The sequence below is a fragment of the Nonomuraea sp. NPDC049624 genome (genome assembly GCF_040675255.1).
GTDB lineage: Bacteria > Actinomycetota > Actinomycetes > Streptosporangiales > Streptosporangiaceae > Nonomuraea.
Window position 1 is genome coordinate 275,797 of sequence record NZ_JBFAOR010000011.1, and the last position, 45,065, is coordinate 320,861.

The following is a 45,065-nucleotide window of genomic DNA, read 5'->3' on the forward strand; positions in this document are numbered from 1 at the left end:
CCACGGGTGCGTCACGCTGCTGCGCGCCACGTACGTCGACCAGACCTCCACGTTCGTCATCACCGTCGGCGTGGCCGTGCTGAAGGACGAGGAGTCCAGGGTGTCGGCGGGCGAGCAGCTGGGCCAGGACGACCGGGTGGGCGTGCTGCCCGTGGCCTTCCCCGGCACCGTGACCGAACGTTTCGGCGCCGAGCAGCGCCAGCGCACCGGCTGGGTGGGCGCCGGGCCGTACATCGTCTTCTCCACCGCCGGGTACGCCGACGGGCGCACCAGGGCCGCCATCCCCCCGGAGGAGATCCTGCACAGCGAGCTCTGGCCGGCGGCCAAGTCGGTCGGCAACCAGATCGCCTATTTCCTGGCGGACCCGCCCAAGGTCCCGCCGTGCACCCAGGGGAACGTGTGCTGACCGCCGTACGCGCGCTCGCGGCCACGTTGCTCGTCCTCGTCGGGCCCACGGCCGCCCCGGTCAGGGACCAGCAGCAATGGGTGCTGGACGCGCTCAACGTCGAGCAGGCGTGGAACGTGACCAAGGGCGAGGGCGTCACGGTCGCCGTCGTGGACAGCGCGGTGGACACCGGGATCAAGGAGCTGAAGGGCCGCGTCACGATAGGTCCGGACATGAGCTCGGGCACGGTGGCCCGCGAGGTCAGCCCGGGGCGGCACGGCACCGCCATGGCCGCGCTGATCGCCGGTTCCGGCGCGGGCGGCGGGCTGATCGGCGTCGCGCCCGGGGCGCGCATCCTGTCGCTGCCCCTGGCCACCGACGACGAGCCGGCCTTCGACCTGCTGCCGCCCACGGACCTCCAGTCGCCCGAGAGCTCGCTGGCCCGCGCCCTGCGCTACGCCGCCAACCACGGCGCCCAGGTCGTCAGCATGTCGATCGGCTCCTACGGGCCGGTCAGGTCCGAGCGGGAGGCGGTGTCGTACGCGCTGAGCAAGGGCGTGGTGCTGGTGGCCGCCGTCGGCAACGACGGCCAGACGCCCTACGCCAAGGAGAAGGGCACCTCGTTCTGGAGTTTCCCGGCCGGCTACTCGGGCGTGATCGGCGTCGGCGCGACCGACAAGCAGGGCAGGAAGGCCACGTTCAGCAGCGACAACCTGTCGGTCCTCGTCGGCGCGCCCGGCGTGCAGGTGCCCGTCGTCAAGCGGCCCAGCGGGTACGAGCTGTCCGACGGCACCAGCTCGGCCGCCGCGCTCGTGGCCGGCGTGGCCGCGCTGATCAAGTCGCGCTTCCCCGGCCTGCCGCCCGAGCAGGTGGCCCAGGCGCTGGCCTCCAGCGCGCGGGGCCGTCCGGCCGCGGGCTACGACGACAACACCGGGTTCGGCGTGGTGGACGCCGGGGCCGCGCTCAACGCCGCCGAGCGTCTGGCCGGTCAGCGGCGCAGCGTGACCGCGCCCGGAAAGGAGCACTTCGGCCGGGGCGAGGACTCACCGGTGCCGACCCGTCCGGGGGCCGATCCGTGGCGGTTGTGGCTGTATGGAGGGGGTGTGCTGGTCGCGCTGGTGACGTTCTGCGGGGCGATCATCGTTCTCAATCAGCGCAAGGAGTGATGAACCGCTCGTACTTCGTCCGCGTGGACGGTAAAGATCCGCTATGGTCGCGCGTCATGGGATACGAGCTGCGGGTGGTGCGCGAGTCGCCACTCGCCTTCGCGGAGCTCGCGAAGGCCATCGCGCCGGCCGGTTTCGAGCTGCGCGGATCTGAGGAGATCGTGGCCGGCCACGACGGCGGCCGGCACGCGGTGGCGCGCTGGCAGGGCCAGGTCGTGGGCGAGCCCGGCTCCGACTGGCAGGTGGCCCAGCTCCTGCGGCTGTCGGCCGCACTCGGCGCCCGCCTGGTGGGCGAGGACGGCGAGCTCTACGCGCTGCGCGACGGCGTGATCGAGGTCCTGTCCGGCGGCACGGTGATGGAGATCGGCAAGTTCGACGAGATCATCGACGCGGGCCCGGCCGCATGGACCCCCTGAACCCCTTCGCCGAGCGGGTGCTCGACCTGGTCGAACGCATCCCGCCCGGCAAGGTCATGGCCTACGGCGACATCGCCGAATACCTGGGCGAGGGCGGCCCCCGCCAGGTGGGCAAGGTGATGTCCACCTGGGGTGGCGGCGTTCCGTGGTGGCGGGTGGTGCACGCCGACGGCAGCGGCGCCGCCCCCGACCACCTGCGACGATGCCTGGCCCACTGGCGCGAGGAGGGCACCCCGCTGCGCGGCGAACGGGTGGACATGAGCAGGGCGCGCTGGGACGGGCGTTCAGCCGATTTTCAGTAAGGGTCCTGACCTGCGGTTTCGCTGTTGAGGCGATTCTGTGACATGTGACTCCCATTACCATGGGCTGAACACTGACAGGCCCGAAAGGCGGTGCCTCCACGATGGCCACCGGCGTCACAGCCCAGCGCCACAGCGGCGACACGCTCGCCGACCGCCTCAAGGTCGTCCAGGATCTCTGTGATCGTGGCGAGCCTCTTGAGGCGGTCATGCGTGCCGTCGGGCCCGGCGGCCGCGACGCGGCGTTCGACACCGAGGTGCTCAGCGGGCCTCTGGGGTCGCGCATCGACCTCGCGGTCAAGCGCGGCCCGGCCCGGCGCCGCGAGCTGCTCACCCTGATCCGCCCCTACCTGGCCGGCGTGGCCGCGGAGGTCAAGCGCGACCTGCCCGTCGCCCGCCGCGTCATCTGCCACCTGATCGAGCACCGTCCCGACGACGAGCTGGTCGACGGCGAGACGCTGGTCAAGGTCGTCACCGCGGCGGCCGAGCCGTCCAAGCGCATCCGCAAGGGCCTGAGCTGGTACGCCGACCTGCCCTTCCGCGACGAGCTGCCGCCCGGCCTCTACCGGCTGCGCCGCGCCGACATGGTGCCGGTGACCCACATCGACGACATCGTGTGGGTCGACGGCAGGCTGCGCGTCACCGGCTTCGCCTACCTGGCCGGGCTGTCGGTGCGCAGCCGCAGGTTCAACTGGGCGACCGTGGTGCTGCGCGGGCCGCGCTGGCTGCCGCCGATCCGCATGCGCACCAAGCGGGTGCTCGCCCCCGAGGCCACCCACGGCGCGCGCGAGCCCGGCTGCAACTACGACTGGTCCGGCTTCACCGCCGAGCTGAGCCCGTGGCCGCTGCGCTGGCGCGGGGCCGTGCGCGGCATGGTGCACGCCGTGCGGCGGCGGTTGCGCCACCGTCCGGGGGTGCCCGACGCGACGACCTGGCGGGCCGAGATCGTCTTCTGGAGCCGTGGCGCGCGGGCGACCGGCCTGCTGCGCGGCTCTGCCATCGGCCGGCCCGAGCGTCCGGCCGGCCTCAAGCTGAAGCCCGGCTGGTGGGTGCGTCCGGTCTGGACGTCCGACCGCGCGTTGCAGGTCGTGCTCCAGCCCAACAGGGCCGAGCTCACCGGCGTGTCCGTCCAGGACGAACGCCTCGACCTCAAGATCTTCCTGCCCGGCCGCAGCGTGACCAAGGGCCACGCCAGGCTGGGCGGCCACCGCATCGCCGCCGACTTCACGCCGTCCGGCGGCGGCACCGAGGTGTCGATCGGGCTCGCCGTGCCCGCGCTGCTCCAGGAGAAGGACGGCCGGCGGCTGTGGGTCGAGCCCAAGGGCGACCCGGCGGCCTCCGTCATGCTCGCCGACCTGGTCGAGACGCGCACTCCGGTGGGCGACCGGGAGATCACCGTGCTCGGCGACCGGCGCGACCGCGTCGTGGTCTCCGCCCACCGCATCCGCCCGGTGATCACCTCCGCCGTCTGGGAGGGCTCCACGCTGGTCCTGCGCGGCGACTACCCCGACGCGCCCGGCCCCCGGGTGCTGACGTTGCGCCACCGGTCCGGGCTGTCGTACTCGCTGCCCATGGAGCGGTCGGGCGACGACTTCTCCGTCCGGGTGACGCCCTCGTCCATGGACCGCTTCGGCGAGTCCGTGCCGCTGGCCTCGGGCACCTGGAACATGTCCTTCCGGCATCCGTCGGGCGAGATCGTGCCGTTCCGGATGGACCACGCCGCCCTGCCGGGGCTCGACGAGGATCCGCGTACGGTCGACGGCCGGGCGTACCGGATGATCTCCACCCGGTTCGACGTGCCGGTGATCACGGTCGAGGAGGGGCGTCCCAACGACGAGCGGGGCGTGGCCGGCACCCACGTGCTGCGCCGCGTCTTCTACCCGGCCCAGCGCACCGAGCCGCTGCACGGCGCGACCGTCTACGTCGTCAACGACGGCCGGCTCTACGCCGACAGCGTGCGCGCCATCTACGAGGAGCGGCTGCGCAGGGGCGACGACCGCGAGCACATCTGGATCGTCAAGGACGCCGCCTTCGTGCCGCCGGGCGGCGCGCGGGCGGTCCGGGCGGGCAGCCGCGAGCACCACGCCGCGCTGGCCCGCTCCAGTCACATCGTCACCAACTCGTTCCTGCCCGCCTGGTTCCGCGCCCGCGAGGACCAGGTCGTGCTGCAGACCTGGCACGGCACCCCGGCCAAGCGCATCGGCAACGACCAGCCGCACATGGCCCGCGACCCCCGTCCACCGATCTGGTACCGGCAGGCGGCCGAGGTGCGCGGCTGGGACCTGCTGCTGTCGCAGTCGCCGTGGGCCACCACGGTGCTGCGCCGGGCCTTCGGCTACAAGGGCGAGATCCTGGAGAGCGGCCTGCCCAGGAACGACGTGCTCAACTCGCCCGAGCGCGAGGTCAGGGCCGCCGCGGTCCGCGAGCGGCTCGGGCTGGCCGAGGGCAAGCGGGTGGTGCTCTACGCCCCGACCTGGCGCGACTACGACCGCAAGAACGCCATGGTCAAGCTCGACCTGGCCAAGGCCCGCGAGGCCCTGGGCGCCGACCACGAGATCCTGGTACGCGCCCATCCGATGCAGGCCATGCCCGCCGTCCCCGACATCGCCCACGACGTCACGACTTATCCGGACATGGCGGATCTGCTGCTGGTCACCGACGTCCTCGTGACCGACTACTCCTCGGTCATGTTCGACTTCGCCGCCACCGGCCGGCCCATCGTCTTCTACGGCTACGACCTGGCGAAGTACTCCTCCAAGCGGGGGCTCTACCTCGACCTGCCCGAGCAGGCGCCCGGCCCGGTGCTGCCGACGTCGGCCGAGGTGATCGACGCGCTGCGCTCCATCGACGAGGTGGCCGCCGCGTACGCCGACCGCTACGAGGCCTTCCGGGCCACGTACGCGCCCAAGGACGACGGCAAGGCGACGGCCCGCGTGGTCGACCACCTGTTCTCCTGAGGGCGCGGCCTCACAGGTCGATCGGCAGGTCCGACAGCATGAAGGGCTTGCCGGGCGCGTGACCGAGGGGGCGCGGCGCGGCCGGAAGGCGCTCGACGAGCAGGAGGAGCAGCGCCGACAGGGTCGTGGCGCACACGATCTCGCCGGCCTCGATCAGGCGCCGGACGCTCGACAGGTGCACCCACTCGATGCGCTCGGCCTCCCACGGGTCGCTGGGCGGGCCGATGTGGGTGGCCGCGTCGGCCCGGTAGATGTGGTTGAGGCTGTCGGTGAAGCCGTTGGTGGGCTGGACCGACAGCAGCGGGCGCAGCGGCCCCGGACGCCAGCCGGTCTCCTCCTCGACCTCGCGGGCGGCCGCGGCCATCGGCATCTCGCCCTCGTCGACCTGGCCGAGCGGGACCTCCCAGCCCCAGCTGTCGGTGATGAAGCGGTGGCGCCAGATCAGCAACACCCGGTCTGCGTCGTCGGTGACGACCGCGCCCGCGGCCGGCGCGGTGCGGACCAGCCGGTGATCGAGGTGCCGCCCGTCGGGCAACTCCACATCCGCGATCCGGATGTCCAGCCACTGGTCGGCGTAGAGCGACGTCTCGGAGTGGACCTGCCAGCGCATGTGACCAACCCCCTAGCGAAGGCGCGGGTATCAACCCAACGTTACAAGAGACAACGCTGCGTGTGTGGGGCAATCGTGCGGATCGTCGCATCGCCGCAGGCAGCGCGACGCCCAGGGCGAAACTATGGCCTCGGCGTGTCGCACGATATTCGGATATTTGCCTCGATACCGTAGGCGGATCGCGCGGGAGAGCGGGCAAGTCGGCACGATCTGTCCGTGTGGTCTGGTGGAATCTAGTGCTGTGAGTGGTCAGACCTGGCGGTTGGTGCGGCGTGGCAGCGGAGGCCCTGTCGAGCCTCCTGTGCTGGATGAACACCAGCGTGCCGTGGTCGAGCACCGGAGCGGCCCGCTCCTCGTCCTCGCGGGGCCCGGCACGGGCAAGACGACGACGATCGTCGAGAGCGTGGTCGAGCGTATCGAACGGCGCGGGGCCGACCCCGAACGGGTGCTCATCCTCACCTTCAGCCGCAAGGCCGCCGAGGAGCTGCGCCAGCGCGTCACCGGCCGGCTGCGGCGCACCACCCGCTCGCCCCTGGCGCTGACCTTCCACTCCTACGCCTACGCGCTCCTGCGCCGCGAGTCCGTGCTGGAGGGCAAGGCGCCGCCGCGCCTGCTGACCGGCCCCGAGCAGCTTCTGGAGATCCGCCGGCTGCTCCACGGCGAGCTGGAGAACGGCGCGCTCGACTGGCCGCCGTCGCTGCGCGAGGCGCTCAAGACCCGCGGCTTCGCCGAGGAGGTGCGCGACTTCCTGTCCAGGGCCGCCGAGCGCGGCCTCGACGGCGAGCGGCTGGTCGCGCTCGGCCGGCTGCACGGCAGGAGCGACTGGATCGCCACCGGCCGGTTCTACGAGCGCTACCAGGACCGGTTCGACCTCGACCCCGAGGAGACCTACGACTACGCCGAGCTGATCGGGGCCGCCTCGGCGCTGCTGACCAGGCCCGAGGTGCGCGAGCGCGAGCGGGCCGCCCACGACGTGGTGTTCGTCGACGAGTACCAGGACACCGACCCGGCCCAGGAGTACCTGCTCGACCAGCTCGCCGGCGACGGGCGCGACCTCGTCGCGGTGGGCGACCCCGACCAGTCGATCTACGGGTTCCGGGGCGCCGACGTCCAGGGGATCATGAAGTTCCCCGAGCGGTTCAGGACGCTCGACGGGCGCGAGGCGCCGGTGGTGGCGCTGCGCGTGTGCCGCAGGAGCGGGGCCGACCTGCTGGAGGCCTCGCGCCGGGTCGCCGCCCGCCTGCCGATCGCCCCGGCCCCCGACCACGACCAGCGGCACGGCCACCGCGACCTGGTCCCGGCGGCCGGCGCCGAGCCCGGTGACGTGCGCGTCCTGCTGGCCGACAGCACCAGCCAGGAGGCCGCGATCGTCGCCGACACGCTGCGGCGGGCGCACCTGATCGAGGGGGTGCCCTGGCACCGCATGGCGGTGCTGGTGCGCTCGGCCAAGCGCCAGGTGCCGCTGCTGCGGCGGGCGCTGGTCAACGCCGGGGTGCCGACGATGATCGCCGGTGACGAGGTGCCGATCGCCCAGGAGCCGGGCGTGCGGCCGCTGCTCACGATGTTGCGGGTGGCGCTCGATCCGGCGCAGCTCGACGAGGGGGTGGCCGAGGAGCTGCTGACCGGCCCGCTCGGCGGCACGGACATGATCGGCGTACGCCGCCTGCGCCGGGCGCTCAAGATAGCCGAGAACGAGGCGCTCGCGGCCGAGGAGAGGCCGGCCACCGAGAAGGAGCCCGCCGCCGAGGAGAAGCCGGCCGCGGAGGAACCCCTTGCGGAGAAGCCGGCCGCCGAGGAGGACCCGGTCGCGGAGGAGGAGCCGGTCGCCGGGAAGGCCGGGGCGCGGTCGTCCGGCGAGCTGCTGGTGGCGGCGATCCAGGACGCCCGCGAGCTCACCCGCGTCGAGCCGCACGTCGCCCTCCCCGCCGAACGCGTCGCCAAGCTGCTCGCCGCCGCCCGCGAGGCCGCCGCGCAGGAGGGCACCGCCGAAGACCTCCTGTGGGCCGTGTGGCACGCCAGCGGCCTGGGCGGGCGCTGGACCGAGCAGAGCCTGTCCGGCGGCTCCCGCGGCGCGCAGGCCGACCGCGACCTCGACGCGGTGGTGGCGCTGTTCGACCACGCCGCCAAGTTCGTCGACCGCATGCCCAAGGCGGGCCCCGAGGTGTTTCTCGACAACCTGGCCGCCCAGGAGATCCCGGGCGACACGCTGGCCGACCGCGCGCCCGACGGCGACGCGGTGCGGGTGCTGACGGCCCACCGCTCCAAGGGCCTCGAATGGGACATCGTGGTCGTGGCGGGCGTCCAGGAGGGGGTCTGGCCCGACCTGCGGCTGCGCGGGTCGTTGCTGGGCGCCGACGACCTGGTGGAGGTGGTCGAGGGCGCCGAGCCGAGCGCCGCGTCCCTGGCCTCCAAGCTGCTGGCCGAGGAGCGGCGGCTGTTCTACGTCGCGGCCACGCGGGCCAGGCGGCGGCTGGTGGTCACGGCGGTCGGCGGCGAGGACACCGACGAGCGGCCCTCCCGGTTCCTGTCGGAGCTGATGCCAGGCGAGGTCGAGTCAGCCACGGTCGACGACCGGGCGCGCTGGCTGACCATGTCGGCGCTGGTGGCCGACCTCCGCAGCGCGGTGACCGACCCCACCAAACCGGCCAAGGTCCGGCAGCGCGCCGCGCGGCAGCTCGCCCGCCTGGCCGCCGCCGGGGTCCAGGGCGCCCACCCCAACGACTGGTACGCCCTCACCCCCATCACCGACGACCGCCCGCTGAGCTGGCCGGACAACATCGTCAACATCTCCCCGTCCGCGGTCGAGAGCTTCACCAAGTGCGGCCTGCGCTGGCTCCTGGAGACGGCGGTCGGAGCCGCGGGCACCAGCACCGCCCAGGGCCTCGGCAACGTCATCCACGCGCTGGCCATGCTGGCCGCTACCGACCTGCCCGGCGAGGACGCCCTGGGCGACCGGCTCGACCAGGTCTGGAACGAGCTCGACTTCGGCGGCGTCTGGTACAACCGCAAGCAGCGCCAGGTCGCCGAGCAGATGATCGGCAAGTTCCTGCGCTGGCAGAAGGACAACCCGCGCGAGCTGGTCGCCATCGAGGAGTCGTTCGTCGCCACGGTCTCCGAGGGCGTGCAGATCAAGGGCCGGGTCGACCGGGTCGAGCGCGACGACGACGGCCGCGCGGTGATCATCGACCTGAAGACCGGCGGCTCCAAGCCCAGGGCGGGCGAGCTCGACCGCCATCCGCAGCTCGGCGTCTACCAGCTCGCCGCGCTGCTCGGCGCGTTCGCCCGGCACGGCATGACCGAGCCCGGCGGCGCCGCGCTGGTCCAGCTCGGCAAGGCGGCCGGCAAGAACGCCGCCACCGAGCAGCGGCAGGGCGCGCTGGCCGACGACAAGAACCCCGGCTGGGCCGCCGACCTGGTCGACACCGTCGCCACGGGCATGTCGGGCCCGTTCTTCCAGGCCAAGGTGAACGACGGCTGCCGCACGTGCGCGGCGCGGGCGAGCTGCCCGGTCAACGACAACGGGGGCCAGGTGTGCTGAACCCGGTCGAACTGGCCGACAAGCTCGGCATCCTGCCGCCGACGAGCGAGCAGGCCGCGGTCATCGAGGCGCCGCTCGAACCGATGGTCGTCATGGCGGGCGCGGGCTCGGGCAAGAGCGAGACGATGGCCGGGCGGGTGGTCTGGCTGGTGGCCAACGGCCTGGTCAAACCGGAGAACGTGCTGGGGCTGACGTTCACCCGCAAGGCCGCGGCCGAGCTGGCCGTCCGGGTCAGGGAGCGCCTGGCCGGGCTCGCCGAGGCGGGCCTGGTCGCGCCCGGCGCGCTCGACAACGAGCCGACCGTCTCCACCTACCACGCCTACGCCGCCCGCCTGGTCACCGACCACGCCCTGCGCGAGGCGCTCGAACCCACCATGCGCCTGGTCACCCCGGCGGTGTCGTGGCAGCTCGCCTCGCGCGTGGTGGCCCTGTACGACGGGCCGATGGACAAGATCGAGCTGGGCCCGCCCTCGGTCACCGCCGCCCTGCTGGAACTCGCCGGCGAGCTGTCGGAGCACCTGCGCGCGCCCGCCGACGTACGGCGGGTGGGGGAGTGGCTGGAGGCCCGGCTGGCCGCGCTGCCCGGCCGCACGACCGTGGCGCAGCGCAAGCCGGTCGGCGTGCACGCGGCCAGGGAGCAGCTGCTGCCGCTGGTGGAGGCGTACGAACGGCTCAAGCGCCGCCGCGAGGTCATCGACTACGGCGACCAGATGTCGCTGGCCGCCCGGATCGCCGCCAACCACAAGGAAGTGGGCGAGATCGAACGGTCCCGCTACTCCGTGGTCCTGCTCGACGAATACCAGGACACCAGCCACGCCCAGCTCGTCCTGCTGCGCTCGCTCTACGGCGGCGGCCATCCGGTCACCGCCGTCGGCGACCCCTGCCAGTCCATCTACGGCTGGCGCGGCGCCTCGGCGGGCAACCTGCGCCGCTTCCCCCGCGACTTCCGCACCCGCGCCGGCGAGGAGGCGCCGGTCCGCCAGCTCAGCGTCAGCTTCCGCAACGGCGACCGGGTGCTCGACGTCGCCGCCCGCGTCCAGCTCCCGCTGCGCATGGAGGCCCGCGAGGTGCCCGTGCTGGTGCCGGGGCCCAACCGGGTCGACCGGGGCCGCGTCACCTGCGCCTTCCACGAGACCGCCGAGGACGAGGCGAAGTGGATCGCCGACGGCGTGGCCAGGATCCTCGGCCAGGAGACCGCCCCCGACGGCCTGCCCTGGGGCGAGAAGGAACGCAAGAAGACGCTCGCCGTCCAGCCCCAGGACGTCGCGATCCTGGCCCGCAAACGCTCCCAGTTCCCCGCACTGCGCAAGGCGCTGGAGGACCGCGACATCCCGGTCGAGGTGGTCGGGCTGGGCGGCCTGCTGACCGTGCCCGAGGTCAGCGACATCGTGGCGACCCTGCGCGTGCTCTACGACGCCACCGCCGGCGACGCGCTGGCCAGGCTGCTGGCCGGGCCGCGCTGGCGGGTCGGGCCGGCCGACCTGCGGGTGCTGGGGGAGCACGCCAGGGAGCTGGCCCGCGAGCTGAGCGAGAGCCACCGCGCCGACGACCCGCTCGACCAGGTGGTCGCCGACCTGGCCGAGGAGCGCGGCAGCCTGGTCGACGCGCTCGACGAGCTGCCCGACCGGCCCGAGTGGCTGGAGTCGTTCTCGCCGCTGGCCCGCACCCGGCTGGTCGCGCTCGCCCAGGAGCTGCGCAGCCTGCGCGGCCACACCGCCCAGCCGCTGCCCGACCTGGTCACCGAGATCGAACGCCGGCTCGGCCTGGACATCGAGGTGGCCGCCCGCAGCGGCACGGCCGGCGCGTTCGCCGCGCGGGCCGACCTCGACGCCTTCATCGACGCGGCCGCCAGGTTCGCCGGCGACGCCGAGGACCCGACGCTGGGCGCGTTCCTGGCCTACCTCCAGGCCGCCGAGAGCGAGGAGTTCGGGCTGGAGGCGGGCCGGGTCGGCGAGAGCAACAGCGTCAAGCTGATGACCGTCCACGCCTCCAAGGGGCTGGAGTGGCCGATCGTGGTCGTGCCCGGCCTGTCGCAGCTGCTCAGCTCGAAGGGCACGATCGCCACGGGCAGCGTGTTCCCGGCCACGCCGGTGATGAACAGCCGCTGGACCGACAATCCGCGCAAGCTGCCCTACCCGCTGCGCGGCGACGCCGCCGACCTGCCCCGGCTGGGCGGGCTGAGCAAGGAGGAGCTGGCCGCCTTCGACGAGCAGTGCCGGGAGCGCGACCTGATGGAGGAGCGGCGGCTGGCGTACGTCGCCGTCACCCGGGCCCACTACCACCTCATCGCCTCCGGCTACCGCTGGGGCAGCGCCACCAAGCCGCTGGAGCCGTCGGAGTTCCTGCTGGAGATCCGCGACACGGCCGACCGGGTGTCCTACTGGGCCGGCGACCTCGCCGAGGGCGCGACGAACCCGCTGCTCGCCGAGCCGGCCGAGGCCGTCTGGCCGGTCACCCCCGAGGGCCTGCGCTACGAGTCGGTGCTCGACGGCGCCCGGCTGGTCGAGGACGCCCTGGCCGGCAACCTGGCCGACGAGGACGACGAGCCGCTGCGCCCGTTCGAGGAGGAGCGCCTGCGCGCCTGGGAGCGCGACACCGACCTGCTGCTGCGCGAGCGCGAGCTGAACCGGCGCAGACCGGCGACCGTCGTCGAGCTGCCGGCCAAGCTGACCGTATCGTCGCTGGTCACGCTGGCCACCGACCCGGCCGAGCTGGCCCGCAGGATCCGCCGTCCGGTGCCGCGCAAGCCCGCGCCGCTGGCCCGCCGGGGCACGTCGTTCCACAAGTGGCTGGAGAGCCGGTGGGACCAGCAGCGGCTGATCGACGACTTCGACCTCGACCCGCTGGAGGAGCTGGAGGAGGCCGACGTGCGGCTGGCCGAGCTGCAGGAGCGGTTCGAGGAGAGCGAGTGGGCCGACCGGCGGCCGGTCGACCTGGAGGTGCCGTTCGAGACCATGATCACCGACCGGCTCGTGCGCGGGCGGATGGACGCCGTCTTCGAGCTGCCCGACGGCGGCTACGAGGTGGTCGACTGGAAGACCGGCGTCCCGCCCAGGGGGAAGGCGGCCCGCACGGCCTCGGTGCAGCTCGCCGCGTACCGGCTGGCCTGGTCCCATCTGGCCGGGGTGCCGCTGGAGAAGGTGAGCGCGGCCTTCCACTACGTCCGGGCCAACAAGACCGTGCGGCCGGTCAACCTGCTCGACGCCGACGGGCTGGTCGCGCTCGTCGAGGCGGTGCCGGCGTCAGAGTCCTAGGTGGTGGAAGGCGGGGCGGGGGTGCATGAGGAAGTCGTGGTGGGAGATGTTCCAGGCGTAGGCGCCGGCCATGCCGAACACCACCCGGTCCCCTGCCCGCACCGAGGTCACCACGTTCCGGGCGAAGACGTCCTTGGGGGTGCACAGCTGGCCCGTGAACGTCACGGGCTCCCCGGCGACCCCTGGCCCGCCGCCGGTGGGCAGGACCGTGAACGGCTGGTCGTGGCCCTTGGCCACCGGCGTGCGCAGGTGGTGCGTCCCGCCCAGGACGATCGCGTACGCCCGGCCGCGCACCCGCTTCACGTCCACGACCTCGGTGACGTAGTGGCCGCAGTAGGCGGTGAGCGACCTGCCCGGCTCGACCCGCAGCCGCCGCCCGCCCCGCAGCGCGGCCAGGCCGGTGCCGTAGGCCGCCCAGTCGAAGCGTTCGCCCGACGTGTACGACACCGCCATGCCCCCGCCCAGGTTGACCTCCCGGTGCCCTGTCCTCAGCAGGGCCCCCGCCAGCCGGAGCAGCTGGGCGGCGTCCAGGCCGCTGGCCAGGTGGGCGTGCAGGCCGCGCAGCCGTACGCGGCGGGTGAACAGCGGCAGGCACTCGGCCAGCCCCGCCTCGTCCATGCCGAAGGGGCCGTCCATCGTGAGCGCGGCCCCCTCGACCGGCAGGTCCGGGTTGGCCCGCAGCAGCACGTCCGCCTCCAGCCCGGTCGCGAGCAGGCGGCGCAGCTCGTACGGCGACTCCACGTGCAGGCGATGGTGCGGCAGGCGCAGCTCGGCGTCGGTCTTGCCGGGCCCGCCGAGCGCCAGCCGCGCGCCCGGGAACAGCGCGGAGACGTGCGCGTGCTCGCCCGCCGACGACACCTCGAACCCGTCCACGTGCCGGGCCAGCACCCGCAGCAGCTCGGCGTCGGGGTTGGCCTTGACCGCGTAGTACAGCTCGACCTCGCCCAGCGCCGCGCGCACCGACGCGGCGTGCTCGTCGAGCGCGGGCAGGTCGTAGAGGTAGGCGGGCAAGGCCGGCAGCCGCGCGGCGGCCTCCAGCACCCGGTTCGCGGGCTCGCGCTCCAGCGCGGGGGCCGGTTCGCGCTTCTGGACGCCGCTCATGCGAGCGGGTTCGCGATCGGGACGTAACCGGCGTCGCGGTCGGCCGCCCTGGCCCACCGCACGCGCAGGTTCGCCTTGGCGGGCAGCGGCGCCCCGGCCAGCAGGTCGCGCAGCGGGAGCGGCTGCCCGAGCTCGGCGGCCTGGCGGGCGAGCAGGTCGCGGGCGGCCCGCCACAACGCGCGCAGCAGCTCGTCGTCGGGGCCCGCCAGGGTGGCGGCGATCTCGGTGAGGTGGTTGACGAACAGACAGTAGACGACGCGGGCCCAGCCGCGCGCCGGGTCGTGGGTGAGCGCGGCGGCCACGGCCGGGTGCAGCCCGCCCAGGTCGTGGCGGCCCGCGACGAGCTTGACGCCCTCCAGGTCGCGGAAGATCGCCTGGACGGGCCGGCCGGCGGCGTCCAGGCCGACGAGCACGTTCTGCAGGTGGGGTTCCAGGACGACGCCGTGGCTGACGTACAGGTCCACGACCGGCAGCGCGACCGCCGACACGTACGCCGTCCACCAGGCCAGAGGGTCGGCCGGGGCGGCGTCCAGGGCGAGGGCGGCGGCGAGGACCGGGGTGACGCCGGGGTCGCAGGCCGTCCACGGGCTCGCCCGGACGATCACGCCCAGGCCCTCGCGCTGCCCGAGTGCCGTGCGGTAGCCCGGTTCGGGCAGCCAGCGGACGGCCGGGTGCCGGGCCGCGACCTCGGCGATCAGCGGGGCCAGCCGGGAGGTGAGCTCGACCGCCCCGGCCAGCTCGTACCAGGCGTTCTTGCGCACGCAGTTCGTGATCCGCACGTCCAGGGAGAACTTCAGGCACACCTCGGCGTCCGGCACGTACACGGTCCGCACCGACGAGGTCGGCACCGCGAGCGGCCCCGGCCCGAGATCAGCCAGCTCGGCGCCGAGAGCGGGACGCAGCAGGGCGAGCTGCCACGGATGGGCGGGCAGCAGCCGGTGTCCGGCGGGCGCCGGGCCGAGCGCGTCCAGGGCCGTCAGGTCGCCCTCCTCGGCCAGCGCGTCGTCGCGTACCGCGAGCAGCCGCAGCGGGAAGGCGGCATGGGCCTCGGGGGCGTAGCGCAGCCAGTCGGCGCCGTCGCGGGCTTTGGGGGTGGGGTGGAACGGGTGCCCGTACACGAGCGCCTGCTCCGAGGCCAGCCAGGGGTCGGCGGGCGGCTCGGCCCGCGCCCTGGCCGCCAGGATCGCCGCGATGGCGTCCCTGCTGGCGGCCACCTGGCCGGCGAACTCGCCGTTGGGCTCGACGTCGAGGTGCGCCGCTCCCCTGCCTGGGGGCGCGGGCTCGTCCGGCCGGTCGGCCAGGTCGGTTTCGGCCAGCCGGACCAGCTCGGCGACCGTCAGCGGCTGCCAGGAGCCGCCCTCCAGGCGTTCCGGTGGCCCGTCGAGGCGCAGCGCGGCCCCGCCGTGCGTACGGGCGCGCAGCAGCGTCCCGGCCACCCGCAGCAGCACGTACGGCGGCGCCGGCCAGACCAGCCCCCTGGGCCCGGCCACCTCGCGCACGCAGCACCGCAGCAGGGCCGCCAGCGTCGCCTCCTCGGCCGGCGCCCCGATGGCCAGGACGTTCATTCACGCTCTCCTCAGGTAGTTGGGCCCGGTGATGCCGTAGAACTTGTTCACGTCCCGCGCCCCGGACCGTTCCTTGGCCACGAGCGTCCCGGCGGTGACCATGGACTTGCCGGTGAGCCTGGCCGCGTCGAGCGTCCTGGCGCGCAGCAGCCGGGCCATGGGGTGGTCGCCGTGCTCGTCGAGCGCCTCGGCCAGCGTGCCGCGCACCAGGGCCGCCGCCCGCGCCGGCGGCAGCACGGCGAACGCCACCGCCGCGGCGGCCAGGTGCAGCGTGATCGTGACGAACACGTCGGCCAGCGCGTGCGGGTCGTCGGTGAGCATGCGCCCGTCGGAGAAGGCCGGCACGTCGATCCCGGCGGCCGCCAGCCGCGACGGCGAGGCCAGCAGGCCGTCGTTGTCCTTGACCAGCAGCCGCAGGTCGCCGTCCCGCAGGACGAGGGCCAGGTTCTGCTGGTGGGCCTCCAGCGCGACGCCGTACCGGACGAACAGCCGCACGTTCCAGCGCAGCAGCAGGCGCAGGTAGCGGGGCAGCACGTCCGGGCCGAGGCCGTCCAGCACCCCGGGCGCCGCCAGCGCCGCGACCGGGACGATCCGGCCCGCCGGCAGCCGCCGGACCATCCACGCCAGGTACTCGTGGCCCGCGTGCGCGTAGGTCTGCTCGTCGGCCAGCAGCACGCCGGGATCGGCGAGCCGGCGCAGCAGCAGCTCGGCCCGCGCGCCGTCCTCCAGGGTGCCCGCCCTGATAGAGCGCCGGTTGCGCACGCCGAGCGTGCTCACCGGCAGCGGCAGCTTGAGGTGCGTACGCGGCCCCACCTCGACGGTCCGCATGGACAGGGTGGGCCGTACGGTGACCGCCTCCTCGTCCAGCACCCGGACCCCGTCGATCTTCCGCACCTCGCCCACGGCCATCGGGTGCACCGGGAACAGCACGCCGTGGCCCGCCGGCCGCGGCACGTCCGCGGGAAGCTCCGTGGCCGCGTGCGGGACGAGCGCCCACCGCAGCGCGAACGAGGGCGCGAACTCCGGCGCGTACGCCAGCAGGTCGCGGTCCGAGGCGCCGATCCTGGCCCGCGAGGTGGGGTAGAGAGGATGGTCGGCGAAGGCCGCCAGCGACTCGTACGACGGCCCGCGCCGCAGCACCTCCTCGGCGTGCGCGTCGTGCAGCTCCAGCGCGGACAGGGCGGTCAGGCACTCGTCGAAGAAGGCCGCCACCCCTTCGGCGTCGGCCGCGTCGGACACCTCCACGAGCGTCTCCAGCACCTGCTCCAGGCCCAGCCGCTCGTCCGGCGCCACCACGAAGTCCTGGAACGGCGAACCGGGGACCATCCGGACCCACCGCCCGTCGGCCAGCAGCAGCCCGGCCCCGGACCTGGTCCGGTCGAGCCGGGCGGCCAGCCCGCCGTAGTCCTCGCGGACCAGCGTGTCCAGCACCCGGGCGGCCAGGTACGCCTCCCGCGACCTCACCCGACCACCCACGGCCGGGCCGCCCGGTACCGCTCGACGGCGGCGTCCACGCGGGCCCGGTCCGGTCCCACGGCCCGGATGACGCCCAGGTAGTCCCGGTTCGTATGGGTCAGCTCTATGACGTCCCCGACGGCCCGCAGCGGCCGGTGCCACAGCCGTACGCCGCCGTCCTCGACGTCCTCTTCCGGCGGCCCGTCCTTGACGACGCCCGGCCGGTCGGCGACCACGCTGACCGCGCAGCCGTGCCGGGACGCCGGCGGCGGCTCGGGCGCCGGCTCCCCGAGATGGGTGCGCAGGATCCACTCGAACAGCGGCACGCCCAGCACGTCGGCCAGCAGGAAGTCGCAGTGGTCGCCGATCGCCCGGTAGTTCACCTCGACGATCCGCGGGCCGTCGGGCGTCAGGACGTACTCGGTGTGGCAGGCGCCGAAGCCCGCCCCGAGGGCGCGCAGCGCGGCCAGCACGTGGGCGTCGGCGGCGGGCGCCCAGTCGAGCCGCTCCTCCACGAAGTGCGGCAGCGGGCCCAGCGTGGTCGCGAAGCCGCCCAGCACCCGCGTCGCGGCGCCGTCCCCGAGGGTCTCCAGGGTCCGCAGCGGCCCTTCGAGGTACTCCTCCACGACCAGCGTCTCGCCCGGACGCCGCCGCCTGGCCGCGGCCACGGCCCGGGGAAGGTCGTCCTCGACCAGCACGACGTCCTCGCTGGCCACCCCCTCGCGGGGTTTCAGCACCACGGGCCGGGGCAGTCGCTCGGGCACCGGATCGGCGGGCGCGAGCCGCAGCGAACGCACCGTCTCGACGCCGGCCGCCGCGAGCCCGCGTCGCATCAGGAACTTGTTCTTGGCGGCCAGACAGGCCCGCCAGTCCTTGCCGGGAAGTCCGAAGTACGACGCCGCGAGGGCGGTCTCCGCCTGGAGGTGGTCGGAGTTGGAGAAGATCGCGTCGGGCCGGCCCAGGTGCTCGATCGCGTCGATCAGGGCGCGCGGGTCGCGTACGTCGCAACGCACCGAGCCGGGATGCCGCTCCGGCCGGTCGGTCAGGACGGTGACCTCGCACCCGAGGGCCCGCGCCGCGGGCAGGAAGCCGTACGTCACCGAGTCCGTCGGCTTGAGCGCGGTCAGGTAGAGCCGCAACGCGAAGGCACCCCCGAAAGGATCAGGTAAGGCTAACCTAACTCGATGATCCTAGCCTGCGGATGATCGTTCCGGGGCCCGCACACCCTAATCGGCGGCTAACTGCGAGGTCATAGGATGACAAGCGACTTGGGGAGGGGCGGCCAGTGGAAAAGACCGCGGAAGAGCAACTCATCGGCCCACTGCTCCTGGCACGGGGGACCATCGACAGATCGTCGGCGCTGCGTGCCGACGACAGATGGCTGGAGAAGGCGTGGGCCGACCCCGGGACCAGGGTGCTGGTGATCGACAACGGCCACACCCTGGTGCGGCGGGCCGGCGACGAGGTGCACGCGGTGCTCTACACCCCCGCGCAGGCGCCGCCGGGCGAGCGTTACCTGCTCGGCGTCGAGGGCGGCACCGCCTACTTCGCGGTGGCCGCGCCGCTGCCCGGCACGCCAGCCGGCGACCTCAACGGCCGGGTGACGATGCCGATGAGTCTGAACGACACGCCTGAGGGCAGTCCGGTGCCGGCGGGTCTGCGCCAGGTGGGCGGCCTGCTCGGCGACCGCGACGCAGGCCTGCTGGTCCACGCGGTGGCGCTGGAGGCCTGGCACGCCACCCACCAGTTCTGCCCCCGTTGCGGCGCCCGTACGGCGGTGCAGGCCGGCGGTCACGTCCGGGTGTGCCCGCAGGACGCGAGCCAGCACTTCCCGCGCGTCGACCCCGCGGTCATCATGCTGATCAGGGACGAGGACGACCGCTGCCTGCTGGCCCGCGGCCCCCAGTGGCCCGAGGGGCGCCTGTCGATCCTGGCGGGCTTCGTGGAGCCGGGCGAGTCCCTGGAGTACGCGGTGGTCCGCGAGGTCGCCGAAGAGGTCGGCGTCCACGTCGTCAACCCGCGTTACCTGGGCAGCCAGCCCTGGCCGTTCCCGCGCAGCCTCATGCTCGGCTTCTTCGCCGACGCCACCACGACCGCGCTGACCCCCGACGCCGACGAGATCGCCGAGGCGCGCTGGTTCACCCGCGACGAGCTCGTGGCCGCGCTCCGGTCGGGCGAGGTGCGCCTGCCTCCCCCGGTGTCGATAGCCCGCCGCCTGATCGAGACGTGGTACGGCGGCGAGCTCGTCGGCGACTGGTGATCAGGCCCCGAGCAGGGCCTTGACCTCCCGGGCGGAGGGGTTGGTCCGGACGATCCGGCCGTGGTCGGTCTCGATCACCACGGTCGGCACGGTCTGGTTGCCGTTGTTGACGCTCATGACGAATTCGGCGGCGGCCGGGTCGCGCTCGATGTCGACCTCCTTGAAGGCGATGCCTTCGCGGGCGAGTTGAGACTTCAGCCGCTTGCAGGGGCCGCACCAGGTAGTGCTGTAGACGGTGAGCGCCATGTCGGGTTGTCCCTCCAAGGTCAGGAAATCAGGCGCTCGGTGCAACAACGCGGAGGCGCCCGCTTAATCCCTGCCCGGGGCTGGCTAGCCGATGCGCTCGGCGATCCAGGCCTGCACCCGCTCGGCCACGCCGGGTTCCCGGTACAGGGGAGCGCTGTGGTTGGTGCCGGGCGCCGTCATGATCGTCATCGGCACGCCCACCTGGCCGAGCATCTGCTTGAGCAGCTGGCTCTGCGTCGGCGGCACGAACTCGTCCTCGGAGTGCACCGTGAGCATCGGGGCGTCCTTGGCGCTGGCGTGCCAGGCCACCTCCATGCTCGCCCACACGCGCGAGCACTTCCCCTTGGGCTCGCAGCCGCCGGCCAGCCGGATCGCGGCCTCGCGCAGCTTGCGCTTGTCGGGGTTCGCGGTCTTCTCGCCGTCGGCGTACGCGCGCAGCGGCGAGATGATCGGCGACAGCCCGACCACGCCCTTCAGCCCGGCGATGCCGTTGCCGTAGGTGCCGACCGAGGCGGCGATGTGCCCGCCCGCCGAGAAGCCGACGACGACGTACTTGCTCGGGTCGAAGGCCCAGCGGTCGGCGTGCTTGCGGGCCAGGGCGATGGCGGCCAGCGCGTCGGTGCGCTGCGCCGGCCAGGCGGCCTCGCCGGAGAGGCGGTAGTTCAGGTTGAAGACCGTGTACCCGAGGTCGGCGTAGCTGCGGGTGATCTCCTTCATGTACTTCTTGTCGCCGCCGGACCACCAGCCGCCGTGGATCAGGAAGACGCCGGGGCGCTTCTGGCCGTCGGGCGTCCACCACACGTCCATGTCCTGGTGACGCTGGGAACCGTAGGAAAGGGTCTCCGTGGCCAGCCCGCCGAGGCCGTCGGGGTCTGTGGGATTGGTCACCACGGGGACGGGCGGCTCGGCCGCGAACGCGACGGCAGGTGTGAGCGCCACGGCAGCGAGCGCCAGCGCGCCCGCGAAAACCGCTGTTCGCACGGCCTTCCTTTCCCCCATGCGGCATGGTCGGCCCCATTGTGGGGGAAGCAACCATTCCTTTGCATCTCGGTGACTATGAACATACGTCGGGCCGCATGTTGCCAGAATAAAGTGCTTCGGCGCCACTTGCGGGGAGGAAGATCGGGTGAACAGCGTGGATGACGTCCTCAGCGGCCTCGACCCGGAACAGCGGGAGGTCGCCGAGGCGGTGCGCGGCCCGGTGTGCGTGCTCGCCGGGGCCGGCACGGGCAAGACCAGGGCGATCACCCATCGCATCGCCCACGCCGTGCGCAGCGGGGTGGTCGACGCGCCCAGCGTGCTCGCGGTGACGTTCACCACCCGGGCGGCGGGGGAGTTGCGGCAGCGGCTGCGGGCGCTGGGGGCGCCGGGCGTCCAGGCCCGTACGTTCCACGCGGCCGCCCTGCGCCAGCTCACCTACTTCTGGCCGCGGGTGATCGGCGGCGAGGCCCCTTCGGTCATCGAGTCGAAGTTGCCGGTGCTGGTCGAAGCCTGCCGCCAGATCCGGAAAAATCCCGACCGGTCCGAGCTGCGGGACATCGCGGCCGAGGTCGAATGGGCCAAGGTCTCCCAGATCGGCCCCGAAGACTACGTGGCCGCCGCCGCCAAGCACCACCGCACGCCGCCCGGCTCGCCGGAGGAGGTGGCCCGGCTCTACGAGTCGTACGAGCGCATCCGCCGCGAACGCCACCTGGTCGACTTCGAGACCATCCTCGAACTGACCGCGGCCGTGATGACCGAGCACCAGGAGGTCGCGGCCCAGATCCGCCAGCAGTACCGCTACTTCGTCGTGGACGAGTTCCAGGACGTCAACCCGCTCCAGAAACTCCTGCTCGACACCTGGCTCGGCGGCCGCGACGACATCTGCGTGGTCGGCGACCCCAACCAGACCATCTATTCGTTCACCGGCGCCAGCCCCCGCTACCTCACCAACTTCGCCGTCGAGCACCCGAAGGCCGCCGTCATCAGGCTGGTCCGCGACTACCGTTCCACCCCGCAGGTCGTGAACCTGGCCAACCTGGTCATCGCCAAGTCCAGGACCCCCAACCGCCTCGAACTCATCGCCCAGCGCCCCGACGGCCCCAAACCGGTCTTCTCCGACTACGACGACGAGCCCGCCGAGGCCGCCGGCGTCGCGCGGGCCATCAGGAAGCTGCTGGACAAGGGGGTGCCCTCGCGCGAGATCGCTGTGCTGTTCCGGGTCAACTCCCAGTCGGAGTCCTACGAGGAGGCCCTGTCCAAGGCCGAGATCCCGTACGTGCTGCGCGGCGCCGAGCGGTTCTTCGAGCGTCCCGAGGTGCGGCAGGCGGTCGTGCTGCTGCGCGGCGCCGCGCGGTCGGCCGCGGGCGAGCCGCTGGCCTCTGAAGTGCACCACATCCTGACCGGGGTCGGCCTGACCCCTTCCCCGCCCGGCGGCGGCAAGGCCAGGGAGAAGTGGGAGTCGCTGAAGGCGCTGGCCGACCTGGCCGAGGACATGGCCGCCGAGGGCGCCGACCTGCCCGCGTACGTCGCCGAGCTGGAACGCCGCGCCTCCGAGCAGCACGCGCCGCCGGTGGAGGGTGTCACGCTCGCCTCGTTGCACGCCGCCAAGGGCCTGGAGTGGGACGCGGTCTTCCTGGTCGGCCTCACCGACGGCATGCTGCCGATCATCTACGCCGAGACCCCCGAGCAGATCGAGGAGGAACGGCGGCTGCTCTACGTCGGCGTCACCCGCGCCCGCGAGCACCTGTCGCTGTCCTGGGCGCTGGCCCGCGCGCCCGGCGGGCGCAAGAGCCGCCGTCCCTCCCGCTTCCTCGACGGGCTCACCGGCCGCGCCTCGACGCCGCCCCGCATGACGACCCCGGCGGGCGAACGCCGCACGGTCGCCGCGCCGGTGAGCTGCCGGGTGTGCGCCAAGACGCTGGTGGCCGCCGCCGAGCAGAAGCTCGGCCGCTGCGCGACCTGCCCGGCCGACTACGACGAGGCCCTGCTCGAACGCCTCAAGGTCTGGCGCACGGCCACCGCCAAGGAGGCCAAGATCCCGCCGTACGTGGTCTTCACCGACGTCACCCTCCAGGCCATCGCCGAACGCGCGCCGGCCACCGAGCAGGAGCTGCTGTCGATCGCCGGCATCGGCCGGGTCAAGGTCGACCGCTACGGCGAGGCCGTCCTCGGCCTGTGCCGCGGGTGAGATCCCTCACGTACGGCCGGCCCCCTCGCGCGTGAGTCCCTTCCCCACCGGGCGAAACGGCAGGACGGGCGCATCCCGGCAAGGCAGGGCGGGTTTGGGGGAACAGGCGTGGCACGTCAGACTTGTCCGTGGAATGTTCGTCCGTGAGGGGGCCCTGTGAACGAGGCGCTGAAGGAGCTGCTCGACCTGCTCGACCTTGAGCAGATCGAGCTGGACATCTTCCGGGGCAGAAGCCCGGAGGAGCGCATCCAGCGCGTCTTCGGCGGCCAGGTGGCCGCGCAGGCCCTCGTGGCGGCCGGCCGCACGGTTCCCAAGGACCGGCACGTCCACTCGTTGCACGCCTACTTCATCAGGCCGGGCGACCCGTCCATCCCCATCGTCTACAACGTCGAGCGCCTGCGCGACGGCCGGTCGTTCACCACCCGCCGGATCGTCGCCGTCCAGCACGGCAAGGCGATCTTCACGATGTCGGCCTCGTTCCACATCTTCGAGGAGGGCGTGGAGCACCAGGCGTCGGTGGCGCCGGTCGTGCCCGCCCCCGAGACGCTGCCGACGTTCCAGAACAGGATGTCGGAGGTGCTGGGCGACCACCCCGAGCTGCGGGAGTGGCTCTCGCGCCCGCGCCCCGTGGACGCCCGCTACGTCTCTCCCCTGACGTGGGAGGCGCACCTGAACCCCGAGCTGCGCAGCGCCCAGACCAACGTGTGGTTCCGCTACGACGCCGACCTGCCCGACGACCCGCTGCTGCACGTCGTGCTGGCCGCGTACGCCTCGGACTTCACGCTCGTGGACACGATCCTGCTGGCCCACGGGATGGCCTGGGGAGCCTCGAACGTGATCGGCGCGTCCCTGGACCACGCGATGTGGTTCCACCGCCCGTTCCGCGCCGACGACTGGCTTCTGTACGCCCAGGAGGCCCCCTGGTCGGCGGGCGCTCGGGGGCTCGCGCGCGGCGAGATGTTCACCGCGTCGGGCGAGCTCGTGGTCTCCGTCGTCCAGGAGGCGATGATCCGCGTGGCGAAGTAGTCGGTTCGCAGCACGTTGTGACACCGTGGTTGTGTCACAAAATCGCAGGTAGAAAATATGTTGCCCCTTCCCGGCTTCCCGGTTTAGGGTCATGGACAAGCGAGTCGGACACTCCTGTTTCCGACGATCTGATGAGTGGAGGTGAGCCCCGGTGATGAGCATCCAGATGTCGGCCACGCAGTGGCTCGCTTCCGCGTGCCGTGACTCGGTGAGGCTCGCCGATGGGCCGGCCAAGCTGCGGCAGGAGAAGTCTGCCCGTATCCAGGCCCCCGCCGTCCGTGCGAGGGCTCACGCGGGTGTCGCCGCTCCGCAAGGCGTTCCTGTCTATGGCGCAGGTATCGCTGCCCCGACCAACCAGCTCACCAAGGGTGGACTGTGCGGTCCGCAACCCTGGAGGGATGCTCCGGTCATAACCTGACCGGCACATAGCAGCCCCCAGGCCGCGGATCCGTACACAGGATCCGCGGCCTCTTTGTTTTTCCGCGATCCCCGACCACCTCCGAGGTGCCCGACAAGATCAAAAAGCTCGATCAAAAGGAGAAGCAGATGGGGGCCAAGACGATCATGGACCTGATCGACGAAGCCAAGATCCCCTGTCGTACCGACCCTGACCTGTGGTTCGCAGAGTCACCCGAGGACGTCGAGTTCGCCAAGGCTCTCTGCAGCGGCTGCCCGATCCAGCAGGCCTGCCTGGCCCGCGCGCTGGAGCGCGAGGAGCCCTGGGGAGTCTGGGGCGGCGAACTGATCCTCAGGGGAACGGTTGTTCCCCGCAAGCGTCCGCGCGGGCGTCCCCGCAAGCACCCGGTCGCTGCCTGACCATCCACCAGCCCGACGAGCGAGAGAGAACAAGAACACCGATGAGCACTTCTTCCACCAGGAGCCTGGCCGTGCCGTATCTGTTTCATGACTTGGTCAACGACCGAATACAAACTCTCCACCGCGAAGCGGAGGAGCAGCGTCTCATCCTGCGCGTAAGCCGCGTACAGCGGGCGCGACGCGAGGTCAAGCGGGCCAACGACCGCTTGCGGAAGGCGCTGAGCCGGCAGGTGTGATCAAGGAGGTCCTGCCGCCGGCGCAGGATCTCCTGATCCCCACCTGCATCTGAAGAGCCGGGCGCACCCAGCGCCCGGCTCTTTCCATGCCCAGACTTCTGCGCTCTGTGGGGCGAGATGCGGGACGTCTGCCGCCCAGCTCGGTGAGCTGCGGGTCGCCTGCGTTCTGTCCGGTGTGTCGCGGGAATCTCTGCGACCAGGTGAGCTGCGGGACGTCCGCGTTGAGCGCGGTGGGTTGCGGGACCTCTGCGCTCTGCCGGATGAGTTGCGGGACCTCTGCGCTCTGCCGGATGAGTTGCGGTCCGGTCGCTTCGGGGCGCGGCGCAGCCTGCAGCCGGGGGCCTTGGCCTGTCTGTCTCTTCCTGTGATTCGCGATCCGGATCTCGGGTGGTCTTCTTGCGGCGGCCAGGGAGCTGGCCTTCCATGCATTTGTCTTCGGTGCCTGGCTCTTTTCGGTATGTCGGACTCGGGTCGGGAAGGGTTCGTGGGGTGGAGGGTGCGGTGTGAGCTGGGGTGGCCGGCGGTCCCGGCCGACCATGGGCCGACGTACGATGGCGCATGTGACCAGCAGACCCGCCGAAGCGCAGCACCTGCGTGACCTCGCCCTGCTGCGCCGCGTCCGCGACCGCATCGACCGCGACTACGCCCAGCCGCTCGACGTCGAAGCCCTGGCCCGCGGCGTGAACATGTCAGCCGGCCACCTCAGCCGCGAGTTCCGCCGCGCGTACGGCGAGGCCCCGTACGGCTACCTGATGACCCGCCGCATCGAACGCGCGATGGCGCTCCTGCGCCGCGGCGACATGAGCGTCACCGAGGTCTGCTTCGCGGTCGGCTGTTCCTCGCTGGGCAGCTTCAGCACCCGCTTCACCGAGTTGGTCGGTGTGCCGCCCAGCGTCTATCGTCGCCGGGCGGCGAGCGCGACCGCGGGGATGCCGTCGTGCGTGTCGAAACAGGTGACCAGACCCATCAGGAACCGAGAGACCGCGCTTACCTGACCCCAATTAGCGTGACTTCCATGGACATCACCATCCACTCCAGCTTCCTCCCGCACACCGACCCGGAAGCCTCCCTGGCCTTCTACCGTGACGTCCTCGGCTTCGAGGTACGCAACGACGTCGGCTACAAGGGGATGCGCTGGCTCACGGTGGGCCCCGCCGGCCAGCCGGACACGTCCATCGTCCTGCAACCACCGGTCGCGAACGGCTACGGCATCACCGACGACGAACGCCGCACCATCACCGAGATGATGGCCAAGGGCACCTACGCCGGCGTGAACCTCGCCACCACCGACCTCGACGCCACCTTCGAACGCCTGAAGGCCAGCGGCGCCGAAATCGTCCAGGAGCCGATGGACCAGCCGTACGGCGTCCGCGACTGCGCCGTCCGCGACCCCTCCGGCAACCTGATCCGCATCCAGGAACGCCACCCCTGACCCGCGCTCGGTTCCATCACCCTGGATGCGTCCTTCGGGCCGTCCCTTGACCCGCGTCCCGCCCGATCAGCCGATAGCCAGTGCCTCGCCGTTCGGGTCGTCGGCGAAGCCCGGAACCCAGCGGATCACCTCGTCACGGAAGCGCGCCGTCGTGCCGAGCTGGCAGAGGACCCCGACGCCGGCCGCGTGCACCCGATGGATGAGCACGTACGACGGCGGCAGGTTGAGCTGGCGAACCACGTTCGTCGGGCGGAGGTCGGCGACACTGGCCGCCTGGGCCTGCAGCCACTCCCGGCTGAAGGTGAACTCCTCCACGGCCGTCGGCTCCACGTACGGCGCCAGGAAAGCGCGCAGGGCGTCGGGGTCGATGTCGATGTCCTGACGGATGAAGCCCTCGTCACGGAGACCCGTCATCACGGTCTCCATGTCGCCCTGGTTGAAGATGCGCGTGAGCTGCCCGAAGACCTTCGGATAGCCGCCGGGCAGGCGGTTGACCGCGCCGAAGTCGAGGACGCCCAGCTTGCCGTTGGCCAGCACGCGGAAGTTGCCCGGATGGGGATCGGCGTGCAGCATGCCGACCCGGGCAGGCGAGCAGAACAGGAACCGGACGAACAGCAGCCCCGCCTGATCACGCTCGTCCTTGCTGCCCTCGGTGATCACCCGCGACAGGGGAGTGCCGTCCATCCACTCGCTGACCAGCACCATCTCGTTGGCCGCCACCACATCAGGCACGTGGAAGTCGGGATCGCCGTTGAACTCCAGCGCGAAGGCGTGCTGTGCCTCGGCCTCACGCAGGTAGTCGAGCTCCTCGGCGATGCGCTCGCGCAGCTCGGCCAGCAGCGCCTTCATGTCGAGGCCGGGCAGCAGCGCCCCGAACATCTTTCCCAGCCGGGCCAGCTGGGTGAAGTCGCCGAGCAACGCCTTGCCCGCCCCTGGATACTGGATCTTGACGGCCACCTCGCGCCCGTCGTTCCAGACGGCCTTGTGCACCTGGCCGATCGAGGCGGCGGCCGTGGGCCGGTCGTCGAACGAGAGGAAGTGCTTGCGCCAATCGTCCCCCAGTTGCTCGGCGAGCACCTTGTGGACGGTGGCGACCGGCAGCGGAGGAGCGGCGTCCTGCAGTTTCGTCAAGGTCGCCCGGTAGGGGCCGACGATCTCCGGCGGAAGCGCCGCCTCGAAGATCGACAGTGCCTGCCCGAGCTTCATCGCCCCGCCCTTGAGCTCGCCGAGCACCTTGAAGATCTGCTCGGCGGTGCGCTGCTGTACCTCCTGGGCCACGATTTCTGCTGATTTGCCGCCGATGCGCTTGCCGAGGCCGAGGGCGGCCCGCCCGGCGAACCCGAGCGGAAGGGTGGCCAACTTGGCTGAGCGGGTGACTGCCCGGCGCGGAAGATCGCTCACACTCATGCGCGGAACCTCGCCCGAGATGCCGCTTCCCCCCTTCGTGGTCGTCCCCTGAGCACGTCAGTCGCTGGTAGGTGACACGTCCATTGTTAGCGAATATGGATTGTTTCGCATACAACGACATTGCGGATGACCGCTCCACGACCGTCTTTTCCAGCACCAATCAGGCATTACGTCCATTGTGCCGTTCGTCACAGAGGACGCCCGGCCTTCGAGATGAGCAAGCGCCTGACCGGTCGCCGCGGCCGCGACGAGCGTGGCGAGAGTCGTGTCGCAGGCGATCTCGCCCGGCGGATAGCCGCCCAGCCTGGCAGTGACGATCGGCCAGGCGGGATCGTGGTCGCGGCGCGTCAGGTCGAGACAGTGCAGGCACGTCGTCTCCCCGGGAAACACCAGTGGGCCGACGGACCCGTGCCCCTCGAAGGCCGACACCAGCAGATGCGGGATGCCGAAGTCGGCCAGCTCGTTGACCAGCACCCCGTCCAGCGGCCCTACGGGCGCCAGGATGGCGAGGTCGGGACGTGCCGTGCCGTCCCCCAGATGCGGAGCTCCGGCCAGGACGTTGGACGACGGAACGACGTCCTGACTCACCTCCGCCGAAGTAGGTGGCACATCAGGAGAGACCTGCGCGGCGGCGCTGTCGGACGGCGTGACGCCTGGCCGCCTGGGTTGTGCGGTCGCGCCGTTGGAGGGCGTGATGCCCCCTCGCCTGGGTTGTGCGGTCGTGCCTCCGGACGGCGACGGCGCCCCGCGTGCGGGCCGGCCGGCGACATCGCCAGCGGGTGTCGCGTTCGGGCCCGCATGGCGAGGGGGTGCGGCGTGATCGCGCGGCGGCGGAACGGCCGGCGCGTTCTTCGGCGGGGGAGCAAGCAGCCGCCGGGCGACCGCCGCCGCGCCCTCCTCCCGGGACAGCCCCACCTCGGCCCATGTCAGGCCGCCCGGCGTGATGTCCCCAGGCCGGACCGGCCCGGGATCGATCACGCGGATGTCGCCGACCCCGCCGGCCGCGAGCAAGGCGACGATCTGGGCCCCCACGCGTCCGGCTCCGTAAACCCTGACCTTCGCCTCCCGCCGACGCCGCAGCAGCTCGACGCCGCCCTGGGGACCGTTCGAGGCCAGGTCGAGCGCGTCGAGATCGGGTTTCAGCCGATCCCGCTCGGCGAGGGAGAGCTCCCGGAGCGGCGCCGGGAACGGGCCGGCGTCGTGCAGGGCCCCTCGCGTGGCGAGGTAGTCGAGCAGAGCCTGGGCGCACGGCTCGTCGAGGCCGGCCGCCGCCGCGTCACGCATCACCCGGCGCAGGTCGCGGGTGCCGTCGAGCCCCTCGATCCACTGACGAACCGATCTCGTCAGGCCGGTCAGCGTGATGGCCCGGAGGGGATGCACGCCGTACTGCAGGGTGTGCTCGTCGCGGAGGATGCGCCGGAGGGCCGGCTTCACACGTGGCCTCATGGCCGGAAGGTTCGCACGTCCGACCAAGATCCCGAGCCGGTTCCGCGCCGCCTGTGGACAACCTCCGACCACGACGCCCACCCTGTGGACAACGTCCCGCAGCGAAGCGCACCCGAGACAGGCCGGAGACCACATCCGCACCTGAGGCGAGCGGGGAACCACCGAGGAGAGCCGGGAACCAGCGGGGCAGGCCGGAACCACCGGGGCAAGCCGGGAACCACCGAGGCAAGCGGGAACCGCCTCCGCATCCGCGTCCCGCAGAGCGTTACGCTTCGCCGCATGAGCGAGCTCTTGGTCGACCGCACAGACGACGGAGTAGTCGTCCTCACCCTCAACCGCCCCGAACTGCGCAACGCCATGACCGACACCATGACGGCCGAATGGCGCGAAACCATGACCACCCTGGCCGCCGACCGTGACCTGCGCTGCGTCGTCGTCACCGGAGCGGGCAGCGCGTTCTCCTCGGGCGGTGACCTGTCGTGGATCGGCGAGCGCGGCGCCGAGGCCGTGCCGCCGCTGCGCGACCGCATGCTCGCCTTCTACCGTACCTGGCTGATGATCGCCGACCTGGAGGTCCCCACCGTCGCCGCGGTCAACGGCCCCGCCGTCGGCGCGGGCCTGTGTGTCGCCCTGGCCTGCGATCTCGTCTACGCCGCGGACGACGCCAAACTGCTGGCCCCCTTCACCCGGCTGGGGCTGCACCCGGGCATGGCCGCCACCTACCTGCTGCCCAGAAGAGCCGGTACGGCACTGGCCCGCGAGATGCTCCTGACCGGCCGTCTCCTTACGGGTACGGAAGCCGCAGATAAAGGCTTGGTAAATCAATCTTTCCCGAAGAATGACCTTCTCTCCGAGGTTTCGGTCATCGCCAAGAAGATCGCGGAGATGGCTCCAGTCGCCACCCGCCTCACAAAGGTCGCGCTGAACCAAGAGCATCAAGACCTGGAAGCCGCTCTGAGGTGGGAATCCTTGGCCCAGCCCGTGACCATGGCATCATCCGACCTGCTGGAGGGCCTGGCGGCGCATCGGGAAAGGCGCATGCCCAAATTCACCGGCTCTTAATCATCTGACCAGCGAAAACAACGTCCACCCTCTGTGGAATTTCGCCAGTCTCGGCTAACGTGCTTATGTGCCCCCCGAGACAGTCGAGGTCCGTCGCAGTTCTCGTCGCCGGCGTACGGTCTCCGCCTACCGCGACGGCGACAAGACGATCGTGCTCCTGCCCGCCTGGCTGAGCGGCGAAGACGCGGATGAATGGGTGAGCCGGATGCTCGACCGGCTGGCCGCCAAGGAAGAACGACGAAGGCCGACCGACGAGGCCCTGCTCGAACGGGCGAGGGAGCTGTCGGTGAAGTACCTCGACGGCCGGCCCGACCCGGTGAGCGTGCGATGGGTCGACAACCAGCAGCATCGCTGGGGCTCCTGCACCCCGGAGAACGGCACCATCAGGATCTCGACCCGGCTCAAGGGCCTGCCCGAGTGGGTCATCAACTACGTCATCATCCATGAGCTCGCGCACCTGATCGTGCCGAGCCATGGCCCGGGGTTCTGGGCGCTGGTAGAACAGTATCCGAAGGCGGAGCGGGCGCGCGGGTTCCTCGAAGGATTCTCCGCGGCGGCCCACACGGCACCGGAGGAGTGTTGACGCGCATCGTCGCCGTCCTGGTACGCGGCCGCATGGCCGAAGCGGCGCCCCCCGGCGTCGATCCACGGCAGTTCCTGGAGGCCGTGGCCGAGGACACCTACGAGATGGTCGCCGGCCTGGAGTTCGTCACCCCGGTTCTGATCACGGCCGTCCCCGGCCTCGACGACCTCGTCTGGCCCGGCACGGAGATCGTCACCATCGACGAGGACGAGCCGCTGCGAGCGGTCCTTGGCCGACTGTCCGGCGACCAGGCCGCGGTGATCAACGCCGACGCGCCCGACCTGCCCTCGCTGCTGGTCGGCAAGCTGTTCAGGGAACTGGGCCGGGCCGAGATCACGATCTGCCCCGCGGCGGACGGCGGCGCGGTGGCGCTGGCCTGCTCGCTGCCGCTGCCGACCTGGGCCGACCCCGACCTCGACGACCCCGACGTCGTCGCCGTCCTTCGAGCTCAGGCCCCGGGCCCGCGCAGGGTCGCCACCATCTCTGGATGGCACCGCCTGCGCACGCTCGACGACGTCGAACGCCTCGACCCGGGTCTCGAAGGCTGGGACAACACCCGCGCCCTGATCGCCGGCCGCTGACCCCGCGTCACGGCACGGTGAGCTCGGCCAGCACGGCCCGGTGGTCGGTGCCCGGCACGTCGCGCACGCTGACCTCCCTGACGCCCACCCGCTCGTCCACCAGCACGTGGTCGATGGTGATGATCGGCGGCACCCGCTTGTTGGCCGGCCACGTGGGGATCAGCCCCGCGCCCACCTGGTCGGCCGCGTCCTTGTACCCCCGGGCCAGCAGCCTGCGCAGCGAGGCGTGGTCGAGCGAGGCGTTGAAGTCGCCGGCGAGGATCCGCACGGTTTCGCCGCCGGCGGAAGGAAGGCTGGAGAGCGCCTCGTTCCAGTTGACCACGTTGGGGCCGAGCGGCGGGTAGGGGTGGACGTCGACGAACTCGATCGGCTTCCCGCCCGGCAGCGCCACCATGGCGGCGGGCATCTTGTGCCCCACCGGCGGCACCACGCCGTCGAGCGTCTGCAGCGGGTGCCTGGAGTAGAGGCCGCTTCCGCCGGCGTCCCATTCGTCCTCGAGCACGCGGTGGGGCATGAGCTCCTTCAGGCCGGCCGCGTCCATGTCGGCCACGGCGCCGGGCGTCAGCTCCTGCGTGCTCAGCACGTCGGGCCGGAACTCGCGCACCAGGTTCACGATCACCTGCGGGTCGGCCTTGCCGAACAACATGTTGATGGTCATGACCTTGAACGGCCTGCCGGTCGTGGCCTCGGCCGTGCCCAGCGCACGCGGCAGGACGCTGAACCCGAGCGCGGTCGTGGTGAGCAGCGCGACGGCCGTCGCGGCCCGCCGGCGCCCGACCGCGGCGATCAGGAGGGGGACCAGGGACCCGGCCGCCGCGTACGGCGTCGCCGTCATCAGCTGCGTGGGCAGCGAGCCTCGTTCCAGCCCGGCCACCCTGGCCACGGCCCAGGCCGCGAAGGGTGTCACGGCCAGCCAGGTCAGGACGTTGCCGGGCAACTTCCGCGGCTTGCGGGCAGGCGTCACGATCGTGCCGCCAACGGCAGAAGTCTCCACGCGGCCCCCTTGGAACGATGCGAAGGACTCTAACCCAGCGAACGCGAGCGCGAGCTGAGCGCGGCGCGTCCGCGTGCGGCCAGCCGGCGCGTGGCCTCGTCGGACAGCTCGGGGATCTCGTCGACGGGGAACCAGCGCAGGTCGAGCGACTCGTCGCTCATGACGGCCTCGGCGCCGGGAGGTGCCACGGCCGCGTACTCGACGTCGAGGTGCCAGCTGTGCGGCGGATGGCACCAGACCTTGTGCTTGTCCACGGCCAGCGGGCCGGGCAGCAGCTCAAGTCCGGAGATTCCCGACTCCTCGGTGGCCTCGCGCAGCGCCACCGCCTCCAGCGTGGCGTCGAAGTCCTCGCAGTGGCCGCCCATGGGCAACCACTGCCCGGCCTTCGGATGCAGCGTGAGCAGCACCCGGGCGCCGTCGTGGCTGAGCACGGCGGTGGTGGCCGTCAGGTGGCCGGGTGCGCACACGCGCCACATGGCGTCGTCGTACGTCCGCAGGTGGCCGAGGAACTCGGCGCGCAGCGCCTCCTCCTCGGGGGTCGGCGCGGTCCAGGAGGACAGCACCGCCACCGCGTCGTCGTGCAGGGTCACCGGCCGCCGTCCTGGTCGCCGTTCTCGCCGCCGTTCTCGTCGGTGGGCCTGGCCTCCAGCTGGGAGATGTCCCAGGCGGCCTCGCCGCGTACGAACGCGTCGGGGTCGTCGAGGTCCTCGGCCGTCGGCATGAGGTCGGGGTGACCCCACAGGGCGTCGCGCCCGTCGACGCCGCGCTCGGTCTCCAGCGCGCGCCACAGCGCCGCGGCCTCGCGCAGCCGCCGGGGCCGCAGCTCCAGCCCGACCAGCGTGCCGAACGTCAGCTCCGCGGGCCCACCGGTCGCCCGGCGCCTGCGCACGGTCTCGGCCAGCGCGACCGCCGAGGGCAGCTTGCCGTCGGCGGCCCGGTCGACCACCGTGGCCACCCACCCCTCGACCAGGGCGAGCATCGTCTCCAGGCGGGCCAGGGCGGCCTTCTGCCGCTCGGTCTCCTCAGGCTTGAGCAGCGCGCCGCCGCTCAGCGCCTCCTGGATCGCCTCGGGGTTGTTGATGTCGAGCCCGCGGATCTGCTCCTCCAGCGCGGAGGTGTCCACGGTGATGCCCCTGGCGTACTCCTCGACGGCCCCGAGCAGGTGCGAGCGCAACCACGGGACGTGCTGGAACAGCCGGTGGTGCGCGGCCTCGCGCAGCGCCAGGTAGAGCCGGATCTCGTCGGCGGGGATCTCGAGGCCCTCGCTGAAGGACGCGATGCCGCCGGGCAGCAGCGCCGCGGTGCCGGACAGCGGCAGGCCGATGTCGGTCGTGCCGATGACCTCGCGCGCCAGCGAGCCGAGCGCCTGGCCGATCTGCTGACCGACCATCATGCCGCCCATCTGCTTGAGCATGCCCATCAGCGGCCCGGCCATCTGCTGGGCCTCGGGCGGCAGCCCGGAGCCGCCGAGCGCGCCGCCCATGGTCTCGACCATGCGTTCGGCAACGGGCTCGCAAAGCTTGCGCCAGACCGGGACCGTGTTCTCGATCCACTCCGACCGGCTCCAGGCCTGCGGGTTGGACACGCCGCTCGGCAGCGTCGTCGCCTCGTTCAGCCACAGGTCGGCCAGGCTCAGCGCCTCGACGATCTGGCGGCGCTCGCCTTCCATGACGCTCGGATCGCCCTGGGCGACCACGGCGTGTCGTGCGATGTTCTTGGCCATGTCCCAGTTGACAGGGCCTGAACCCTGAGGCGCCGACAACATGTCGGCGAACTGGCGCATCGCCTGAGCCATTTGCTCAGGGTTGCCGAACATGGCGAACGGGTTCTCGTTAGGGTCGTTTTCGCGACCTGGCAGGTCAGTCACCGCTCTACCTCGTGCAGGATGGAGGAGTCCACATCCGCCACGTTAGTCGTCCTACGGCGGATCAGTGCAAAGTGAGGACCTGGTGCCTACCTCGAAACGCCCGCGTCAACCCGTCGTCGCCGTCACCGGCGCGGCCTCCGGCATCGGCCGCGAGTTGCTCGTGAGGCTCGCATCCGCCGCGGATTTCCGCAGAGTGGTGGCCATCGACGAGGAGCGCGGCGACGTTCAGGAAGCCACGTGGAGAGTGATCGACGTACGGGATCCGCTCTTGGCGAACCGGATCTCCGACATCGACGTCCTGGTCCATCTGGCCGGTGACTACGCCGTCGACTCCGACCCGGGGGAGCGGCGCGCGTACAACCTCAGAGCCGCGCAGACGGTGCTCACCGCCTGCGCCGCCGCCCGCGTGCGGCGGGTGATCCTGGTCACCAGCGCCATGGTCTACGGCGCCGCGCCCGACAACGAGGTCCCCCTGCCGGAGGACTCCCCGGTGGCCGCCGAGCCCGACACCGGCGTCGTGGGCGACTACCTGGAGATCGAGTCGCTGGTCCGCAGGTCGCTGCGCAGCCACCCGGGCCTCGACGTCACGGTGCTGCGCCCGGCGGCGGTGGTCGGGCCGGGCGTCGACACGGTCATCACCCGGCACTTCGAGTCGCCGCGGCTGCTCACGGTCAAGGGCTGCAACCCCAACTGGCAGTTCTGCCACATCGACGACCTCGTCTCGGCGCTGGAGCTGGCCGCCAAGGGGGCCGTCACCGGCGTGGTGGCCGTGGGCTCCGACGGCTGGCTGGAGCAGGAGCAGGTCGAGGAGCTGTCCGGGATCCGGCGGTTCGAGCTGCCGGCGGGGCTCACGTTCGGCACCGCGCAGCGCCTGCACCGGCTCGGCATCACCCCGGCGCCCGCCACCGACCTGCACTATGTCGTCTATCCGTGGGTGGTCGACTGCTCAGCGCTGCGCGAGGCGGGCTGGAAGCCCGCGTGGACCAACGAGGCCGCCTTCCGGCAGCTCCTCGAACTCCGTGAGAACAGGACCACCGTGGTCGGCAGGCGGTTGCCGGTAAAGGAGGCCACGCTCACTGCGGCCGGCGCGACGGTGGCCGTCATCGGCACCGCGGCGATCGTCCGGCAGGTCCGCAAAAAGCGTCGTCAGTAGGAACGTGAGGTTAGGCTCTTTCCGTGGACGTCATCCGGTTGCTCGGCATTCGTGACACCCCGTTGTCCGTGGACGAGGTGCTGGCCGCGGTGGGAGACCACGCGGCGGGCGGCACCGCGATCTTCATCGGCACGGTGCGCGAACAGGACCACGGCAAACCCGTGACCCGGCTCTCCTACTCCGCCCATCCCTCGGCGCCGGACGAGCTGCGCCGGGTCGCCGAGAAGGTCGCGGCCGACTTCCCCGTCACCGCGATGGCCGCCGTCCACCGGGTCGGCGACCTGGGGCTCGGCGACACGGCGGTGATCGTCGCCGTGGCCGCGCCACACCGCGACGAGGCGTTCAGGGCCTCGCGCAGGCTCATCGACGATCTCAAGGCCGAGGTCCCCATCTGGAAACACCAGGTGTTCGCCGATGGCGAGACCGAGTGGGTCGGCGCCTGCGAATAAGCTCATCACCATGTCACGACGCGTCCTCACCCTGCTGCTCGCGGGGTTCTTCGTGCTCGCGCTGGGCGTCCTGGGGGCGTTCCGGCCGGTCCCGTACGTCGTGCTGAGCCCCGGCCCCACCGAGAACACCATCGGCGAGGTCGACAAGAAGCCGGTGATCTCGATCAGCGGCCGGCAGACCTATCCCACGAGCGGCGCGCTGAGCCTGGTCACGGTGGCCTACCAGGGTGGCCCGGCCGCCCAGATCGACCTGCTGACGGCGTTGCGCGGCTGGCTCGACCCGACCGTCGCGGTGGTCCCGCAGGAGACGATCTTCCCGCCCGGCCGTGACGCGAAAAAGGTCGACGAGGAGAACGCGGTCGAGATGACCAACTCCCAGGACTCCGCCAAGGCCGCCGCGCTCAACGAGCTCAAGATCCACTACGACCGGGTCGTCACGGTGCTGTCCACCGAGAAGGGCAAGCCCGCCGACGGCAAGCTGCAGAAGGGCGACCAGATCAACGCGGTCGACGGCAAACCGGCCACCGACTCGCAGTTCGTCGGGGACACCGTCAAGGCGCACAAGCCAGGCGAGACCGTGACCTTCAACGTGACCAGGGGCGGCCAGAAGCTCGACGTGTCGCTGCAGCCGATCGCCAGCAAGGACGGCAAGCCCCTCGTCGGCGTGCTCATGCAGGAGAAGTTCAAGTTCCCCTTCGATGTCGAGATCAACGTGGGCGACGTCGGCGGGCCGAGCGCCGGGCTGATGTTCTCGCTCGGCATACTCGACAAGCTGACCCCCGGCGAGATCACCGGCGGCAAGCGCATCGCCGGCACCGGCACCATCGACACCGAGGGCCAGGTCGGGCCCATCGGCGGCATCGCCCAGAAGATGGTGGGGGCCCGCGACTCCGGCGCGACCATCTTCCTCACCCCCGCGGACAACTGCGCGGAGGCCATGAAGGCCGTGCCCGACGGCTTGCGGCTGGTCAAGGCCGACACGTTGCACGACGCGGTGCTCGCGCTCGACGCGCTGCGCACCGGAAAGGGCAATGTGCCCGCTTGTGAGGCCGGATGAAACTTCCGGCGAGCGCCGTGCGTTAGCCGTACGGCTGGCGCTGCGGTGTAAGTTGCCAGACACGGACCGTTTCTTCATCACGACGAGGGGTTGGCCTTGAGCTTCCGGACCCCAGGGGCCGGCAGGGCGATGCGCTTGCCACGCCGGCCGCGGCTGCTTCTGCCTGTGGCCATCGCGCTGGTCGCGATCGTGGCCCTGTTTTTTCTCTTTTCTGGGATTTATACCGACTACCTGTGGTTTGACACGACCAACTACACGTCGGTCTTCTCCGGGGTGCTGCTGACCGAGATCGTGCTGTTCCTCGTCGGAGCGGTGCTCATGGTCGGCATCACGGGCGGCAACATGCTGCTGGCCTTCCGCACCCGGCCGATGTTCGGCCCCGCCGTGTTCGGCGGCGGCAGCGGGGCCGACCGCTATCGCATGGCGCTCGACCCCCACCGCAAGCTGATCTTCATCGTCGGCATGGGCCTGCTCGCGCTCTTCTCCGGCTCCTCGTTCGCGGGGCAGTGGAAGACGTGGCTGCAGTTCGTGAACGGAGCCTCCTTCGACAAGAAGGACGAGCTGTTCGGCATGGACATCTCGTTCTTCATGTTCGACTACCCGTTCATCAGGATGGTGCTGAACTTCCTGTTCACCGCCGTGATCATCTCGATCGTCCTGGCCACGATCACCCACTACCTCTACGGCGGCTTCCGGCTGCAGTCGCCGGGCGTGCACGCCTCCAGGGCCGCGCGGATCCACCTTTCCGTGCTGCTCGGCGTGTTCGTCCTGCTCAAGGCCGTCGCCTACTACATCGACCGGTTCGGTCTGGTCTTCTCCGACCGCGGCTACGTGCACGGCGCGTCCTACACCGACGTCAACGCGGTGCTCCCGGCCAAGAACATCCTCGCGATCATCGCGTTGATCTGCGCCGCGCTGTTCTTCGCCGGCGTCGTGCGCCCCGGCGGCATGCTGCCCGGCGTCTCGTTCGGCCTGCTCGTGCTCTCGGCCATCCTGATCGGCGGCGTCTACCCGGCGCTGGTCGAGCAGTTCCAGGTCAAGCCCAACCAGCAGGGCAAGGAAGCCGTCTACATCGACCGGAACATCCAAGCCACCAGATCAGCCTACGACGTGCAGAACGCCGAAGTGATCGACTACAACGCCCAGGCCGACCCGACCAAGGTCAGCGCCGGCGGCGACGAGTCGGTGACCGGCGTGCGTCTGCTCGACCCGGCGCTGGTGTCGTCCACGTTCGAGCAGACCCAGCGCATCCGCGGCTTCTACGGCTTCCCCGACCAGCTCGACGTCGACCGCTACCCCGGCAAGGACGGCAAGCTGGTCGACCACGTGGTCGGCGTCCGCGAGCTGCTCGGCCCGCCCGCGCCCCAGAACAACTGGATCAACCGCGCGCTGGTCTACACCCACGGCTACGGCTTCGTCGCCGCGCCGGGCAACGAGGTCGACGCGGGCGGCCTGCCCGCCTACGACAGCAAGGACATGCCGGTCACCGGCGACCTCGCGGCCTCGACCGGGCTCAAGGAGTCGCGCGTCTACTTCGGCGAGAACCCCGGCTCCACCGAGTACGTCATCGCCGGCGGCAACCCCAAGACCCCGCAGGAGCTCGACTACCCGGTCTCCGGCGGCCAGACCGGCCAGCAGAACACCACCTACACCGGCAAGGGCGGCGTGCCGATCGGCTCGGCCCTCAACCGGCTCGTCTACGCCGCCAAGTACGGCGAGATGAACATTCTGCTGTCGGGCGACATCAACGACAACTCCAAGATCCTCTACGTGCGCAACCCACGGGAGCGGGTGGAGAAGGTCGCGCCGTTCCTGACCCTCGACGGCAACGCCTACCCGGCGATCGTCGACGGCCGCATCACCTGGATCATCGACGGGTACACCACGTCCAACGCGTACCCGTACTCGCAGAGCGAGAGCCTCGGCGACATGACCCGCGACCTGGCCACCGACCGCCGCGTGGTCGCCCAGCAGCCGCAGGACGAGATCAACTACATCCGCAACTCGGTCAAGGCCACGGTCGACGCCTACGACGGCACGGTCACGCTCTACGCCTGGGACGGCAACGACCCGGTGCTGAAGACGTGGTCCACCGCCTTCCCCGGCACGATCAAGCCCGCTTCGCAGATGAGCCCCGACCTCCAGGCGCACATCCGCTACCCGGAGGACCTGTTCAAGGTGCAGCGCTACATGTTGTCGCGCTACCACGTCACCAACGCGGCCGCCTTCTACAGCGCCCAGGACTTCTGGAACATCCCCAGCGACCCCTCGCAGGGCAACCAGTCGGTCAAGCAGCCGCCGTACTACCTGACGGCGACGATGCCCGACGAGTCCGAGCCGTCGTTCTCGCTGACCACGACCTTCGTCCCGCGGGAAGGGCCCAACCTGGCGGCCTTCATGGCGGCGGGCTCCACGGTGGGCAAGGACTACGGCAAGCTGCGCATCCTGCGCATGCCGTCCAACACCACGGTCCCCGGTCCCGGTCAGGCCCAGAACAACTTCCAGAACAAGTTCTCGGGCGAGCTGGGCCCCCTCGGCCTCGGCCAGGCCAACGTCAGGTACGGCAACCTGCTGACCCTGCCCTACGCGAACGGCCTGATCTACATCGAGCCGGTCTACGTGCAGACCAAGGCCGGCACCGGCCAGGAGCCGTACCCGATCCTGCGGCGGGTGCTGGTGGCGTTCGGCAACAAGGTCGGCTCGGGTGACACCCTCGACCAGGCCCTGGAGCAGGTCTTCGGCGGCGAGCAGCAACAGCCGAACACCCAGCCCCAGCAGACCACGCCCAACCAGGCGAACACGTCGGCGATGAACACCGCCATCTCCAACGCCCAGAAGGCCTACGAGGACGCCCAGAAGGCCCTCCAGGCCAGCCCCCCGAACTGGGACGAGTACGGCAAGGCCCAGAAGCGGCTGGAGGAGGCGCTGAAGCAGATCGAGAGCGCCAACGCCAAGCCGGCGGCGACCCCGTCGCCCTCGGCCTCTCCCTCAGCCTCCCCGTCGGCGACGCCGTCCGCCTCGCCGCCGGCCACGTCCACACCGACGCCGACACCCTCGGGCACACAGGCGGGAGGCACCACCTAGCCCTTTCGGTTTGCGCCCACCCCTCGTCGCCGATAGTCTTGAGAAGCAAGACAGCGACGCGGGGTGGAGCAGTTCGGTAGCTCGCTGGGCTCATAACCCAGAGGTCGCAGGTTCAAATCCTGCCCCCGCTACCAAGATTCGAGGTCCTGGCCGACGGCCAGGGCCTCGTTGCTTTTCACCGGCACCGCAGGTCCCATCCGGCATTGTCGGTCTCCAGGACCTCGAGACCATCGCGGGACGCGGGCGTTCTGGAAGCACACCCTGCCTCCATTTCCGCCAAGCGGAGGTCATCGGCCCTATGGGCACCATGACGAGCAGGGGCCGGCGCGACGGGTGACGCCAGGAGGATTCGCCGCCGTGGTGGAGGGGGTCTGAGCAGCGTGAGGCCCGTGATTACGCCACCGACGCGCCCGGACAAAGCCCGGCCGGGTCGAAGGAGTCCGGAAGGGCGGTATAGTTAATAACGACACACCGACGCGGGGTGGAGCAGTTCGGTAGCTCGCTGGGCTCATAACCCAGAGGTCGCAGGTTCAAATCCTGTCCCCGCTACCAAGCCGAAGTCCCCGGTCGCCACACGGCGACCGGGGACTTCGTCGTTTCCGGACCTCTTCCTATCGGGCCTTGTCGAACCGACTCGCGTGCTGATTACATGATTACATGACGGAAAAAGACGTCCCGACGATCTACGAGTGGGCGGGCGGGACCGAGGCGTTCGAACGGCTGACCGTGGCGTTCTACCGGACCGTCCTCAAGGACGACCTCATCGGGCCGCTGTTCGCCCACATGGACCCCGAGCACCCCAAATACGTCGCCATGTGGCTCAGCGAGGTCTTCGGCGGCCCTGACTGGTACACCCGCGAACGCGGCGGATATCCCCACATGCTGGCCCACCACCTGGGCCGGGCCATCACCGAACCGCAGCGCCGCCGTTGGGTGAACCTCCTCATGGACGCCGCCGACGAGGTCGGCCTGCCTGACGACCCCGAGTTCAGGGCCGCGTTCGCCGGCTACATCGAATGGGGCACCCGGCTGGCCGTGCACAACTCCCAGCCCGGCGCGACCCCGCCCCCGAAGGCGCCGGTTCCGCACTGGGGCTGGGGAGTCGCCCCGCCATACCAGCCGTAACCTGGAGAAATGGGAAGCACGTCGCGCGGGCGGCTGCGGGTCTACCTGGGCGCGGCGCCCGGCGTCGGCAAGACGTACGCCATGCTCAGCGAGGCGCGACGGGCCAAGGAGCGCGGACGTGACGTGGTCGTGGGCCATGTCGAGACCCACGGCCGCGACCAGGTCGCCCGCCTGCTCGACGGACTGGAGACCGTGCCGGGCCGCACCGTCGTCCACCGCGGCGCCACGTTCACCGAGCTGGACGCCGACGCGGTCATCGCCCGCCGTCCCACGGCCGTGCTGGTCGACGAGCTCGCCCACACCAACACGCCCGGCTCCCGGCACGCCAAACGCTGGCAGGACGTCCAGGACATCCTCGACGCCGGCATCGACGTCGTCTCCACGCTCAACATCCAGCACCTGGAGTCCCTGCGCGACGTGGCCGAGCAGATCACCGGCCTGCCGCAGCGCGAGACCGTCCCCGACGACCTGGTCCGGCGGGCCGACCGGCTCGAACTCGTCGACATGTCACCCGAGGCGCTGCGCCGCCGCCTCGCCCACGGCAACGTCTACCCGCCGGAACGCGTCGACGCCGCCCTCGCCAATTACTTCCGCGTCGGCAACCTGTCCGCTCTGCGGGAGCTTGCCCTGCTCTGGGTGGCGGACCGGGTCGACCGGCAGCTCACCGCGTACCGGGCAGACCACGACATCGCGGGCACCTGGGAAGCCCGCGAACGCGTCGTCGTCGCTCTCACCGGCGGCCCCGAGGGCGACACCCTCGTCCGCCGCGCCGCCCGCATCGCGGCCAGGACCAAGGGCGCCGACCTGCTCGCCGTGCACGTCACCCGGGCCGACGCCCTGTCCACCACGAGCGACCCGGCCAACCTGGTACGCCAGCGCAAATTCGTCGAGGACCTCGGCGGCACCTACCACCAGGTCGTGGGCGACGACATCCCGCGCGCGCTGATCGCGTTCGCCGACGGCGTGAACGCCACCCAACTCGTCCTCGGCGCCTCCCGGCGGGGACGGCTCGCGCAACTGCTCACCCGCGGCGTGGGCATGACGACGGCCACGCTGTCCGGGTCGATCGACGTGCACATGGTCCCGCACGAGGCCGTCCCCCGAGGCTCCGGCCGGCCGCGGCCCGGGGGAGCGCTGACGCCTCGGCGCAGGTCGGCCGGATGGGCGCTTACCCTGGCCGCCATGCCGGCGCTCACCGCCGTGATCGCGCCGCTCGACCTGAGCCTGCCCAGCGAGATCCTGCTCTTCCTGCTGCTGGTCGTCGGCGTCGCGCTCGTGGGCGGGATGTGGCCGGCGCTCACGGCGGCGGTGCTCGCGTTCGGGCTGCTCAACTGGTTCTTCACGCCGCCGGTGCACACCCTGACCATCGCCGAGCCCGAGAACGTGTTGTCGCTGGCCATCTTCGTCCTGGTCGCGGCCATGGTGAGCACGGTCGTGGACCGGGCCGCCCGGCGCAGCAGAGAAGCGGCCCGGTCCAGGGCCGACGCCGAGGTCCTGTCCACACTGGCCGGACACGTGCTGCGCGGGGAGTCCGCGCTGGCCTCACTGCTCGGACGGTTGCGCGAGACGTTCGGGCTGACCGCGGTGACCCTGCTCGAAAGGGACGATCCGTCGCGTGACTGGCGCATCGTCGCCACGTCCGGCGGCCCCCCGATCACCACCCCGCCCGTCACCAGCCCGAACCACCCCGGACCGGACGGCGGGAGCGACGTGGTCACCATCGACGACCGGCTGGTGCTCGCGACCCGCGGCCGGCTGCTCGACGCCAGCGACCGCCGCGTCCTGGAGGCGTTCGCCGCCGAGGCAGCCGTCGCCCTGCGCCAGGAACGCCTGCGCGAGGCGGCCGCGCGCGCCGAGCCGCTGGCCGAGGCCGACCGCATGCGCACCGCGCTGCTCGCCGCCGTTGGCCACGACCTGCGCACCCCGCTCGCCTCGGCCATGGCGTCCGTGGAGAGCCTGCGCAACACCGACATCATCTGGTCCGACGACGACCGCGCCGAACTGCTGGCCACCGCCGGCGAGTCGCTGATCAAACTGAACCGGCTCGTGTCGAACCTGCTCGACATGAGCCGCCTCCAGGCCGGCGTGCTGGGCGTCACCTTGCGGCCCGTCGCCGTCGAGGACGTGCTGCCGCGTGCCATCGACGACCTCGGCCCGCTGCGTGACCGGGTCAGCAGTGACGTCCCGGCCGACCTGCCGGAGTTCCAGGCCGATCCGGCGCTGCTCGAACGCGTCCTGGCGAACCTGATGGCCAACGCCGTCCGCTACAGCCCCGAAGGCGAGACCGTGCTCGTCACCGCGAGCTGGCACGGCGAACGCGTCGAACTGCGCGTCATCGACAGGGGACCAGGAATCCCCACGGAAGCGCATGAAAGGGTGTTCATGCCCTTCCAACGACTCGGCGACCGCGACAACCACACCGGCGTGGGCCTCGGCCTCGCACTCTCGCGCGGCCTCACCGAGGCGATGGGCGGCACGCTGCTCCTTGAGGACACCCCCGGAGGAGGGCTCACCATGACGGTCTCACTGAGGAGGGCCCCTTGACCCGCGTGCTCGTCGTCGACGATGAGCCCCAGATCCTGCGTGCTCTGCGCATCAACCTGGCGGCCAGGCACTACGAGGTCGCGGTCGCCCCCGACGGCGCGTCGGCGCTGCGCCAGGCCGCCGACTGGCACCCCGACCTGGTCGTCCTCGACCTCGGCCTGCCCGATCTCGACGGCGTCGAGGTGATCCAGGGCCTGCGCGGCTGGACGAAGGTGCCGATCATCGTGTTGTCGGGGCGTACCGACAGCACGGACAAGGTGGACGCGCTCGACGCCGGAGCCGACGACTACGTCACCAAGCCGTTCGGCATCGACGAGCTGCTGGCCCGCATCCGCGCGGTGACCCGCCGCACGAACCAGCACGAAGAGGAACCCGCGACGGTGCGGCTGGGCGACCACGTGATCGACCTCGCCGGCAAGACGATCTCAGGCGGCGTACGGCTGACGCCGACGGAGTGGCACTTCCTGGAGATCCTGCTTCGCAATCCCGGCAAACTGATCAGCCAGCGGCAACTGCTGACGGAGGTGTGGGGCGCCGGCTACCTGAAGGAGACGCACTACCTGCGCCAGTACATGGCCCAACTGCGCCGCAAGCTCGAACGCGACCCGGCGCACCCCGTGCACCTGCTGACCGAGCCCGGAATGGGATACCGGTTTCAGCCCTCCTGATCCCTGACCAGGACAACCGCTTTGAGCACGGCCCACCCGAGCAGCAAGGCCCCGAAGAGCACCTGAGCGGCACGCACCCACATGGAAGACGTCTGATCCGCATAGATCACAACACCGATCCACATCAGACCAAATATCCCGACCAGGATGATTGCCGACCAGTTCAGCCCACGTTGCCACATACGCGCAGTCTTACAGCCGGGTGGCCAAGGCCGGGTATGGCCACAGTCCTCATCCGGTCGAAGCCCTAGCCCCCTGGGGGATCAGCCTTGAGCGATCAGCGGCCGGGCCGGCCGGCTCAGCGGGGAAGGGTCCGATGCGCACCGACGCACCGACGCAGGCGCATCCCGCGCATCCGCACGACCGGCGGCTGTTGCGGTGGTTGCTGCCCCTCCTGCATGCAGGCGAGCAGCGTCTCAGCCGTACGGGCGTCGGACAGGATCTGCTGCACGGCGTCTTCGTCCTCGGGCAGCTGACCGCGCTCGGCCAGCTCGCGGGTGAGGAAGGCGAGCGGGTCGGGCGCGCCGACCATGTCCGCGGCCACGGTCGTCCGCGCCGCCGTGAGCAGCCGCAGGTAATGGGTACGCAGGACGGCCTCGCGCACCCGTGCCTGTTCGAGGTCGTCGATCAGGGTCCGGGCGATGCGCAGGAGGTCTCCCGCATGGGTCGCCGGGTCGGCGAGGAAGGCACGGATGTCGTCGAACTCCGAGCGGGTCATGGCGGGCACCTCCGAGAGCGCAGTCTGCTCGTGGCTACCTTCGTACCGAGGGGCGATTGCGGATGACTTGCTGACGGCTTGACTTCAGGTGTCGTACGGGCGGCGATGACCAAGGTTTGACGATCTTGTGGCGAGGGAAGAACCCTACGATTACCTGTGTGGCGCGAAGTAGGCGCGGGAGACTGCTAGAGTTGCTTCGCGCAGGGCGGCCGAGGGGCTCGCAAGAGCCTCAACAGAAGCCCGGCAAATCCCACTTCCTTCTGGTTCATTCAAGACGGTTCAGAGCGGTCTGAATGACCTGGTAAGTTAGAGGGGTTGTCCCGGAAGCGGGGCGCGACTTAATTCCAGCAGGTCGAGCAAGTCCGGTCAATTTGACAGAGACTTGAACGGCTGAAA

Annotated in this window: 38 protein-coding genes and 2 tRNA genes (1 of these 40 running past the window's edge); 26 read left to right on the forward strand and 14 right to left on the reverse strand. The window is 71.4% G+C overall.

Annotated elements, in window-relative coordinates:
• The 5 genes from AB0J76_RS39545 to AB0J76_RS39565 form a co-directional block, all read left to right on the forward strand.
• Window positions 1-406 carry the 3' portion of a hypothetical protein gene (locus AB0J76_RS39545; RefSeq protein ID WP_352319285.1) on the forward strand. Its footprint begins 395 nt before the window's first position, so only the last 406 of its 801 coding nucleotides appear in the window; its start codon lies beyond the left edge, outside the window; its stop codon occupies window positions 404-406.
• The gene (locus AB0J76_RS39550; RefSeq protein ID WP_352319287.1) at window positions 382-1,551 is read left to right on the forward strand and encodes a S8 family serine peptidase; all 1,170 of its coding nucleotides are present in this window, start codon (window positions 382-384) and stop codon (window positions 1,549-1,551) included. The genes AB0J76_RS39545 and AB0J76_RS39550 overlap by 25 nt, the downstream gene beginning before the upstream one ends.
• Before the next feature lie 56 nt (window positions 1,552-1,607).
• Window positions 1,608-1,967 carry a hypothetical protein gene (locus AB0J76_RS39555; protein ID WP_352319288.1) on the forward strand — a complete coding sequence of 120 codons (360 nt, stop codon included), beginning with the start codon at window positions 1,608-1,610 and terminating at the stop codon, window positions 1,965-1,967.
• A complete protein-coding gene (locus AB0J76_RS39560) occupies window positions 1,955-2,269 on the forward strand; it encodes an MGMT family protein (RefSeq protein ID WP_352319290.1) in 315 nt (104 codons plus the stop codon). The genes AB0J76_RS39555 and AB0J76_RS39560 overlap by 13 nt, the downstream gene beginning before the upstream one ends.
• A gap of 101 nt (window positions 2,270-2,370) precedes the next feature.
• Window positions 2,371-5,223 carry a CDP-glycerol glycerophosphotransferase family protein gene (locus tag AB0J76_RS39565; RefSeq protein ID WP_352319292.1) on the forward strand — a complete coding sequence of 951 codons (2,853 nt, stop codon included), beginning with the start codon at window positions 2,371-2,373 and terminating at the stop codon, window positions 5,221-5,223.
• A 10-nt stretch (window positions 5,224-5,233) separates the two neighbouring features.
• Here the strand turns inward: AB0J76_RS39565 and AB0J76_RS39570 are convergent, their stop codons facing one another.
• On the reverse strand, window positions 5,234-5,833 hold the full coding sequence (locus AB0J76_RS39570) for an NUDIX domain-containing protein (RefSeq protein WP_352319294.1): 600 nt from the start codon (window positions 5,831-5,833) through the stop codon (window positions 5,234-5,236).
• A gap of 301 nt (window positions 5,834-6,134) precedes the next feature.
• Between AB0J76_RS39570 and AB0J76_RS39575 the strand changes: the two genes are divergently transcribed.
• Window positions 6,135-9,371: an ATP-dependent DNA helicase gene (locus AB0J76_RS39575; protein ID WP_352319296.1), complete on the forward strand. Its 3,237-nt coding sequence runs from the start codon at window positions 6,135-6,137 to the stop codon at window positions 9,369-9,371.
• Entirely contained in the window at window positions 9,365-12,625 is a 3,261-nt protein-coding gene (locus AB0J76_RS39580) for an ATP-dependent DNA helicase (RefSeq protein WP_352319297.1), read from the forward strand. The genes AB0J76_RS39575 and AB0J76_RS39580 overlap by 7 nt, the downstream gene beginning before the upstream one ends.
• Here AB0J76_RS39580 and AB0J76_RS39585 read toward each other — a convergent pair.
• Genes AB0J76_RS39585 through AB0J76_RS39600 form a run of 4 tightly spaced genes read right to left on the reverse strand, consistent with a single transcriptional unit; the run spans window position 12,614 to window position 17,885 of the window.
• Window positions 12,614-13,726: a type III PLP-dependent enzyme gene (locus AB0J76_RS39585; protein ID WP_352319299.1), complete on the reverse strand. Its 1,113-nt coding sequence runs from the start codon at window positions 13,724-13,726 to the stop codon at window positions 12,614-12,616. The two genes, AB0J76_RS39580 and AB0J76_RS39585, sit on opposite strands and share 12 nt — an antisense overlap.
• Window positions 13,723-15,291, reverse strand: coding sequence for an IucA/IucC family protein (locus AB0J76_RS39590; protein ID WP_352319301.1), 1,569 nt, complete (start codon window positions 15,289-15,291; stop codon window positions 13,723-13,725). Before AB0J76_RS39590 ends, AB0J76_RS39585 begins: the two co-directional genes overlap by 4 nt.
• Window positions 15,292-16,755, reverse strand: coding sequence for an IucA/IucC family protein (locus tag AB0J76_RS39595; RefSeq protein WP_352319303.1), 1,464 nt, complete (start codon window positions 16,753-16,755; stop codon window positions 15,292-15,294).
• Window positions 16,752-17,885 carry a siderophore biosynthesis protein gene (locus AB0J76_RS39600; protein WP_352319304.1) on the reverse strand — a complete coding sequence of 378 codons (1,134 nt, stop codon included), beginning with the start codon at window positions 17,883-17,885 and terminating at the stop codon, window positions 16,752-16,754. The genes AB0J76_RS39595 and AB0J76_RS39600 overlap by 4 nt, the downstream gene beginning before the upstream one ends.
• Before the next feature lie 146 nt (window positions 17,886-18,031).
• Here AB0J76_RS39600 and nudC point away from each other — a divergent pair, with 146 nt between their 5' ends.
• Window positions 18,032-19,006: an NAD(+) diphosphatase gene (gene nudC, locus AB0J76_RS39605; RefSeq protein WP_352319306.1), complete on the forward strand. Its 975-nt coding sequence runs from the start codon at window positions 18,032-18,034 to the stop codon at window positions 19,004-19,006.
• On the opposite strand, the gene AB0J76_RS39610 is transcribed toward nudC, so the two are convergent.
• Together AB0J76_RS39610 and AB0J76_RS39615 are read right to left on the reverse strand one after the other, a co-directional pair.
• On the reverse strand, window positions 19,007-19,252 hold the full coding sequence (locus AB0J76_RS39610) for a mycoredoxin (RefSeq protein ID WP_352319307.1): 246 nt from the start codon (window positions 19,250-19,252) through the stop codon (window positions 19,007-19,009). It lies immediately after the preceding gene.
• An 84-nt stretch (window positions 19,253-19,336) separates the two neighbouring features.
• Window positions 19,337-20,233: an alpha/beta hydrolase gene (locus AB0J76_RS39615; protein WP_352319309.1), complete on the reverse strand. Its 897-nt coding sequence runs from the start codon at window positions 20,231-20,233 to the stop codon at window positions 19,337-19,339.
• Between the two features lie 154 nt (window positions 20,234-20,387).
• On the opposite strand from AB0J76_RS39615, the gene AB0J76_RS39620 reads away from it, so the two are divergent.
• The 6 genes from AB0J76_RS39620 to AB0J76_RS39645 all read left to right on the forward strand — a co-directional run bounded on the left by AB0J76_RS39620 (window position 20,388) and on the right by AB0J76_RS39645 (window position 25,931).
• Window positions 20,388-22,421, forward strand: coding sequence for an ATP-dependent DNA helicase UvrD2 (locus tag AB0J76_RS39620; protein ID WP_352319335.1), 2,034 nt, complete (start codon window positions 20,388-20,390; stop codon window positions 22,419-22,421).
• 156 nt (window positions 22,422-22,577) lie between these two features.
• A complete protein-coding gene (locus AB0J76_RS39625; RefSeq protein WP_189652464.1) occupies window positions 22,578-23,447 on the forward strand; it encodes an acyl-CoA thioesterase II in 870 nt (289 codons plus the stop codon).
• Window positions 23,448-23,993: 546 nt separating this feature from the next.
• On the forward strand, window positions 23,994-24,263 hold the full coding sequence (locus AB0J76_RS39630) for a WhiB family transcriptional regulator (RefSeq protein WP_352319337.1): 270 nt from the start codon (window positions 23,994-23,996) through the stop codon (window positions 24,261-24,263).
• Between the two features lie 41 nt (window positions 24,264-24,304).
• The gene (locus tag AB0J76_RS39635) at window positions 24,305-24,499 is read left to right on the forward strand and encodes a hypothetical protein (protein ID WP_352319311.1); all 195 of its coding nucleotides are present in this window, start codon (window positions 24,305-24,307) and stop codon (window positions 24,497-24,499) included.
• 551 nt (window positions 24,500-25,050) lie between these two features.
• Window positions 25,051-25,494 carry a helix-turn-helix transcriptional regulator gene (locus tag AB0J76_RS39640; RefSeq protein ID WP_352319313.1) on the forward strand — a complete coding sequence of 148 codons (444 nt, stop codon included), beginning with the start codon at window positions 25,051-25,053 and terminating at the stop codon, window positions 25,492-25,494.
• 20 nt (window positions 25,495-25,514) lie between these two features.
• Entirely contained in the window at window positions 25,515-25,931 is a 417-nt protein-coding gene (locus tag AB0J76_RS39645; RefSeq protein WP_352319315.1) for a VOC family protein, read from the forward strand.
• A 66-nt stretch (window positions 25,932-25,997) separates the two neighbouring features.
• Here AB0J76_RS39645 and AB0J76_RS39650 read toward each other — a convergent pair whose 3' ends face one another.
• Both AB0J76_RS39650 and AB0J76_RS39655 read right to left on the reverse strand, forming a co-directional pair.
• On the reverse strand, window positions 25,998-27,332 hold the full coding sequence (locus AB0J76_RS39650) for an AarF/UbiB family protein (RefSeq protein ID WP_352319338.1): 1,335 nt from the start codon (window positions 27,330-27,332) through the stop codon (window positions 25,998-26,000).
• 63 nt (window positions 27,333-27,395) lie between these two features.
• Entirely contained in the window at window positions 27,396-28,784 is a 1,389-nt protein-coding gene (locus AB0J76_RS39655; protein ID WP_364392655.1) for a thiamine biosynthesis protein ThiF, read from the reverse strand.
• 279 nt (window positions 28,785-29,063) lie between these two features.
• Between AB0J76_RS39655 and AB0J76_RS39660 the strand changes: the two genes are divergently transcribed.
• From AB0J76_RS39660 to AB0J76_RS39670, 3 genes are all read left to right on the forward strand, one after another.
• Window positions 29,064-29,846 carry an enoyl-CoA hydratase-related protein gene (locus tag AB0J76_RS39660; RefSeq protein ID WP_352319318.1) on the forward strand — a complete coding sequence of 261 codons (783 nt, stop codon included), beginning with the start codon at window positions 29,064-29,066 and terminating at the stop codon, window positions 29,844-29,846.
• Between the two features lie 67 nt (window positions 29,847-29,913).
• Entirely contained in the window at window positions 29,914-30,429 is a 516-nt protein-coding gene (locus AB0J76_RS39665) for a M48 family metallopeptidase (protein ID WP_352319320.1), read from the forward strand.
• Entirely contained in the window at window positions 30,426-31,010 is a 585-nt protein-coding gene (locus AB0J76_RS39670; RefSeq protein WP_352319322.1) for a DUF2064 domain-containing protein, read from the forward strand. The genes AB0J76_RS39665 and AB0J76_RS39670 overlap by 4 nt, the downstream gene beginning before the upstream one ends.
• Before the next feature lie 7 nt (window positions 31,011-31,017).
• On the opposite strand, the gene AB0J76_RS39675 is transcribed toward AB0J76_RS39670, so the two are convergent.
• From AB0J76_RS39675 to AB0J76_RS39685, 3 genes are read right to left on the reverse strand one after another with little or no spacing between them, the layout of a single operon-like run.
• Complete coding sequence (locus AB0J76_RS39675) at window positions 31,018-32,004, reverse strand: endonuclease/exonuclease/phosphatase family protein (RefSeq protein ID WP_352319324.1); 987 nt, start codon at window positions 32,002-32,004, stop codon at window positions 31,018-31,020.
• 29 nt (window positions 32,005-32,033) lie between these two features.
• Window positions 32,034-32,594 (reverse strand): NUDIX domain-containing protein, encoded by a 561-nt coding sequence (locus AB0J76_RS39680; RefSeq protein ID WP_352319325.1) that lies wholly within the window; start codon window positions 32,592-32,594, stop codon window positions 32,034-32,036.
• A complete protein-coding gene (locus AB0J76_RS39685) occupies window positions 32,591-33,820 on the reverse strand; it encodes a zinc-dependent metalloprotease (RefSeq protein ID WP_352319326.1) in 1,230 nt (409 codons plus the stop codon). Before AB0J76_RS39685 ends, AB0J76_RS39680 begins: the two co-directional genes overlap by 4 nt.
• 130 nt (window positions 33,821-33,950) lie before the next feature.
• Between AB0J76_RS39685 and AB0J76_RS39690 the strand changes: the two genes are divergently transcribed.
• The 9 genes from AB0J76_RS39690 to AB0J76_RS39730 all read left to right on the forward strand — a co-directional run bounded on the left by AB0J76_RS39690 (window position 33,951) and on the right by AB0J76_RS39730 (window position 43,951).
• Entirely contained in the window at window positions 33,951-35,024 is a 1,074-nt protein-coding gene (locus tag AB0J76_RS39690; protein ID WP_352319339.1) for an NAD-dependent epimerase/dehydratase family protein, read from the forward strand.
• Window positions 35,025-35,047: 23 nt separating this feature from the next.
• A complete protein-coding gene (locus AB0J76_RS39695; protein WP_352319328.1) occupies window positions 35,048-35,473 on the forward strand; it encodes a molybdenum cofactor biosynthesis protein MoaE in 426 nt (141 codons plus the stop codon).
• A gap of 10 nt (window positions 35,474-35,483) precedes the next feature.
• Window positions 35,484-36,530 carry a PDZ domain-containing protein gene (locus AB0J76_RS39700; protein ID WP_352319330.1) on the forward strand — a complete coding sequence of 349 codons (1,047 nt, stop codon included), beginning with the start codon at window positions 35,484-35,486 and terminating at the stop codon, window positions 36,528-36,530.
• A 129-nt stretch (window positions 36,531-36,659) separates the two neighbouring features.
• The gene (locus tag AB0J76_RS39705; RefSeq protein WP_352319332.1) at window positions 36,660-39,614 is read left to right on the forward strand and encodes a UPF0182 family protein; all 2,955 of its coding nucleotides are present in this window, start codon (window positions 36,660-36,662) and stop codon (window positions 39,612-39,614) included.
• Window positions 39,615-39,671: 57 nt separating this feature from the next.
• Window positions 39,672-39,748, forward strand: a tRNA-Met gene (locus AB0J76_RS39710).
• Between the two features lie 341 nt (window positions 39,749-40,089).
• A tRNA-Met gene (locus AB0J76_RS39715) sits at window positions 40,090-40,166 on the forward strand.
• Window positions 40,167-40,271: 105 nt separating this feature from the next.
• On the forward strand, window positions 40,272-40,739 hold the full coding sequence (locus AB0J76_RS39720) for a group II truncated hemoglobin (protein ID WP_352330141.1): 468 nt from the start codon (window positions 40,272-40,274) through the stop codon (window positions 40,737-40,739).
• A gap of 9 nt (window positions 40,740-40,748) precedes the next feature.
• Entirely contained in the window at window positions 40,749-43,283 is a 2,535-nt protein-coding gene (locus AB0J76_RS39725; protein WP_352330139.1) for a DUF4118 domain-containing protein, read from the forward strand.
• The gene (locus AB0J76_RS39730) at window positions 43,280-43,951 is read left to right on the forward strand and encodes a response regulator (protein ID WP_352330137.1); all 672 of its coding nucleotides are present in this window, start codon (window positions 43,280-43,282) and stop codon (window positions 43,949-43,951) included. Before AB0J76_RS39725 ends, AB0J76_RS39730 begins: the two co-directional genes overlap by 4 nt.
• On the opposite strand, the gene AB0J76_RS39735 is transcribed toward AB0J76_RS39730, so the two are convergent.
• Window positions 43,939-44,133: a hypothetical protein gene (locus AB0J76_RS39735; RefSeq protein ID WP_352330135.1), complete on the reverse strand. Its 195-nt coding sequence runs from the start codon at window positions 44,131-44,133 to the stop codon at window positions 43,939-43,941. The two genes, AB0J76_RS39730 and AB0J76_RS39735, sit on opposite strands and share 13 nt — an antisense overlap.
• Window positions 44,134-44,249: 116 nt before the next feature.
• Window positions 44,250-44,669, reverse strand: a complete 420-nt coding sequence (locus tag AB0J76_RS39740) for a hypothetical protein (protein WP_352330133.1) — start codon at window positions 44,667-44,669, stop codon at window positions 44,250-44,252.
• Window positions 44,670-45,065: the final 396 nt, after the last annotated feature.

What these genes read in the sequence shown, in the direction of transcription:
- AB0J76_RS39555 (WP_352319288.1), top strand. Translation starts at nt 1,608, where the DNA reads ATGGGATACGAGCTGCGGGTGGTGCGCGAGTCGCCACTCGCCTTCGCG.
- AB0J76_RS39560 (WP_352319290.1), top strand. Translation starts at nt 1,955, where the DNA reads ATGGACCCCCTGAACCCCTTCGCCGAGCGGGTGCTCGACCTGGTCGAA.
- AB0J76_RS39565 (WP_352319292.1), top strand. Translation starts at nt 2,371, where the DNA reads ATGGCCACCGGCGTCACAGCCCAGCGCCACAGCGGCGACACGCTCGCC.
- AB0J76_RS39570 (WP_352319294.1), bottom strand. Translation starts at nt 5,833, where the DNA reads ATGCGCTGGCAGGTCCACTCCGAGACGTCGCTCTACGCCGACCAGTGG.
- AB0J76_RS39585 (WP_352319299.1), bottom strand. Translation starts at nt 13,726, where the DNA reads ATGAGCGGCGTCCAGAAGCGCGAACCGGCCCCCGCGCTGGAGCGCGAG.
- AB0J76_RS39590 (WP_352319301.1), bottom strand. Translation starts at nt 15,291, where the DNA reads ATGAACGTCCTGGCCATCGGGGCGCCGGCCGAGGAGGCGACGCTGGCG.
- AB0J76_RS39610 (WP_352319307.1), bottom strand. Translation starts at nt 19,252, where the DNA reads ATGGCGCTCACCGTCTACAGCACTACCTGGTGCGGCCCCTGCAAGCGG.
- AB0J76_RS39630 (WP_352319337.1), top strand. Translation starts at nt 23,994, where the DNA reads ATGGGGGCCAAGACGATCATGGACCTGATCGACGAAGCCAAGATCCCC.
- AB0J76_RS39635 (WP_352319311.1), top strand. Translation starts at nt 24,305, where the DNA reads ATGAGCACTTCTTCCACCAGGAGCCTGGCCGTGCCGTATCTGTTTCAT.
- AB0J76_RS39640 (WP_352319313.1), top strand. Translation starts at nt 25,051, where the DNA reads ATGGCGCATGTGACCAGCAGACCCGCCGAAGCGCAGCACCTGCGTGAC.
- AB0J76_RS39645 (WP_352319315.1), top strand. Translation starts at nt 25,515, where the DNA reads ATGGACATCACCATCCACTCCAGCTTCCTCCCGCACACCGACCCGGAA.
- AB0J76_RS39655 (WP_364392655.1), bottom strand. Translation starts at nt 28,784, where the DNA reads ATGAGGCCACGTGTGAAGCCGGCCCTCCGGCGCATCCTCCGCGACGAG.
- AB0J76_RS39660 (WP_352319318.1), top strand. Translation starts at nt 29,064, where the DNA reads ATGAGCGAGCTCTTGGTCGACCGCACAGACGACGGAGTAGTCGTCCTC.
- AB0J76_RS39685 (WP_352319326.1), bottom strand. Translation starts at nt 33,820, where the DNA reads ATGTTCGGCAACCCTGAGCAAATGGCTCAGGCGATGCGCCAGTTCGCC.
- AB0J76_RS39700 (WP_352319330.1), top strand. Translation starts at nt 35,484, where the DNA reads ATGTCACGACGCGTCCTCACCCTGCTGCTCGCGGGGTTCTTCGTGCTC.
- AB0J76_RS39705 (WP_352319332.1), top strand. Translation starts at nt 36,660, where the DNA reads ATGCGCTTGCCACGCCGGCCGCGGCTGCTTCTGCCTGTGGCCATCGCG.
- AB0J76_RS39720 (WP_352330141.1), top strand. Translation starts at nt 40,272, where the DNA reads ATGACGGAAAAAGACGTCCCGACGATCTACGAGTGGGCGGGCGGGACC.
- AB0J76_RS39725 (WP_352330139.1), top strand. Translation starts at nt 40,749, where the DNA reads ATGGGAAGCACGTCGCGCGGGCGGCTGCGGGTCTACCTGGGCGCGGCG.
- AB0J76_RS39735 (WP_352330135.1), bottom strand. Translation starts at nt 44,133, where the DNA reads ATGTGGCAACGTGGGCTGAACTGGTCGGCAATCATCCTGGTCGGGATA.
- AB0J76_RS39740 (WP_352330133.1), bottom strand. Translation starts at nt 44,669, where the DNA reads ATGACCCGCTCGGAGTTCGACGACATCCGTGCCTTCCTCGCCGACCCG.